Source organism: Cupriavidus taiwanensis, from assembly GCF_900250075.1.
Taxonomy (GTDB): domain Bacteria; phylum Pseudomonadota; class Gammaproteobacteria; order Burkholderiales; family Burkholderiaceae; genus Cupriavidus; species Cupriavidus taiwanensis_C.
In genome coordinates, this window is sequence record NZ_LT977071.1 from 2,615,775 (window position 1) to 2,672,072 (window position 56,298).

Below are 56,298 nucleotides of genomic sequence, written 5' to 3' on the forward strand. Positions count from 1 at the left end.
GCTCGCGCGACCACTGCGCGAAGCGGCGCCGGAACCGGTCGACGATGAACTGGTAGACCTGCAACAGCAGCCGCGTCTTGCTCTTGAAGTAGTAATTGGGCAGCGAGTGGCTGTAGCCGGCCTCGCGTCCCACGTCCACCAGCGACAGCCGCGACGCGCCGTTCCTGGCGATCAGCTGGATCGCGACGTTGATCATCCGGCTGATGGCGGCCTCGCGCAGCTCGGCGTTGGTCTTGCTTTCGGCATCGGCGGCGGGTGCGGCGGACTCGGACTGCAAACTCATGGCGACTCTCTGAATGACTTGCGGCGCTGCCCGGGGTCATGACAACGGCAGCGGGTGATGACAGGCAACGGCGTGCCCGGGCGCGTCCGCGCAGGCCTGCAGCGCGGGGGCCTCGCGCGCGCAGCGCTCGCTGGCGCGGGCGCAGCGCGTGCGGAAGCGGCAGCCGGACGGCACGTCCAGCGGCGACGGCGTCTCGCCGTGGGCCAGCGCCGGCCGCAGCAGGCGGCGGGCAGGGTCCGGCGACGGCACCGAGGCCAGCAGCGTGGCAGTGTACGGATGGCGCGGCGCGCGGTAAAGCGAGCCCGCCGGCGCCAGTTCGCACACCTTGCCAAGATACATCACCATGACCCGGTCGCTGACGCTGCGCACCACGCCCAGGTCATGCGAGATAAACAGCAGGGTCAGGCCATGGGCCGCCTTGGCGTCTTCCAGCAGGTTCAGCACCTGCGCCTGGACCGAGACATCGAGCGCCGAGACCGGTTCATCGCATACCAGCAGCTGCGGGCGCAGCACCAGCGCGCGCGCGATGCTGACGCGCTGGCACTGGCCGCCGGACAGCTCCCACGGCCGGCGCTTGCCGACCACGCTGGCGTCCAGCCCCACGTCCGAGAGCGCCTGCGCGGCGCGGGCGCGGCGCTCGGCGGCGCTGCCCTCGCCCGCCACCACCAGCGGCATCTGCACGATGTCGAGGATGCGCTGGCCGGGGTTGAGCGAGGACATCGGGTCCTGGAACACCATCTGCATGCGCCGCCGCAGCGCGCGCAAGGCGGCGCCGCGTGCCTGGGCCAGCGGCACGCCGTCGAAATCGACCGAGCCGGACTGCGGCGCCGGCAACGCCATCAGCGCGCGCGCCAGCGTCGATTTGCCAGAGCCGGACTCGCCCACCACGCCGAGCGTTTCGCCGCGGCGCAGGTCGAAGGAGACATCGGAGAGCGCCTGCACGCGGCGGCCGCCCCTGGCATGGTAGGTCTGCACCAGGTTGCGGGCGCGCAGCAGCGTGGCGGTGTCCTGCACCGGGGTAGGAAGTCGGGCGGTCACGTCAGGTTCTCCTGCACAGGATGCCAACAGGCATAGAAATGGCCACCGCCGGCGGGCATGGCGGCCGGGACGGCGCTGTCGCATTGCCCGGCGCGGGCAGCGCAGCGCGGCGCAAAGCGGCAGCCGGCCGGCGGCGCGCTCAGGTCAGGCGGCTGGCCCGGGATGGCCGGCAGGCGCGCATGCGGTTCGGCGTCGGCGCGCGGCACCGACTGCAGCAGCGCGTGCGTATAGCGCATGCGCGGGCGCTGCAGCACGTCGGCGACGCTGCCCTGCTCCACCATGCGGCCGGCGTACATCACGGCGACGTCGTCGCACATTTCGGCGACCACGCCAAAGTTGTGCGTGATCAGCAGCATCGCCATGGCGTGGCGCTTCTGCAGGCGGCGCAGCAGGTCCAGGATCTGCGCCTGCACGGTGACATCGAGCGCGGTGGTGGGCTCGTCGGCGATCAACAGGCGCGGGGTGCAGGCCAGCGCGATCGCGATCACCACGCGCTGGCGCATGCCGCCCGACAGGCGGTGCGCGTACTCGCCGGCACGCTGGCGCGGATCGGCAATGCCGACGTCCGCCAGCAGTTCCACCGCCCGCTCGCGCGCGGCGCGCGCCGACAGGTCGGTGTGCTGGCGCAGCACCTGCTCGAGCTGGCGGCCGATGGTCAGCACCGGGTTGAGCGAGGTGAGCGGGTCCTGGAAGATCATGGCGATCTCCTTGCCGCGCACGCCGCGCATGTCGCGCTCGCCGAGCTGGCGCAGGTCGCGCCCGTTGAAATCGATGCGCCCGGCGGGGGTGCGGGCCACGCCCGCGGGCAGCAGGCCGATCAGGCTGCGCGCCAGCACCGACTTGCCCGAGCCCGATTCGCCGACCACGCCGAGGGTCTTGCCGGCCTCGAGCGTGAACGAGACCCCGTCGACGGCGCGCAGCAGGCCTTGCGGCAGCACGAATTCCGTCCTGAGGTCGGTGACCGCGAGCAGCGGCTGGCCGGCGGACGTAGTGTGAGATGCGACGGATGTCATCATGCGGCCCTCGCCCTGCCGTCGAGACGGCGCTGGAGTTCTTCGCCCACCTGGTTCAGGGCGAAAATCGTCAGGAACAGCATGCCGGCCGGGAAGAACACCGCATGCGGCCCTTCCACCACGCGCGACTGCTCGCTCGCCATCATCGAGCCCAGCGACGGTGCTGGCGGCGGCACGCCCAGCCCGAGAAAGCTGAGCGCGGCCTCGGCCAGCGCGCCGATCGCAACCAGCAGCAGGCTGTAGGCCAGCAGCGCCGGCACCAGGTTGGGCAGCAGCTCGCGCACGATCAGCCGGGCGTGTCCCATGCCGGCCGCGCGCGCGGCGGTGACGAACTGCTGCTCGCCAAGCCGCAGCGTGTTGGCGCGCGCGATGCGGATCACCGCCGGCACGAACACGATGCCGAGCGCCACCACCACCTTCACCAGCGGCGGCCCGGGATAGGCCACCATGGCAATCACCAGCACCAGCGGCGGAAACGCCAGCATCACGTTCGACAGCATCAGGATGGCGCGCTCGACCCAGCCGCGGAAATAGCCCGCGCAGACGCCCAGCGTGCCGCCGACCAGCAGCGCCAGCGTCACCGAGCCCAGGCTGACCACCGCGGTGATGCGGAAGCCGTACAGCGTGCGCGCCAGCACGTCGCGGCCGAGCGAGTCGGCGCCGAACCAGCGGGTGGCGTCGGGCGGGGCCAGCATGTCGGCCAGGTGCAGGCGCATCGGGTCGCGCAGCGGCAGCCAGTCGGCCAGCAGCGTGGCGCCGGCCACCAGCACCAGCCAGGCCACCGAGAACAGGTAGAGCTTCGGGGATAGTCGCATGGTCAGCCTTCGGCATCGCGAAGCAGACGGGGATCGACCAGGGCGTAGGCCAGGTCCGTCAGCAGGTTGACGAGAATGAACAGGATCGCGACGAAGAGCACGATGCCCTGCGTCATCAGGTACTCCTGCTGGTAGATCGACTCCACCAGCAACTGTCCTACCCCGGGCAGCGCGAACAGCGTCTCGATGACGATGGCACCGCCCATCAGCCGGCCCATGTTCACGCCGACCACGGTGATCAGGTTGAGCGACGACGGCCGCAGCGCGTTCTCGAACAGGATGCGCCAGGTGGGCAGGCCCATGCCGCGCGCCAGCGCGATGTAGTTCTGCTGCAGCGTGCCGACCATCTCGCTGCGCAGCAGGCGCAGGTACACCGGCACTTCGATCAGGGCCAGCGACAGCACCGGCATCACCATGCTCTCGAGGTTGCCGGTGATGCTTTCCGACAGGCTGACGTAGCCGGTGGCCGGCAGCCATTGCAGCCGCAGCGCCAGCACGTAGACCAGCCCCAGCGCCAGCACGAAGGCCGGCGTCGACAACAGCGCCAGGCAGCCGGCCAGCACGCCATGGTCCAGCTTGCTGCCGCGGCGGTAGGCGCTGAGGATGCCCAGCGGCACCGCCAGCCCGAGCGCGACCACCTGCGTCAGCAGCACCAGCTCGATCGTTACCGGCAGGCGCGACAGGATCACGTCGAGTGTCGCCTCGCCGGAATGGATGGCGTGGCCGAGGTCGCCGTGCAGCACGTCCCACAGCCAGCTCAGGTAGCGCAGCGGCAGCGGCCGGTCCAGCCCCAGCTCCAGCCGCAGTGCGGCGACGCGCTCGGGCGTGGCGGCGTCGCCCAGGATGATCAGGGCGATATCGCCCGGCAGCAGCGCCACCAGGAGGAAGCTCACCATGGACACGGCAACCAGGGTGGCCGCCACCGTCAGTGCGCCGGTCAGCAAGCGTTTGAGTTTCATCGTGCATGGCCTCCCGTTTCGCGCCAGATGCCGCCGAAACGCACCAGGCCGTCCGGCACCACGGTGATGCCGTGCACGGTCTTGCGCGCGGCGATGGTGTCGCTCACGTTGTAGAGAAAGGCGTAGGGCATGACCTCGGTGGCCAGCACGCGGGCGAAGTCGCTGTAGATCGCGGCGCGGCGCGCCGGGTCGCTGGTGCGCATGCCGTCCTCCAGCAGGCGGTCGACGCGGGCGTTGCGGTAGCCGCCGTAGTTGCTGCTCGGCTTGACCGGCGCGAAGCGTGAGTGGAAGAAGATAAAGGCATTGGAATGCGGGTCGGCCCGGCCGGTGAAGCGGAAGATGCTCGCCTCGAACTGATGCGAGGTCATGTTCTGCACCAGCCGATTCTGGTCGAACGGCACCAGCTCCGCCTTGATGCCGGCCTCCTCCCACATCTGCTGCAGCGCCTGCGCCAGGTTGCGGGTGTCGGGGCTGTTGTTGAACTGCAGCGTGAACGACACCGGCTTGCCGTAGTCGGCCAGCAGCGCCCGGGCCCGCGCCAGGTCGTACTTCGGGTAGACCTCGGTCGGCTGGGTGATGCCGGCCACGCCCTTGCCGAAGGGGCTGTAAGCCAGGCTGGGCACGCCGAAGCCGAGCGTGCGCGCCAGCAGCGGGCGATCGATGGCGTGGGCCACCGCCTTGCGCACGCGCAGGTCATCCAGCGGCGGCTGGTTGAAGTTGAAGTAAATGCCCTCGGTGCCGAAGCCGTCAGGGTAGTACAGCGCCACGCGCTTGTCGGCGCGGATGGTGTAGATGAAGCGCGTGGTGGGCTGCAGGATCATGTCGGTCTGTCCCGACAGGAATGCCGATTCCCGCGTCTCCGGATTCTGCATGCCGCGGAACACGACACGATCGAGATAAGGCTCGCCCGGGCGCCAGTAGTCCGGATTGCGCGCCACCACGAAGCGGCTGTTGCGCACCCATTCGACAAAGCGGAACGGGCCGGTGCCAACCGGGCGCGTGCCGATGCCGGCCGGGTCGGCCTTGAAGGCCTTGGGCGAGACCATGATGCCCGGGGCATCGGCCAGCACCGTCGGCAGTGCGGCATTGGGTTCGCTCAGCACGAATTCCACAGTCGACGGGTCGAGCGCACGCACCTCGCGGATCTCGCGCATGCTGCTCAGGCAACGGCAGCGGTTGGCCGGGTCACGCGTGCGCCGCAGGTTCGCCACCACCGCCTCGGCGTCGAATGGCGTGCCATCGTGGAAACGGATGCCCTGGCGCAGGCGGATGCGGTAGCGCAGGCCGTCGGTCGACACGGTATAGCTCTCTGCCAGCCACGGCACGGCCCGGCCCTGGGTGTCGATATCGAACAGCGATTCATAGACCGGCGTCGACAACTGCCGCTCGGTGAAGGTGCCGGTACGGATCGGGTCGACCACGGCCGGGTCCTGTGCCAGCCCGACGGTCAGCGTGCCGCCGCGGCGCGGGGCGGAGCTTTCCGCGGGCAGCGCTGTCGCCAGTCCGCCAAACCCGGTGAGCGCCGCCAACAGCGCGATACCGGCACGCGCCTGTACCCGGCGCGCGCATCTTGTCCAACGCATGTCGTCTCCTCTGTTGTAAGCCGGCGGGTCTGTGCCTGCCGTTGCCCGGTGCCACGTCGGCGCGCGGCTTGCCGTCCCTCGATGCGTCCTGTTACGTCGCTGTCCGCTGCAACGCCTGTTCAGTCGCGCTGGAGCGTGTGCACGTAGCACACCGCGCCCACGCCCACCATGTGCGCCAGGCCCACGCGCGCGCCGGGATGCTGGCGTGCGCCGGCCTCGCCGCGCAGCTGCAGCGCGATCTCGCCGACCTGGCCGATGCCGGTCGGGCCGATGGGATGGCCCATGGCAATCAGGCCGCCCGAGGGATTCACCGCGCAGCGGCCACCGATGTCCCACGCGCCTTCCCTGAGCAGCGGCACGGCGCGGCCGGGGCCGCACAAGCCCATGGCCTCGACATATTCGACTTCCTCCACGGTGAAGGCGTCGTGCAGTTCGAGCACATCGATCTGTTCCGGACGCAGTCCGGCCTGCTGCAGGGCGAGACGCGTGGTTTCCTCGGTCAGGTTGGCATCGAAGCGGGTGGCGTCCTCATACAGCCGCTGGCTGCGCGCCGCGGATGCCGTCACCCGCACCGGCTTGCCGCCGTCCACGCCGAGGCGGCGGATGGCCGCTTCGGAGGCGACGATCACCGCCGCCGCGCCCTCGCCCACCGGGCAGCACTGCAGCGTGGTCAGGCTGCCGGATACCGGGCGGCCGCCCAGCACCTCTTCCAGTGAACGGGCCTGCTGCCGATGCGCGTTGGGATTGCGCGCGCCGTTGCCATGGTTCTTCACGGCGACACGGGCGAAGTCCTGCTGGTCCACGCCGTGGCGCTGGGCGTACTGGTCGGCCAGCAGCGCGAAGTGCGTAAAAGGAACGATGGCGTCCTCGGCCAGTTGCGGAATGCCCATGGCCGCTTCGCCGCGCGTCACCGGCGCGGGCTTGTCGACCCCAACGGCGAGCGCCACCTCGCACATGCCGCTGGCCACTTCCATGCACGCCTGGCGAAACGCGGCCGAGCCCGAGGCCGACGCGTTTTCGACGTGCATGACCGGAATGCCGGTGGCGCCGAGGTGGCGCAGCATCGGCCGGCCGGGCGCCATCGGCAGCAGCGCCTTGGCGAAGTAGGCGGACTCCACCGCCGCCCATTCGATGCCGGCGTCGGCCAGCGCGCCGCGCACGGCGGCAAGTCCGAGCGTGGCGTAGCTGTCTTCACTGAGCGGCTGGTAACGGTGCCAGCCAGCGCCGATCACGTAGACCGGGCGCATGTCGTTGAGGGTGCGTTGCATGGCGTTCGGGAACTCGGGATATCGGAATCGTGCAGTGAGGCGGAAATCAGCGCTGCGTGGTGAAGCGCAGGTCGAGCGCGGCGCCATCAGCACCGGCGACCTCGGCAAGCGTGGCGTAGAGCGGCTGGTCCGCGCGCAGTGGCACATCGGGGTTGCCGTCGAGCAGCGTGCGCAGCACCGGGCCGTCGTCGAGCCTGACGGTGACCACCGTGAACGGCGGCTCGCGGTCCTTGCGCGCATGCAGCATGACCCGCGCCGAGGCCACCAGCCGGCCTCGGCCCGCCAGCAGCGTCGGCGTCAGCGCATCCCCGGTCGCGCCACAAGCCTCGCAGCCGTAGGCCTGCATGGGAAAGAACACATGGCCGCAACGGCAGCGGGCGCCGTGCAGCACGGGCTCGCCGTCAGGCGACAGGGCGTAGAGCTGGGGTTTCAGCAGGGCGGTCATGGAACGGTCATCCGTGATGGAGAGTGATGGCGTTTTTTAAGTCTCGTAACTTATTAGATTCGTTGCAAGTATCCAATCAAGAAAACGCGTGAATTCACGGGTATTTACCTATCCCGACCGCTTTCAACGGCACTAGACTAGGGTTTATCCCAAGGTTTACATAATTTCTTAGTCCACTATCTAATAAGTTAGCGCGCTGGGATATCAGCACGCCGTCCAACAAGGAGCGAACCACGATGTATGCATTCAGCGAGGAGACGCGCGCCATCCGGGAGCTGGTCCGGCGGCTGGTCGACGATTTCCAGATGCCACTGGAGGCGCGCGTCCTCCGGGGCGAAAAACTCACGCGCGCCGACTACGCGCCTGGGCGGCGCGCGGCCCGGGAGGCCGGACTGTGGCGGCTTGGCGTGCCGCAAGACCTGGGCGGCGCCGGCTTGCCGCTGGTTACGCTGCTGGCCATCACCGAAGAGAATTTCCGCTGCCTGACGCCGCTGCGCTTCGGCGGCCGGGCCCTGCCCAACCTCTACGGCCTGCAGGGCGAACAGCGCGAACGCTACCTGGAGCCCTTTCTCAACGACACCAAGGTGCTGGCCTTTGCCCAGACCGAGCCCGGCGGCGGCGCCGACCCTGCCGGCGCCATCCAGACCTTTGCCCGCCGCCAGGGAGACGGAGACCAGGACGGGGATGGCGGCGGCTGGGTGCTCAACGGCACCAAGGTGTTCATCAGCAATGTCGCCGACGCCGACGTGGTCTTCGTGGTGGCGCGCACCGACAAGGCAAAGCGCGCCGGCGGCATCTCGATGTTCGCAGTGGAGACCGGCAACCCCGGCATGGTCCGGCGCGAGATTCCCATGCTCGGCGGCTTCGTCACGCATGAGCTGATCTTCGACGACTGCCGGGTGCCGGCGCATGCGCTGGTGAGCAGCGAGGGCGGCGGCTTCCGCCAGGCGCAGCAGGCGTTGTCGGCGGCGCGCTTCGATGTGGCCGCGCGCGCGCTCGGCATCGCGCAGCGCTGTCTCGAAATGATGATTGCCTACAGCAAGGAGCGGAAGGTCTTCGGCGAGCCGCTGGCCGCGCTGCAGGCGACGCAGTCGGCCATCGTCGATTCGTGGGTGGAAATCCAGCAGAACCGGCTGCTGGTCTACCGCAGCGCCGAGCGGCACGACGCCGGCGAGGACACACGCGTCGAAGCCGGCATGGTCAAGATGACCTGCACCGAGATGGTCGATCGCGTCATCGACCGTGCCATCCAGCTCTACGGCGCCGCCGGCTGCGCGCTCGATAACCCGCTGGCGCATTGGTACAACCACCAGCGCCTGGCGCGCATCTACGAAGGGCCGACCGAACTGCACAAGTACCGCGTGCTGGCCCGCCACCTGCTGTCCTGACCCGCCGGGACCCAAGGAGACAACATGCAAGCTTCCGTAGAGACCGCGCAGGCGCCGCAGCCCGGCACCGTCGAGCACTGGGCGCGCGCGCGGCCCGATGCGCTCGCCGCCATCGAGGGCGAGCGCGCGCTGAGCTGGGCCGCGCTCGACGACCAGGCCAACCGGCTCGCGCATGCCCTGTCGGCGCGCGGGCTGGGCCGCGGCGACATCGTCGTGGTCCGCACCCAGATCCGGCTCGAGTGGATGGCCATCGCCGCGGCATGCGGCAAGCTCGGCTGCTCGCTGCTGGGCATGAACTGGCGGCTCACGCCCGCCGAGGTGCGCTACGTCCTCAACAACAGCCGCGCCAACGCCATCGTCTGCGACGACGCCGACCCGGCCGCGCTGCTGCCGGCGTTCGACGGCCAGCCGCTGAAGGCCGCGGTGTCGCTGGACGTCGCGGCGGCGGGCTTTGACCATTACGCCGATCTGGTCGCCGCCCCTGCCCCCGCGCGATACTCCGCGGGCCAGCCTGGCCTGATCATCTACACCTCCGGCACCACCGGCTTGCCCAAGGGGGTACTGATGCGCGGCAGCGCGGATATGTCGGACCCGATCGTCACCGAATATCTGGCGGATGTCGGCGCCCACCGCACCACCTCGGCCGAGGCCTGCTTCCTGCTGACCATGCCCGTGCACCATGGCTCGGGCCCCTCGCAGATTTGGGCGGCGCAGAAGGCCGGCGCGCTCACCGTCATGATCCGGCGCTACGACCCGCTCGCCGTGCTCGACGCGATCCAGCGCTACCGTGTGAGCCACTGGACCGGCGTGCCGACCATGTTCAAGCGGCTGGCGGCGCTGCCGCCCGGCACGGTGGCACAGCACGACCTCACGTCACTGCGGTCGATCACGGTCGGCGCGGCGCCGGTGTCGGATGCGCTCAAGCAATGGATCATCACGCATCTCGGCGACTGCCTTTACGAAGGCTACGGCTCGACCGAGACCGGCATGGTCAGCCGCATGATGGCCGGCGACCAGCGTCGCAAGCCCGGCTCGAGCGGCCGCCCCTACCGCCACGTGCGCATCGAGATCCGCGATGCCGACGGCCAGGTGCTGCCGGCGGGCCAGTCCGGCGAGATCTGGGCCTGGACGCCGGTGGCGATCCGCAACTACCTGAACGCCCCCGCGCTCGGCACCGACACGCGCGACGAGCGCGGCTTCTTCCGCACCGGCGACGTGGGGCGGCTCGACGACGAAGGCTTCCTCTACATCAGCGACCGCGCCAAGGACATGATCATTTCCGGCGGCGTGAACATCTATCCCGCCGAAATCGAGGCGGCGCTGCAAACCCACCCTGCCGTCGCCGACGCCGCGGTCATCGGCATCCCGGACGAAGAGTTCGGCGAGAGCGTGATGGCGTTCTGCGAGATCAAGCCCGGGCTGAGCGTGGACGAACCTGCGCTGCTCGAACACTGCGTCGGCCAGCTCGCCTCGTACAAGCGCCCACGCAATATCCGCATCGTCGACGAACTGCCGCGCAATACCGTCGGCAAGCTGCTCAAGCGCGACCTGCGCGCGCCCTTCTGGAAAGACAAGGAGAAAAACGTATGAACAACCTGCTCAGCCTCAGCGAACGCGTGATGCTGGTGACCGGCGCCGGGCAAGGCGTGGGGCGCCAGATCGCGCTGCATGCCGCCGCCCACGATGCCGAAGGCGTGGTGGTCAACGACTACTTCCTAGACCGCGCCGAAGCGGTGGCCGAGGAAGTGCGCGCCGCCGGCGGCCGCGCCATCGCCGTGCAGGCGGACGTGACCAGCCATGAAAGCGTGCAGGCGATGTTCGCCACGGCACGCGAGGCCTATGGCCGTGTCGACGTGCTGGTCAACAACGCCGGCAATGCCGGCGCCACGCCCAGCGCCGATGCGCGCAAGCCGTTCTGGGAGACCGGCCCCGATGCATGGAACAGCTTTATCGGCGTCAACTTCTACGGCGTGATCCACTGCACCGCCGCCGCGATCCCGGACATGATCGCGCGCCAGTCGGGCCGCATCATCACCATCATCTCCGACGCGGGCCGCATGGGCGAAGCGAACCTGGAGGTGTATTCCGGCGCCAAGGCCGGCGCGGCCGGCTTCATGCGCGGCGTGGCGCGCGCCATGGGGCGCCACCACGTCACGGCGAACTGCGTCGCGATCTCGGCCACGGTGACCCCGGCCATCGAAGCACGGCTGAAGGCCGACCCCGAGCGCACCAAGAAGATCATGGAGAGATACGTGATCCGCCGTCCGGGCCGGCCCAACGACGTCGCCAACATGGTGACCTTTCTCGCCTCGGATGCCAGCAGCTGGATCACCGGCCAGACCTATCCGGTCAACGGCGGTTTCTCGTTCGCCCTGTAAGGAGACGCCATGTCAGATACCCGTACTGACACCCAGACGCCGCGCGTCCTGACCGAGCGCCATGGCCATGTGCTGGTCATCACCATCAACCGGCCGGAGGTGAAGAACGCCTGCGACGGGCAGACCGCGCTGCAGATGAACGCGGCCATGGACCAGCTGGACAACGATCCCAGCCTGTTCCTCGGCATCGTCACCGGCGCCGGCGGCGACTTCTCCGCCGGTGCCGACCTGAAAGCAGCGGCGCGCGGCGAACTGCGCGAGCGCCCGCCGCGCGGCGGCTTCGGCGTGTTCAAACGGCCCGCGCGCAAGCCATTGATCGCGGCGGTCGAAGGCGTAGCGGTTGGCGGTGGACTGGAACTGTGCCTGTCGTGCGACCTGATCGTCGCCGCGAAGAACGCGCGCATGGGCCTGCCGGAAGTGCGCCACAACCTCGCAGCGATTGGCGGCGGGCTGTTCCGGCTGCCGCGGCGCATCCCCTACCACATCGCCATGGAGCTCGCACTGACGGGCGAGCTGAAGGATCCATCTTTCTTCGCACCGCTGGGGCTGGTGAACCGCGTGGTCGAGCCCGGGCAGGCGCTGGACGAAGCACTGGCCCTGGCACAAAAGCTGATGGCCAACGGCCCGACGGGTCTTGCGGCGGCCAAGGAAATCATCTTCCAGTCCGCCAATTGGACGGATGAAGAAGCCTGGGAGAAGCAGATGCCCATCGCCGCCGTGGCGATCGAATCGGAAGATCGCAAGGAGGGACTGAAGGCCTTCGTGGAGAAGCGCAAGCCGGTGTGGCGCGGGGTGTAGCGGGCGACAGGAGCTTCATCGCCGGACGGCGGTGAAGCCTGTGCGGCACAACGGGGGATTGGGTCCGGAATCCCTGCGACATCGCTTGCGGTAACCGATCCCGTCGCCTAATATGCAACCACTTAGTTGCATATCAATCCCCCCAGGAGATCGCCCATGCCTTCCGACACCGACCGCATCGAACGCAGCATCCTGATCGAAGCCCCGGTCGCGCGCGTCTGGCACGCGCTGACCGATGCCGATACCTTCGGCAGCTGGTTCGGCGTCCGCTTCGACGGCGCCACCTTCGCGCCTGGCCAGCGCGTGGTGGGCAGCATCACCTATCCGGGTTACGAATACCTGAAGTTCGACGTCCACGTCGAACGCATGGAGCCGGAACGGCTGCTGTCGTGGCGCTGGCATCCGGCGCCGCTGGAGCGCGGGCGCGACTACTCGGACGAGCCGGCCACGCTGGTGGAGTTCACGCTGCGCGAGGTGGAAGGCGGCACCATGCTCACCGTGGTCGAGTCCGGCTTTGACCGGATCCCGCCGGAACGCCGCCAGGAAGCGTTCCGTATCAACAGCGGCGGCTGGGATGCGCAGGTCGACAATATCCGCAAGCATGTCGCCGGCGCTGCCTGAAGCGCCTGAACTGCGGCAATCCGCCGCGGTCTTTGCGGCGCTTGGCGACGAAACGCGGCTGCGGCTGGTGGCGGCGCTGTGCGCCGGCGGTGCGATGTCGATCGCGCAGCTGACCGCGGGCAGCGCCATGACGCGGCAGGCTGTGACCAAGCACCTGCAGGTGCTGGCGCAGGCCGGGCTGGTGCACGACAGCCGCGCCGGACGCGAGCGCCTGTGGCAATTCGAGCCCGGCCAGCTCGATGCCGCGCGCCGGTCGCTGGAAGCGATCGGGCGGCAATGGGAGTTTGCGCTGGGCAAGCTGAAGCTGGCGGTGGAGGGCGAGCATTAGATGGCTGCCTCAATTTGTGCTGCCGCTTTGCGCCCGTCTCCCGCACGCGGAAGAGGGAGCAATCAAGTGGTCGTTGGCTGCCTCGCACGCCACGAAGTCTCGCCTTATCACCGCTATACTGACAGCCCCGCCCATTCCGGCAAAAGGAAGCGCGCAGTGGCTGACCACGACCTGTCCAGGCTCAAGATCGACCGGCAAGCCGCCGCGGCCGGCGTGCATTTGCGCCCGCGGCGCCGATGGCTGCGCTACGCGGCCATCGCGCTGGTGCTGCTGGCGCTGGCCGGCATTGCCATCCGGCTGGCCAGCCCGCGGCCGGTGCAGACCGCCACCGTCACCTCGGCCTACCCCACGCAGAACTTCACGATGCTGAACGCGACCGGCTATGTCGTGCCGCAGCGCAAGGCGGCGGTTGCGTCGAAGGCGCAGGGCCGGCTGGAATGGCTGGGCGTGCTGGAAGGCTCGCGCGTGAAGAAGGACGAGGTGATCGCGCGGCTGGAAAGCAAGGACGTGGCCGCGTCGTTCGCGCAGGCCCAGGCGCAGGTGCAGGTGGCGCAGGCCAACCTGGCGCTGCAGCAGGCCGAGCTGAAGGACGCGGAGGTGAACCTGCGCCGTTCCAGGATCCTGATCGTGCCGAACGCGATCTCGCGCACCCAGTACGATGCCGACGTGGCGCGCTTCGACAAGGCGCGGGCCTCAGTGAACAGCTCGCGCGCGTCGGTGGTGTCGGCGCAGGCCAATGCGCGCGCGGCCGAGGTGGCGGTCGAGCAGACCGTGGTGCGCGCGCCGTTCGACGGCGTGGTGCTGGTCAAGCATGCCAACGTGGGCGACAACATCACGCCCTTCTCCGCCGCGGCCGACACCAAGGGCGCGATCGTCACCATCGCCGACATGGAAACGCTGGAAGTCGAGGCCGATGTCGCCGAATCCAATATCGCCCGGATCCGCGTCGACCAGCCCTGCGAGCTGCTGCTCGACGCCCTGCCCGGCCTGCGCCTGGCCGGACAGGTTTCGCGCATCGTGCCGACGGTGGACCGCTCCAAGGCCACCGTGCTGGTCAAGGTGCGCTTTGTCGACCGCGATGCGCGCGTGCTGCCGGACATGAGCGCCAAGATTGCCTTCCTGTCGCGCGCGGCCACCGCGCAGGACCGCCAGCCGGTGGTCGCGGTGCAGCCGGCGGCAATCGCCACGCGCGACGGCCGCCAGGTGGTCTATGTGGTCCGGGACGGCAAGGCGCACGAGATGACGGTCAAGACCGGCGCCAAGCTGGGCGAACTGGTGGCCGTGCAGGGCGTCAAGCCGGGCGACGTGGTGGTGCTGTCGCCCGGCGACCAGATCAGCGACGGCAGCCGCGTGACCACGGCCAAGCCATGAGTGAGGCCCGCATGAGCGCCGCGCCGCTGGTGCAGATCGACCACGTCGCCAAGTCCTACCGGCGCGGCATGCAGACGGTGCCGGTGCTGACCGATATCTCGCTGGAGATCGGCGAAGGCGATTTCGTCGCGCTGATGGGGCCGTCCGGCTCGGGCAAGAGCACCCTGCTGAACCTGATTGCCGGCATCGACCGGCCCGACCGCGGCACGCTGCGCGTCGCGGGGCGGGACATCACGCAGTTGCCCGAAGCGGCGCTGGCCGACTGGCGCGCCGCCAATGTCGGCTTTATCTTCCAGTTCTACAACCTGATGCCGGTGCTGACCGCGTTCGAGAACGTCGAGCTGCCGCTGATGCTGACGCGCCTGCCGCGCGCGGAGCGGCGCGCGCGCGTGGAACTGGTGCTGGACATGGTCAACCTCGCCGACCGCATGAGCCATTATCCGTCGGAGCTGTCGGGCGGCCAGCAGCAGCGCGTGGCGATCGCGCGCGCGCTGATCACCGACCCCGCGCTGATCGTCGCCGACGAGCCCACCGGCGATCTCGACCGCACCTCGGCGGCCGAGATCCTGGCGATGATGCAGCGACTCAACGCCGATGCCGGCAAGACCATCATCATGGTCACGCACGATGCGCACGCCGCCGCCGCGGCCGGCTCGCTGGTGCACCTGGAAAAGGGGGAGCTGATCCGTGGCGAGCCGGCCTAGCCTCGATTCACCATGTACGCGCTCAAGCTGATCGCCCGCAATGCGCTGCGGCACAAGCTGCGCACCACGCTGACGGTGTTCGGGCTGGTGATCGCGGTGCTGGCGTTCGGGCTGCTGCAGACCGTGATCGATGCCTGGTATGCCGGTGCCTCGGCCGCCTCCAGCGCGCGGCTGGTCACGCGCAATGCGATCTCGCTGGTGTTTCCGCTGCCGCTCAGCTACGAAAGCCGCATCAAGGGCATCGACGGCGTGACCATGGTGGCGCGCTCCAACTGGTTTGGCGGAGTTTATCGCGATCCCAAGAACTTCTTCGCGCAGTTCGCGGTCTCCGACAACTACCTGGACCTCTACCCCGAGTTCATCGTCCCGGACGCGCAGCGCGCCGACTACCAGCGCGACCGCAAGGGCGCGCTGGTGGGGCGCCAGCTGGCCGACCAGTTCGGCTTCAAGGTGGGCGACGTCATCCCCATCAAGGGCACCATCTATCCCGGGACCTGGGAGTTCGTGGTGCGCGGCATCATGGACGGGCGCGACGAGAGCACCATCACGCGGCAGATGGTGTTCCACTGGGAATACCTGAACGAGACCGTGCGCAAGCGCACCCCGCGCCAGGCCGACCAGGTCGGCGTCTATATATTGGGCGTCGGCAACCCCGACAACACCGCGGCGATCTCGCGCCAGGTCGACGGCGTGTTCCGCAATTCGCTGGCCGAAACCCTGACCGAAACCGAGCAGGCCTTCCAGCTGGGCTTTGTCGCGATGTCGAACCAGATCATCGCGGCGATCCGCGTGGTGTCGTACGTGGTGATCGTGATCATCATGGCGGTGATGGCCAACGCCATGGCCATGAGCGCGCGCGAGCGCACCGTGGAATACGCGACGCTCAAGGCGCTGGGATTCGGCCCGGGCTTCCTGGCGCTGCTGGTGTTCGGCGAATCGCTGGCGCTGTGCGTGGCCGGCGGCGCGCTCGGCATGCTGGCCACGCCGCCGGTGGCCAGCGCCTTCAAGCAGGCGGTGGGCGGCGTGTTCCCGGTGTTCACGGTATCGCCGCAGACCATGCAGTTGCAGGCGGCATGCGCGCTGGCGGTGGGCATGTTTGCCGGCATCGTGCCGGCCGTGCAGGCGGCGCGCGTGCGCATCGTCGAGGGCCTGCGGGCCATCGGCTAGCGCCAGGGAGACTGCCGTGGCGATCCCGCTGACCTATATCGCGCGCAACCTGTGGGCCCGGCGCCTGACCACCGCGCTGACCGCGGCCGGCCTGGCGCTGGTGGTCTTTGTCTTCGCCACCATGCTGATGCTCGACGCCGGGCTGAAGAAGACCCTGGTCACCACCGGCGAGCACGACAACGTGGTGGTGATCCGCAAGGGCGCGGAGACCGAGATCCAGAGCGCTGTCAACCGCGACCAGGCCAGCATCATCGAGATGCACCCGGCCGTGGCCATGGGCCGCGACGGCCGGCCGCTGGCGTCGCGCGAGGCCGTGGTGCTGATCTCGCTGACCAAGGCCAGCACCGGCCAGCCGTCCAACGTGGTGATCCGCGGCATCTCGCCGGCGGGCATGGACCTGCGCCCGCAGGTGCGGCTGGTGGCCGGGCGCATGTTCCGGCCGGGCTCGTCCGAGATCATCGTCGGCAGCAGCATTGCCGGCGGCTTTGCCGGCGTGCAGATCGGCGGACACTTGCGCTTTGCGCAGCGCGACTGGACGGTGGTGGGCCACTTCGACGCCGGCGGCAGCGGCTTCGACTCCGAGATCTGGGGCGACGTGGACCAGCTGATGCAATCGTTCCGGCGCAATTCGTATTCGTCGATGGTGGTCCGGCTGGCCGATTCCACGCTGTTCGAGCGCTTTCGCGCCGATCTCGACGTCGATCCGCGCCTGGCCGACGAGGCCAAGCGCGAGCAGGCTTTCTACAGCGACCAGTCCAAGGCCCTGTCGGGCTTTATCAATATCCTGGGCTTTACGCTGTCGACCATCTTCTCGATCGCGGCGATGATCGGCGCCATGATCACCATGTACGCCTCGGTGGCCAACCGCGTGGCGGAAATCGGCACGCTGCGCGCGCTGGGCTTCCAGCGCGCCAGCGTGCTGGCCGCGTTCCTGGCCGAAGCCGCGCTGCTGGGCCTGGTCGGCGGCGCCGCGGGCCTGGCGTGCGCGGCGCTGATGCAGTTCGCTTCGTTTTCGACCACCAATTTCCAGACCTTCGCCGATCTGTCGTTCCGCTTTATCCTGACCCCGGCGATTGCGCTGCAAACGCTGGCGTTCGCGATGGCGATGGGGCTGGTGGGGGGATTCCTGCCGGCGGTGCGGGCGGCGCGGATGAATATCGTGGAGGCGTTGCGGGCGCGTTGACCTATGCGCGCTGCTGCCGGTTTGCTCCCCTCTCCCCATGAGGGGAGAGGGAGAACACCATCGCCCTGGCGCGGCCCATCCTTTCCTTGCCTTCTCCCCCGTGTCCGACTACAACCCGTAGTGATGCATGCTACGCGTCAGGACGCCCCCGATGAACCTTGACCTGCTGGCCTCATTGCTGACCGCCGTGGTGGTGCTGTTGATCGGTACGCTGGTCAACCGCAGCGTCGGCGTGCTGTCGCGCTACAACATTCCCGATCCCGTCACCGGTGGCCTGCTGTTCGCGATCGTCGCGTCGACGGCGCTGGCGGCGGTGAACTTCCGCGTGGTGATCGATCCCGGCATGAAGCCGGTGCTGCTGCTGATGTTCTTCGGCGGCGTCGGCCTCTGCGCCGACCTGCGCATGCTCAAGCGCGGCGGCAAGGCGCTGGTCATCTTCATCATCATCCTGCTGCCGTATATCGTGGTGCAGAACGTGGTCGGCGTGGCCATGGCGCGGGTGCTGGACCTGCACCCGATCTTCGGCCTGGTGAGCGGCTCCATCACGCTGGTGGGCGGGCACGGCACCGGCGCGGCCTATGCCGAGCGCTTTGCCGAGGTCAACAACCTGCAGGCGGTGATGGACCTGTCGATGACGGTGGCCACGGTCGGGCTGATCGTCGGCGGCATCATCGGCGGACCGGTGGCGCAATACCTGATCTCGCGCTACCGGCTGCGCTCGACCGCGCGCGAGGCCGGCGACACCGAGGAGGAAGCGGCGGCGGTCTCGCCCATCACCACGGTGGGCGCGCTGGCGTCGCTGGCCGGCATCCTGGCCGCGGTAATCGGCGGGCGCTGGATCGCCGCGCAGATGCCGACCGGCGCCATCACCATCCCGGGCTTCCTCTGGTGCATGATGCTCGGCATCGCCATCCGCAACCTGCTGCCCTTCGCCGGCATGCGCTTTGACGACCGCGCCACCGACCTGATCACCAATGTCTGCCTGTCGCTGTTCCTGGTGATGACGATGATGGCGCTGGACCTGGCCGACGTGGCGCTGTCCGCCGGCCCGTTCCTGCTGATCATCGCGATGCAGGTGGTGTTCATCATCCTCTACGTGGTGCTGGTGTGCTTCCGCTTCATGGGGCGCGACTACGAGGCCGCCGTCACCTCGGCCGCGTTCATCGGCTTCAACATGGGCTCGACCGCCACCGCCATGGCCAATATGCGCGCCATCACCGCGCGCTACGGGCCGGCACCGACCAGCTTCCTGATCACGCCGCTGGCCGGGGCGTTCTTCGTCGACCTGATGAACGCGTTCGTGCTGACCATGATGCTGGCGCTGCCGCTGATCGGGGGCTGAGATGGGGGCTGAGATGCGGCGCCGCGCCCTGCTGACCCTGCTGTTTGCCCTGCTGGCCAGCGCCTGGCTGGCGGGATGCGGCGCCGGCCCGGCCGCCGACGGCATCCGCGCCGGCGTCGAAGAGCGGCTGGCACTGGCGCTGCCGCCGGGCACGGTGCAGGTGGTGGGCCTTGAGCGCCGCGGCTCGCAGGCCGATACCAAGGCCCCGGCGGGCGAGACCCGCCGCATCGTCTATTTCGACGCCCAGCTGAAGCTGCTGCGCGACTATGACTTCGGCGCCTGGGATTCGCCCGGCGTGGCGGGCCTGGTGTCGGCGCTGGGCGCGGGCCCGCGCGGCATCACCGGCATCACCAGTGGGGGCAACAAGGCCGGCGACATCATCCGCGCCCACGGCACCGCGCTGTACCGGCGCGACGGCGAGCGCTGGGTCGGGGTGCTGCCGGCCGGCTACCGTCCCGCCGAGGCCCCGGCGGTCGCCACCAATGCACCGAGCGGCCCGGCGGCGATCCTGGACGCGATGCGCAAGGTGATCGACTCGGTGCAGAAGGACGCGTCGCCGGCGCAGCGCGCGGTGATCGAGCAGGAGCTGACCACCGCGCACGCCAATATCCGCGCGCGGCTGGCGCGGGTCAATGAAGGCTATGCCATTGCCGCCGGCGCGGAGCACGGCCAGTACTTGCGCTTTGCGCAGGCGCTGGTTGCCGGCACGCGCGTGCGCGCCATCCCGCTGGTCACGCACGGCGGCGAAGAGAACCTGCGCCTGCTGCGCGCGGGCAAGGTCTCGGTGGCGCTGGCGCAGGGGGATGCCGCGCTGGACGCTTACGAGGGCAAGGACGCCTTCGCCGAGGACGGCCCGCAGGCCTCGCTGCGCGCCATCGGCAGCCTCTATCCGGAACCGGTGCATGTGCTGGTGCGCGATGGCGATCCGGCGCGCTCGGTGTCGGACCTGCGTGGCAAGCGCATCGCGGTGGGCGAGCGCGGCTCGGCCTCGCGCCATACCGCGCTGCGCGTGCTGGGCGCGCATGGCCTGACGGACAAGGACTTCAAGGCCGAGGAAGTGGGGCTGGGCACCGGCCTGGTGGCGCTGCGCCAGAACCAGGTCGACGCCGTGATCCAGGTGATCGGCGTACCCGCCGACAGCATCCGCGATGCGCTCGCCGAAATGCCGCTGCGGCTGCTGCCGCTCGACGAAAAGGCCATCGTCGCGCTGGTTGGCCGCAAGGCGGGCTATTTCCGCGCATCGATCGCGCCCGGCACCTATCCCGGCCTGAGCGCGCCGGTGCGCACCATCGCCACTGCGGCCGTGCTGGTGACCGGCCCGGACCTGTCCGACAACGAAGTGGCCGACCTGACCCGGCTGGTCTACCGCAACGGGCGCGACCTGGTCGCGCGCGGCAGCGCCCAGGGCGGACAGATTTCGGTGGCCACGGCGCGCCAGGGCCTGATGATTCCGCAGCATCTGGCGGCGGCCAAGACGCTCGACGCCATGGGCGCGGGCGGCCGCGCGCCGGCCCCGGCCAGGCCGGCCAGCACGCCTGCCGCATCCGCGACGCAGGCAAGGTAGGGGGTGCGCTGGCCGGCTTCAGCGCCGGCCCGATACGCCGTAGAACGTTCCTGCGCGTGGATTAGACACCACATAAGCGTGGCGCTGCGCCCAGAACTGTGCGGTACGGAAGGCTTCGGCCTCGCGCTCGCTCCAATCCGTTGCCAGCAACGGCAAAGCCTCGGCATCGGTGGTCAGGTAGACGCGCGCCTGATAGCGGGCGGTTTGCATCGTGCCGGTACGGATAGTGCGGATCGTGACGTGGAGGGTCATAGGCAGCTTCTCGACAGGGCAACTACCAGATCATAACCACTTCCATGTGTTGGATTGGTGAAACCGTTGCGAATGTGCCAAGGCCGTCAACCTGCCACGGCGCTGTCAGGTTCCCGCGCCGGCGCCGACATACCGGCATCGCCATCCTTCCGGAGCCCGCAATGACCGCCAGGCCCGCCATCCTCGTGCTGACCCACCTCGCCATGCTGGCGGCCGGCTTTGCCGCGGGCATCTATGTTCTGCCGATCCTGACGGCACAGCCGGGTGCCAGTGCCGGGCAGGTGCAGGCGGTGTCGCAACAGGCGCGCTATGCCGGCACCTTCCGCAAGGACCTGGCCGGCAGCGACGCGCTGCACTGGGCCAGCGGGCGGCTCCATGTCTCGGCCAATGCGCTCGCCTTCGAAGGCAGCGTGGCACCGGGACCGGACTACCGGATCTACCTGGCGCCGGCCTTTGTCGACAACAAGGAAGCCTTCCTGCGGATCAAGGACCAGTCGCTGCAGGTGGGTGAACTGAAGACCTTCGGCAATTTCACCGTGGATTTGCCGGCCGGGGTGGATCCGTCCCGGTATGCGGCGGTGGTGATCTGGTGCGAGCGGTTCGGGCAGTTTATCGGGGCGGCTGGGTATAGATAGGAACCGGGCGCGGGAGTGCGGCTGGCGATGGCGTTGCCGGCGCAGCAGGGCAGCGGCGCAAGCGGAAAAAGGGGCCGGTCAAGGCAACCGGCCCAACGAACCCCGCAAGACCAGCCGCAGGTGTCGATATGAGCGTCAAGCACCCGCCCGTGCAGGCATGGGCGCCTGCCGGGCGGGCATCAGCTAATAATCAGAAGCGATGACGCAGGCCGATGGTGGCGCCCGTCTGGTTCTCGCCGGCAACCACGGTGCCCACGCCGTTCAGGCCCAGCGCCGAGCCCGACTTGTTTTTCGCGTAGCCCACGTTCAGATACACGTCGGTGCGCTTGGACAGCGAGTAGTCCGCCGACAGCACGAACATCCACGGATCCGCGTCGCTGTTGCGGGTGTCGTTGTAGTACGCCGCGCCGGTCAGCAGGAACGCCGGCGTGAAGCGGTACTGCGCGCCGGCCCAGTAGACGTTGCTGCGGGTCTCGGCCGCGGTGGCGCTGGAGACGCCGTCGTCGCGCAGCCAGCGGTAGCCCGCGAACACCTTGGCCCCGCCGAAGGCATAGGCCGCACCCACCGCCGCGCGCTTGGCGGCGCGGTCCTGCAGCGCCACCGTGCCGCCGTGGAACTGGTCGTAGGCCGCGCCGACCGAGAGGCCGCCCGCCGCATACGTCAGGCCGCCGCCGAAGTTGCGCCCGACCTTGGTCTCGCCCGGGATTTCGTTGTTGTCGCGGCCGAAGCTGTAGAAGCCGGTGGCGGTCAGGCCGCCGAACTTGCCGGTGTACTTGACGGCGTTGTCGGCGCGGCCGTTGAAGGCCGAGTCGACGCTGTTGAGCGAGTAGCGCGGGCCCACGCCCATCGGGTCGAAGGCGCCGAACAGGTCGTACAGCGCGTTCTGCTGGCGGCCCAGCGTGACCGCGCCCCAGCCGCCCTGCAGGCCGACGTAGGCCTGGCGGCCGAACAGGCGGTTGCCCTGGCCCGAGGTGCCGGTGTCGACATCGAAGCCGCTTTCCAGCACGAAGATGCCCTTCAGGCCGCCGCCCAGGTCTTCGGTGCCGCGCAGGCCCCAGCGCGAGCCCGACAGGTTGCCCGAGTTCAGGCGCACGGCCGTGCCTTCGGCGCCGCCGCTGCCCGGCACGTTGCTGATCACTTCGACGCCGGCATCGACGATGCCGTAGAGCGTCACGTTGGACGTGGACTGGGCCGACGCCACCCCGGATGCGGCCGACGCGGCCGCTGCTGCCGTCATTGCAAGGAGAGCTTTCTTCACTGTAGTTTCTCTGTGTTCTGTTTGAGGCACGACACCGCACCGGACCCAGGGCAACGATCGCCATGGCGAGCCGTGGCGATCCGGCCCGGCCGGGCAACCCGGCAACGGCGCATCGTCCGCAATGAATTGCGGCCCGGGCATTGTGGCGGGGCAATATGAAAGCTTTGTGACCCATGCTCCGCAGCAGGAAGTGGCGCATCGCACCTGGGTGGGGGTTTTCCCTGTAACCGGCCGGAACGTTTTGGTAGGATGCAGGCTTTTCCGACGACGGTAATGCCAGTGTTCCGTGCCGCCCCGCGCCTGTGCCTCGACCGCTTCGCCTCATGAAGCTGGCTGAGATCAAGACCCGGCTTGCCCCCCTGCTTGCCTCGTTCCAGGCTTCACTGCCTGCCCCCGTTCGCCAAGGCCTGTCTCGACTCGCTGCGCGCGGCGCGCGCGCCGGCCTGACCCGGCCCGGCACGCTGCGCCCCACGCGGCGCGGCCTGCTGGCCGGACTGGCCGCGATCCCGGCGGCATTGCTGCTTTATGTGCTGGTGCTGATTCCGTTCACGCCGGGCATCAGCGATATCCGCAAGGCCAAGTCCGAGCAGCCGGCCCAGGTGCTGTCCGCCGACGGCAAGGAGCTGGCGGTGTTCAAGTGGGCCAACCGCGACTGGGTGCCGCTCAAGCAAATTTCGCCCAACGTGGTGGCGGCGCTGATCTCCACCGAGGACCACCGCTTCTACCAGCACCACGGCCTGGACTGGCGCCGCATCGCCTCGGCCGCGCTGCATACGTTTTCCGGCGACCGCCAGGGCGGATCCACCATTACCCAGCAGCTGGCGCGCAATCTCTATCCCGACGAGATCGGCCGCGCCCCCACGCTCACGCGCAAGCTCAAGGAAGCGATCACCGCGCTGAAGATCGAGGCGCTCTACACCAAGGACGAGATCCTCGAGACGTATCTCAACACGGTGCCGTTCCTGTACAACGCCTTCGGCATCGAGATGGCGGCGCGCACCTATTTCGACCGCCCCGCCCGCTCGCTCGACGTGCTGCAGAGCGCCACGCTGATCGGCATGCTCAAGGGCAACAGCTACTACAACCCGGTGCTCAACCCCGAGCGCGCGCTGGACCGGCGCAATACCGTGCTCGGGCAGATGGTCAAGCGCGGCAAGCTCGACGCGGCGCGCTACGAGCAGCTGAAGAAGCGCCCGCTGCGCATCGACTTCGAGCGGCAGACCGAGCCGCCCGGCCCCGCGCCGCACTTTGCGCAGCAGCTGCGCAAGTGGCTGATCGGCTGGGCCGACCGCAACGGCTACGACATCTACGCCGATGGCCTGGTGGTCCACACCACCATCGACGCGCGCCTGCAGGCCATGGCCACGCAGGCCGTGGTGCAGCAGGGCAACCGGCTGCAGGCGGTCGCCAACGCCGCGTGGGCGCCGCGCGCGGGCTGGGCCGCCAACAAGCCGCTGGTGCAGGCCTTCGTGCGCGAGACGCCGGAATACCGCGCGGCGGTCGCCGCCGGCGCCGCGCCGGAAGAGGCGCTGCGCCACCTGATGGCCGACAGCGCCTTCCTGCGCGCGCTGCACCAGAACAAGACCCGGATCCAGGCCGGCTTCCTGGCCATCGACCCGCGCAACGGCGAGATCCGCGCCTGGGTCGGCAGCCGCGATTACACCCAGGACGCGTTCGACCACGTGCAGCAGGCGCGCCGCCAGCCGGGCTCGACCTTCAAGCCCTTCGTCTACGGCGCGGCCTTCGAAGAGGGCAAGACGCCCGACGACACGCTGGTGGACCAGCCGGTGGAAATCGAGCTGGCCGGCGGCGAGATCTGGCGCCCCAGCGACGAAGGCCGCCCCACCGGCCGCGCCATGACGCTGCGCGACGGCCTGGTCTATTCGCGCAACACCATCACCGCGCAGCTGATGCAGGAAGTGGGCCCCGCGCGCGTAGCGCGGCTGGCGCGCAGCATGGGCGTGCGCGACAGCGAGCTCGACGTGGTGCCGTCGCTGGCGCTGGGCACCAGCCCGGTCACGCTGAAGGAAATGGTGGCCGCCTACGGCACCATCGCCAATGCCGGCGACTACATCGCGCCGACCATGGTGACGCGCATCGAAGACCGCCAGGGCAATGTGCTGCAGGTGTTCCGCCCCGCGCGCGCCGAGCACGCGCTGCCCGCCGCCGCCACGCAAACCCTGCTGGACGTGATGCGCGACGTGATCGACCGCGGCACCGGCGCCGGCATCCGCTCGCGCTTCGGCATCCGCGCCGACGTCGCCGGCAAGACCGGCACCACCCAGGACAATGCCGACGGCTGGTTCATCCTGATGCATCCGGAACTGGTGGCGGGCGCCTGGGTCGGCTTCAACGACAGCCGCGTCACGCTGCGCAGCGACTACTGGGGCCAGGGCGCGCACAGCGCGCTGCCGATGGTGGGAGACTTCTACCAGCGCGCCCTGCGCGCGCGCATCATCGACGGCCGCGCGCGCTTTGCCGAGCACGAAGAGACGCACTTGTTTGCGTCGCTGGGCACGCAGCTGCGCGGCTGGTTCAGCCAGCTGTTCACGCGCGACAAGGCCAGCGAGAGCCCGGCACCGCGCCCGGCGCCGCGCCGCCCGGCATTGCCGGCGCAGGAAGCGGAGGTCGCGCCGCCGGCCGCTGCGTCCGCCGCGGCGGCCGACAGCGACCATGATGAGTCCAGCCTGGCGCTGGATCGGGGAGAGACGGTGATGGCGGTGCCGCCACCGGACATCGCTGCAAGCGCGCCGCTTGCGCCGCCCCCGGCGAATGAACCGGCCCCTGCCACCATCCCGCCCCCTGCCTCCTCCACGCCAACGGCGCCGCCTGCGCCTGCGCCTGCGCCCGCAGTACCGATCACGCCGCTCGCACCCACCATCATCACCCCGGCCGGCCAACGCTAGCCGCCGGACCCGGCGTGCGGCCGGCCGGAACGCGGTTCACACCAACCCGATATCCCGCCCCGCCACCCCCGGAAACACCTGCGCCAGCCGCTGCGCATCCAGCCCGTACAACCTGCGGAACAGGCCGCCCAGCAGCGCCCGGTACTCGTTGCGCACCGGCCAGTCGCGATCCTGGTTGAGCGTGGCCGCTTCCACCGCAACCTGCTCGCCGGCGATGCGCCCGCCGCGCACGGCGCCGCCCAGCACCCAGTAAACCGTGCCGTGGCCGTGGTCGGTGCCGCGCGTGCCGTTCTCGCGGAAGGTGCGGCCGAACTCGGACAGCACCACCACGGTGGTCCTGCTCCATGCGGGACCCATCTCCGCGGCAAAGGCCGACAAACCGCGGCCCAGGTTGTCGAGCAGCCCGGCCAGCTGGCCCTGCGCGGCACCCTGGTTGACGTGGGTGTCCCAGCCGCCCACGTCGATAAAGCCCAGGTTGAAGCGCTCGCGCATCAGCCCAGCCATGCGCCGGGCCTCGACCTCGAAGCCGCGCGCGCTGAGCGCGCGGCGGCTGGCGGCCTGCATCTCCTGCTGGCGCGACGCCATGGTGGCCGGGCCGGCGCCAGCCATGCCGCCCTGCGGCGCTTCCGCCTGCGCCTGGCGCGCGACGGTCTCGCGCAGCTCGAAGCCCTCGTCGATCAGTGACTCGAAACGCGTGCCGCGGTACATCTGCGCCAGCAGCCGCGCCTGGCGCGCATCGAAGGGGGCGCGGCCGCTGCCCTTGAGCGAGACGTTGGGCACGTCGCGCGGGCCGGACAGCACCAGCGGCAGCCCGTCGGTGAACGCCACCGGCGCGGCCTGGCCGCCCATGGCCTGGGCCAGCCGGTTGAGGAAGCCGCTGCCGCGCAGGGCAGCCGCGGCCTGGCGGCTTTCGTCATGGCCGGGCAGGCCGGCCTCGATACCGTCCTGGGTTTCGAAGTGGCTGCGCGACAGGTCGTGCGTGCCGGCGAACGGCACGAAGGCCAGCTGGCCCTGCTGCCACAACGGCAGCAGGGTCGGCGCCAGCGCCGGGTGCAGGGCCCAGTCGCCGATGCCGCGTGCGGCGCTGTCGGCGCCAAAGGCGGATGCCAGCGCCACCGCGGCATTGGGATCCGCGTCGGCACCCGGCGCGGGCGGGCGGCGAATGGCGATATTGGGCCGCGCGGCGTAATAGAAGTCGCTGCCGGCCGGCACCAGCACGCTGGCGGCGTCATAGCCGCCGCGCAGGAAGACCAGCAGGAAGCGCGCATCGGCCTGCGCGGGCAGCGCGTAGACGCGCGCGGCGATGGCCGGCAGCGCCAGCCCGAGCGCGGCGCCACCCATCGTCTTGAGCCATTGTCGGCGTTGCATGGTGCTCTCCGTTGCCTTCAGCGCTGCATCCATTCGGGCGAAGCCAGCAGCAGGGTGTTCCATTCCGCCTGCGACTCGGCCTGGCTCAGCGCGGCGCGCGTGGCGGGGCCAAGGGTGGCTTCGATCGCATCGTAGTAGAGCTTGTTGCCGATCGTCGGGAAGCGCGCGCCGCGTGGCGTGGTGCCGTCGCCCGCGAACAATCCCGCCGGCCCCGAGCCGATCGCGCGCGCGATCTCGAAGCGCCGCACCATCTGCCCCGAACTGGCCCACGCGCTTTCCGCCGACGGGTAGCCGTCGGGCGCCACGTGGCCGTACAGCGGCTCGCCCAGCTGGTTCAGCCAGTTCATCACCGGGCGCAGGTTGGCCACCTGCCGGCCTTCATAGGCCAGCCGCAGCGACGACACCACATAGACCATCGGGTCCTTGAACTTGCGCGGGGACGGGTCCGCCTGCCGGTCCAGTTCTGGCGCCAGCAACATGGTGCGCAGCACCGCGGCGATATCGCCGTCGGTGCGCGTGAAGGTCTGCGCCATGCGCTCGACCAGCGCGGGCGGCGGCTGGTCGGCGATGAAGTACGCAGCCAGCCTCGCGCTGACAAAGCGCGCCGTGGCCGGCTCGCGCGCCAGCATCGCCACCGCGCGCGCCACTTCGTCGAAACCGGATGGTTCGATGCGCTGGCCCAGCAGCAGCTTGGCGCCGAAGTCGTGGCGCGCGGGGTTGAACTCGAACAGGCCGTCGCTGCGGTACAGGCTTGCGCGCGCCGCCGGCAGCTTTGGCGGCGGCGTGCCGCGCAGGTTCACGCCCACGCCGGTCAGCACGCGCGCCAGTTCCTGCACATCCTGCTGCGTATAGCGCGAACCGCTGGGGCCGCCAGAGACGCCCAGCGTATGCAGCTCCATCAGTTCGCGCGCGTAGTTCTCGTTGACGCGGTTGGCGCTGCTTTGAGCATTGTCGAGATAGATCAGCATCGCCGGCGCGGTCACCGTGGCCATCAGCAGGTCGCGGAAACGGCCGAGCGCGTGCGGCCGGATCGCGCGCTCTTCGTAGTCGGCCAGCAGCAGCCCGACCTGGCCCTTGCCCGCATAGACGTTGAAATGGTTCATCCAGAACCATGTCATCTGCTCGCGCAGCTGCGCCGGCGAATACAGCGCGCGCAGCAAGTGGCGCCGCGCCACATCGGCCACGATCTCGCGGCCCTGCAGGTTGAGCGCCTGGCGCGCCTGCTGCCGGCTCGCGTCGTCGGGCAGGGCATCGATGCGCTGGCGCGCCTCGCGCGCGGCCTGGACCTGCGCGGCGGCGCCGTCGCGCAGGTTGGGCAAGGCGTCGATGGCGGCCGCCAGCTCGGGCGGATCGGCCAGCGGCATCGCCAGCTGCTGCGCGAGGAAGCCCTTGCGGCCCAGCCGGTGCAGCGCGCCCAGCGAGGCCTGGTCGGCGCCGTAGGTGACGGTATTGAGCCAGCGCAGGTCGGCGGCGGCCGTGGCGCCACGGTCATCGCCGTTACCCGGCCCCACTCGCAGCTGGGCACAGCCCGCCAGGCACGCGGCCAGCGCCAGCACGGCGGCGGCGCGCCGGGCGGTCACGCGCCCGCGGCCAGGTGGTCTTGCATGCTGCGCTGGATCCATGTGGTTCACCTCGTCCGGTTCGATCCCCATCACCATGTTACGTGGCAAGCCCGGTCCGGTTGACGCGACGACGCCACGCGAGTGTTACCAGTGCTTTCAGTGCGAGATTGCCGGATTTGCCAAGACAGCGGCGCCGCGCCTGGCTAGCCTTGCCATTTTTCTGCCTTTTCCGCTCCCGCAGCGGAAACGCCTGACCGCATGTCGCGCCCCCTGTCCACTGTCGCCTGGCTGCCCGCCATGGCCTTCGTGCTGATCTGGTCCACCGGCTTTATCGTCGGCAAGGCGATCGTGCCGCTGGCCGACACCAGCCTGTTCCTGCTGGGCCGCTTTGCCGTGGCTGGGCTGATGTTCGTGGCGTGGTCGCTGGCAGCGCGCGCGGCCTGGCCGCCGCTGCGCGAAGCGCCACGCCACCTGCTGGCCGGCGCGCTGATGCAGGGCCTCTACCTGTGCGCCGGCTACGGCGCCGTCGCCCAGGGCCTGCCGCCGGCGATCATGGCGCTGCTGGGCGCGCTGCAGCCGCTGCTGACCGCGCTGCTTGCCATTCCCCTGCTGAAAGAGCTACCTTCCAGGCGGACCTGGCACGGCCTGGCGCTGGGTGCACTCGGCGTCGCGCTGGTGATCGCCCCCGCGCTGCAGGCCGGCCCGCACGGTGCGGCCCGCCCGGTGTCGCCGTGGATCATGCTGCTGGGCGTGCTGGCCATCGTCTCCATCACCATGGGAACCCTGTTGCAGAAAACCGCCATCGCCGCCTGTGACCTGCGCGCCAGCTCGGCGTGGCAGAACCTGGGCGCCATGCTGGTCGCCGCCGCGATGGTGGCGATCCAGGCAGCCGGCGCGCCGCTGCACTGGCACGACGGCCCAGCGCTGTGGGCCGGGCTGGCCTGGGCCGCGATCGGCCTGTCCGGCGCCGGCACCTGGCTGCTGGTCAGCCTGGTGCGGCGCGGCCAGGCCGCCAATGCCGCGGCGCTGATGTTCCTGGCGCCGCCCCTGGCGGCGCTGCAGGCGTGGCTGCTGTTCGGCGAGCGCCTCGGCGCCGTGCAGATGCTGGGCATAGCGGTGGCGGGTGCCGGCGTCTGGCTGTGCCAGACCCGTGGCAGGATGCGGCATGCGCAAGCCCGCTGAAGCGCGCGCCGCGCCGCTGGTCGAGCACCGGCGCTACCGGCCGCAGCCGGAGGGCCACCAGCACGGCTACCACCAGCTGCTGTTCGGCCTGGCCGGCGCCTCCGAGCTGGAGCTCGACGGCCACCTCTACCGCGTCGACGACCGCACCGGCCTGATCGTGCCGGCGGGCAGCCATCATGACTACATGGGTTATCAGGGGAACCTGCAGCTGGTGGCGGACTTCCCCGCGCAATCGGTGGCGCTGCCGGCGAGGCTGATGGCGCGTCCGCGCGCGTTCGCGCTGGACGGCGCCCTTGGCAACCGGGTGCGGGCGCTGGCGGCCGGGCGCACGGCGTGCGCGGCACGCGCGCCGCAGGCAGACTGGCACCTTGCGGCAACCCTGGCCGCGACGCTGGCCGACAGCCTCGGCATGCCCGCCGACCGCGAGGTCTTTCCGCTGATGTCCGTCGACGCCTACCTGCGCGCCAACCTGGCCGCGCCGCTGCGCGTGCCGGAACTGGCCGCGCATTTCGGCTGGAGCGTGCGGCGCTTCCAGACGCTGTTCGCCGAGGCCTTCGGCGATACCCCGCACCGCTACCAGACCCGGCTGCGGCTGGACCGCGCGCTGCAGTGGCTGTCGGACTCCCGGCTGCCGCTGGCCGAGATCGCGCTGATGTCAGGCTATCCGGACCAGACCACCTTCACGCGCAGCTTCACGCGGCGCTTCGGGCTGCCGCCGGGGGCATGGCGCGCGGCCGCGCGCGCCTGAGACCGAGCGTGCTGACCGCCCGGCGCGATTGGTTACCGCGAGACGATATCCTTGCGCATCGGCCCCAGAATCGCCAGCAATTCCTTCTGCTCGCGCGCCGGCACCTTGAACTTGTCGAGCGATTTCACCAGGTCATCGACCAGCGCATCGAACTCGTCATTGCTGATGGCCAGGCCGGCATGGGCGGTTTTCATATCGCGGCCCGAATAGGTACAGGGTCCGCCAGAACCCGCGCAGATCTGCTCGACCAGCCGCGTCTTCAGGCGCGGCATATCGGCATTGGCAAACTTGGCCTTGATGCGCGGGTCGGTCGCCAGGTTGCCGACGAAGTCGTCGACCACCGCGGTAATCGCCGGCATGCCGCCAAGCCGGTCGTATAACGACGAAGTCGTGGCCGGCTTGGCACGATCGGGCGTTGCGCAACCGGCAAGCCCCAGCACCGCCGCCACAACAAAACCGCACAGAACAGGCGAGATACGCATGGCTGACTCCTTCCTTTACCCGGTAGCTGCGGGATCGGAGCCAGTGCCCCGGCGCAAATTGCATTGACCGCATGCGGGGATAGCGCCGACCGCGCCGGCTTCGGCTGTTTCAGCATAGCAGGTTGGCTCTGCCTTGCTTTCACGCCGATGACGGCATGGCGTTTTCGATACCAACCGGCTAGAGTCGGAGACGACAAGACCCGGATGCGGCCATGCCCAAGCCACAGATCCTTACCTATGTCGACGCCGGCGCGTCGGACTGGACCGCATGCCTGATGCGCACCATCGGCCATCAGCTGCCCGCGGGGGCCTATGAAATCCGCGCGGTGATGGCCAGCGAGATCCGGCACGACGCCACGCTGTTCGACGACGCGGTGATGTTCGTCATGCCGGGCGGCGCCGACCTGCCCTATTGCGCCTTGCTGAACGGCGCGCCGAACGCGCGCATCCGGCAGTTTGTCGAACGGGGCGGCGTCTACCTCGGGATATGCGCGGGCGCCTACTACGCCTGCCGCGAACTGGCCTTCCACGCCGGCACCCGCGGCGCCATCTGCGGCCCGCGCGAACTGCGGCTGGTGGATGCGGTGGCGGTCGGCTCCCTGCCTGAACTGACCGGCGGCAAGCTCTATGACGGCACCCCGCGCACCACCGCCGCGGTGGAACTGCGGACCACGGACAAGCTGACCGAAGTCCCGCTATCGCTTTACACGCATTACCACGGCGGCTGCCGCTTCGACTTCGCCGACGCCCCCGGCCCCGGCACCGAGGTGCTGGCCGTCTATGCAGGCATCGCCGGCACACCGCCCGCCATCGTCAGCGCACAGGTCGGCAAGGGCCGCGCGCTGCTGACCGGGGTCCATTTGGAAATTTCTGAGCGGGAGTGCAAGGATGCGTTGCGCGGACACAGCGATATGTCCGAATACCTCCATGTGTGCGACCGGCTGGCGGAAACGGGCGACGCGCGGCTGGCGGTGTTTCGGCAGTTGCTGGCGCAGGGTGGGCTCGAACTGGACTGAAGGGGCGGCACCCTAGCGCGCCACCTTCCTCTCCGCCTCCTCGTTAAAGTGGTAAAGATGCGTATTGTCCGGCGCCTCGCCGATTCCCTCGCCACTCGGACGGAATTCGATATGGCGCTGGAATTTTTCGCTGTCGGCCCGGGCGTCGCGCTCGGCGGCCTGCAGCGCCTCGGCATAGGGCATCGGGTCCTTCGATTTCTCGATTTCCAGCAACAGGGTCTGTTCGTTGACCCGCACGCTGTACTTGCCGAGATTGAACAGCAGGTACATCGCCAGCAGGTTGTCATAGTCCTGGTAAGCCCCGGCCTCGCGGCGGAAGTCGAGCGACAGCACCGACGGGAAGCGATCGGGCAGGTCCTTGAAGGCGATTTTTTCTTCCTCTTGCGGATCGACATAGGCCGAGCCGCGATACTTCTTGTACAGCACTACATCCATGCCGTAGTTGCGCTGGCCCCATTCCCGGACCAGCTTCATCGCCATCTCGGTCGGGATATTGGCGGTGGCTGCCGCGATCATGCGCTGCCCTGAAAACAGCGTGGCGCCGGTCACTGCCAGGTCGCGGTAGCCGGCGCCATACTTGAAGGCGGCGCCGATGGTCTTGGCGCAGTTCAGGCGCAGGTAGTCGTAGCGGATCGGCCCGTGGTGATATTCGGTGTTGCTGCGTTGCTGGTGATAGTCGTCGTTGATGCGGCGGAAGTACGCGGCCAGCGCCGCCTTGTCCGCCGCCGGCACGCCATAGACCCGCACCCCGATGACCGAGCGCTTGTAGATCTCGCCGAAGTCGAGCCCGAACGATGCGGTCTCGGCGACCGTGGATACGGTCTTGAACAGGTATTCCTGCTTGGGGATGGCGACCATCAGATCGGTGGTGTAGCGTCCGCTCGCGTGCGCGGGGTCGCGATCGGCGTAGAAGTTGGCCGAGTAGACCCGCTCTTCGCCCGCCGCGTCGTCACGCAGCGCCAGCGCGATATGGCCGGCGGATCCGCCCTTGGAGGTGCCGAAGCTGATCAGCAGTTCCAGGTCATACGGGTCCTCGCGCAGGCGTGACGCGATCTGTTGAAGGTTGGCAGGCTCCGGCCCGCCCTTGCTGCCGAATTCGCTGGACAGGGCCAACCGCGGCAAGACCAACACCATCGCGACGAACCACAGCACCGGCCTCGTTCTCATTGTTTCCCCCCGATCTTGGACGTCCCAGGGCATGACCATGACATGCCGACAATACCACGCGGCCCATCGCCCCGGCACACGCCTGCCCCAGCGATCCGGTACAATGCTCCACTTTCGAGGACGACCTCGCCCGCACCGGGTATGAATGTCCGGGACGGCCCGGCTCTTGATCAAGGAGCCATCATGGCCTGGATATATCTCGTCATCGCCGGAGTGCTCGAGGTTCTTTGGGCGTACTCCATGAAGCTGTCCGAGGGCTTTTCGCGCCCCGGCTACTCGGCCATCACCATCGTGGCCATGATTGCCAGTTTCGCCCTGCTTTCCCTGTCCATGAAAAGCCTGCCGCTCGGCACGGCCTACACCATCTGGACCGGCATCGGCGCCGTGGGCGCGTTCCTGGTGGGGCTGTTCGTGCTGGGCGAACCCGCCAGCGCAGTCAGGATCCTGGCCGCCGCACTGATCGTCAGCGGGCTCGTCATGATGAAGGTGAGTTCCTGAACCGCAGTGTCGTTCCGGCCACGCTCAGAACGCCTTGCTCAGTTCCAGTCCGCCATAGAAGGACCGCGGCTCGCCCGCGGTCTTCCTGGCGCCGCCGAAGAATCCCAGGTTCACGCCCTTGCCGATGGCAATGCCGGTCACGACCAGGCCACCTTGCGTGGCGTGGTAGAACGGGTCGCCGTGCTTGATGAATTCCACGCCCGCCCAGGCGTCGCCGAAGACCTTGTAGAGCAGGCGCCCGCGCGCCCAGTAGGCCTTGGGTCCGAAGTTGTAGCTGGCGATGCCGTTGACCGCCCAGTTCCGGGCAAACTCCTGCTGGCCCAGCACGGTCAGCGCGAGGCCCCACTCGCCGCCGTCAGAGCGGTTGTCCGCCCCCTCCGGCGAGACGCGGTTATAGCGGTAGCGGGCGCCTGCCGAGAACTCGGCCCAGCCCGTCGACCAGCCCTTCTGCACGCCGAGCGCGGCCTCGGCCGCCTGTCCGTTCACCGTCACGGTGGTGCCGTTGGTACCGTACTTGTAGTGGTAGTCGCTGACCACGAACTTCTGCACCAGCAACGGCACCGGCAACAGCTTTCCGCTGATGCCGACGTATTCGCTGCGCTCGCCGCCGCCGGCCAGGCTGGCGCCGCCGAACACGAAGGGATCGGCCGCCGCCGGCAGCGAGGCCAGCAGCGCCAGCCCGCCGAACAGTGTCATCGTTGCCAGCCGCCGGCATGCTGCGCCATGGCCTCCGTACGCCATCATCAATATCTTCCCGGGTTAAGCCGCGCTATGCGGTGCAATGTTGTACAGGTGGAAATCACCGGTCGGCGTGGTGACCCGGCCCGTGGGGGTGAGCCGGACCGCCTGTTCCTGGACGGCGCCCGCCTGCGCCGCCATGGTCTGGCGCAGGGTTGCGCCGGCGCTGAGGTCCAGCTCGATGCTGCTGAACAGCAGCGGTGCCGCGCCGTCGATGGTGGCGATGGCCACCGGCAGCATGCCGACGCGCAACGGCTGCATCAACAGCGCGGCGGCCCAGCTGTACGCCGCGGACGGACTGCCCCCGTGACGCCCGAGGATCTCGGCAAGACGTGTCAGAGGCGGCGTCTCGGTCTCGCGCAGGGCTCCCATCTCGAGCTGGAGCCTGCTGCCGAACAGGAAGGTTTCCAGTGCACCGGTGTTGCCTTGCGCGCTCCAGTTGAAACGCAATCCGACCGACATGCCGTAGGCGGCGCCGGGCCGCGACGCCTTGACGAAGGTGGCGATGGCGGTGTCGTGGACGACGAGGTTGGGCAGATGCACCGCCACCTCGACCACGTCGCCCAGCGCCAGGCCGGGCATCGCTTCGCCCAGGTAGAGCGCGCCGTTCGGTGACAGGTCCGCGGTCAGTCCCAGACAGGTCTTGCCATCGACGGACAGGGTAGCCGGAACGCGCAGCGGAAAGCGGTATTCCGCGCGGCGGTTGCGCGAGTGCCTGTATGCGTATGCGCCCACCGCGATGGCCGAGCCCAGCGACATCAGCGTCCAGAACAGCGTCACCAGGCCGGCACCGAGCGGGATCCCGCCCGTGTAGATGCGGTACAGGCCGACCGGTATGCTCGCGGCGGCCACGGCACAGAGCACCAGCAGCGGCGACAGCCATAGCCACATCTTGCCGGTCTGAGACATCTGCTTGTCGGTCACGACAAACGGGATATTCTTGCGGAACAGCCCGACACTGGTCGACATGAACGCAAAGAACCGCGCCATGGCGTACTGCTCGCTCAGGAACAGCGAGTTGTAGCCGCGCCCGAGTTCCAGGTGCACCAGGATCGAAAGCAGGTAATACAGGCAGAACAGCAGCAGGAAATTGTCCAGCGGCGAGATGATCGGCAGCACACCGGTCAGGAACACCACGGGTGGCGTCAGGAAAAAGATCAGCTTCTGCCAGCCTTCGAAGAAGAACAGTGCCGAGGCCAGGTAATTCAGGCGCTGCCCGAGGGTGAGCCCGCGGCTGAACAGGATGTTCTCGCGCCGGAACACCTGCATCGCCCCCATGCCCCAGCGCATGCGCTGTTTCAGGTAGGTGTCGATGCTATGCGGCGCCAGCCCGAACGCCAGCGACTCGGCGTGGTAGACGGACTGGTAGCCGAGCTTGTGCAAGCGGATCGCGGTGTGCACGTCCTCGGTCACCGTTTCCGTCGCGAAGCCGCCGATCCGCGACACCGCGGTGCGCCGGATCACGGCACAGCTGCCGCAGAAGAACGCGGCATTGAGCGCGTCCTTGCCGCGCTGGATCACCTTGAAGAACAGCGCCTGCTCATCCCACACCCGCTTCTTGCCCAGGCGGTGGTTGAACGAATCGATGTTGAAGAAGTCCTGCGGCGTCTGCACGAAGGCGACCCGCTCGTCGCGGAAATAACCCAGGGTCTTGACCAGGAAATCCTTGCGCGGCGCGTGATCGGCATCGAAGATCGCAATGAAGTCGCCAGTGCTGTGCCGCAGCGCATGGTTCAGGTTGCCGGCCTTGGCGTGCGCGTTATCGCCGCGCGCGAGATAGCGGCAACCCAGTTCCTGCGCCAGCGCGCGCATCGATTCGCGGCGGCCGTCGTCGAGCAGCCAGGTGACATGCGGATAATCCATGCGCATCACCGCCAGCAGCGTGCGGCGGATCAGTTCGACCGACTCGTTATAGGTCGGCACGAAAACATCGACACTGAGGCCCGGCTCGGGCGGCGGCGCTTGCCGCACCGACAGCCGGTACGTCATCAGCACGAACAGCAGGCCGCTGATATAGCCGTAGACTTCCGCCGCATAGAGCGGGAAGGAAAACAGCGGTGCCGCGAGGTTGATCGTGTCGACGCGCCAGGCCAGGTACGCCAATCCCACCAGCACGTACACCATCACAAGCACCCTGATCGACCGGGTGGGCTGTTCCGTGTTCATATTCTTGTTCTTTGCGCGCGTTGTTCTCACTGGTCACGATGACGGGCTGCCAGGAAGGCAAGGGAGCAAGCGGAGTCGAGCGATACCGAGGGCATTGGCGAGAGGCCGAAACACCACCCCGTTACAGCATAGAAGATTTGGCACATTCAGTAAGTCGTGCACAGATCTGAAAAACGCTAATCTCAGAATTCAGTGTCTTTGCGGGTTGCATGCTCAGGCAGCATCCATGTCTTGCCAGGCCACGCCGGGGTGGTCCACACGCCCGTTTAAAATTCTTCGCACGTGCCCGGCTCAATCGCGAGCTTGCCGAGATCGCCGCGTCGCCGGAGGTGCGCGCGATCCTGGAGCCGGACGGCTCGCGCCCGCTGGCCGCGACGCCCGCGGAGTTCGGCGCGCGCATGAAGCAGGACCTTGCGCAGTGGAAGCGCATCGCCGTGGAACGCAAGATCGTCGCGGAATAGGCGCGGCCCGCCCACGCCCTGCACCACCGCGCTTACGGGGGTAGAATCTGCGCCTCGCACCGAAGAAGGCCGCCCGATCCGCATGCCGGCTGGATCGCGGGCCTTCTGCCGTTTCGGAGGACCCCGTGCTGCGCGCGTTCGAACGTCTGCTTGATCCTTTCCCTCCCGACGAGGCACCGCCGCCACCCAAGGGCCTGGCGGCCTTCCTGTGGGCCTGCACCCGCGGCACCCGCCGCTACTTCGTCGCGCTGGCGCTGCTAAGCGCCGGCGTGTCGATCTACGAAGCGTGGCTGTTCTCCTTCCTCGGGCAAGTGGTGGATCTGCTGGCGGCGTGGCAGGGTAACCGCGAAGCCTCGGCACAGGAGCAGCGCGTGCTGTGGGGGATCGGCATCGTGCTGGTGACCAGCATCGGGCTGGTGGCGCTGCGCACCATGGTGCAGCACCAGGTGCTGGCGATCAACCTGCCGCTGCGGCTGCGCTGGGATTTCCATCGGCTGATGCTCAGGCAGAGCCTGTCCTTTTTCTCCGATGAGTTCGCCGGGCGCGTCACCACCAAGGTCATGCAGACCGCGCTTGCGGTGCGCGAGGTGCTGTTCACCTTCATCGAGATCGTGCTCGCCATCGGCGTGTACTTCATCACCATCATCGCGCTGGCGGGCGGCTTCGATTTCCGGCTGATGCTGCCCTTCATCGGCTGGATCGCGCTGTTCGGCCTGGCCATGCTGTACTTCGTGCCGCGGCTGGGCAAGGTCGGTCAGGAGCAGGCGCATGCGCGCTCGTCGATGACCGGACGCGTCACCGACGCCTACACCAATATCACCACCGTCAAGCTGTTCTCGCACACCCGGCGCGAGGCGCACTTCGCGCGCGCGGCGATGGAGGATTTCAAGGAAACCGGGTTCCGGCAGATGCGTCTCGTCAGCCAGTTCGAGATCGTCAACCAGGCCCTGGTGGTGGCGCTGATCCTGGCGGCGGGCGGCTATGCGCTGTGGCTGTGGCACGGGGCCGAGATCGGCACCGGCGCGGTGGCCGCGGTCACCGCCATGGCGCTGCGCATCAACGGCATGTCGCACTGGATCATGTGGCAGATGGCCTCTTTGTTCGAGAACATCGGCACGGTGCAGGATGGCATTGCCACGCTGACGCACGTGGCCAAGGTGCAGGACGCGCCGGGCGCGCCGGCGCTGCAGATCCGGCGCGGCGAAGTGGAATTCGACCAGGTCCGCTTCAACTACAACGGCGAACGCCAGGTGCTCGACGGCCTCAGCCTGACCGTGCGTCCCGGCGAGAAGATCGGGCTGGTGGGCCGCTCCGGCGCGGGCAAGTCCACGCTGATCAACCTGCTGCTGCGCTTCTACGACGTGGACAGCGGCCGCATCCGCATCGACGGGCAGGATATCGCCCGGGTGACGCAGGACAGCCTGCGTAGCGCCATCGGCATGGTCACGCAGGACACCTCGCTGCTGCATCGCTCGATCCGCGACAACATCGCCTACGGCCGCCCCAACGCCACCGAAGAGGAAATCCGCCACGCCGCCGTGCACGCCCAGGCCGATGACTTTATCCGCCAGCTGAGCGACCAGCATGGCCACACCGGCTACGACACGCTGGTCGGCGAACGCGGCGTCAAGCTCTCGGGCGGCCAGCGCCAGCGCATCGCGATTGCGCGCGTGATGCTCAAGAACGCGCCCATCCTGCTGCTGGACGAAGCCACCAGCGCGCTCGACTCGGAAGTGGAGGCCGCGATCCAGGAAAGCCTCGACGAGATGATGGAGGGCAAGACCGTGATCGCGATCGCCCACCGCCTCTCCACCATCGCCGCCATGGACCGCCTGATCGTGATGGACCAGGGGCGCATCATCGAACAGGGCACGCATGCCGAACTGCTGGCGAAGAACGGCACCTATGCGCGGCTGTGGCGGCACCAGAGCGGCGGCTTCCTGGGGGAAGAGCAGGAGGAGGTGCCGGACTCGGTGGAGTAGCGCGGCGGGCGCTCGGCAGGCACGCAAAGCGGCTAGGCGGCCATGGCCCGGCGTTCGTCTTCATCGAGCACTGGCCCGTCCAGCGTCACGCGCGAGTGGTCGGTGCGGAATTTCCGGATGATCGGCTTCAGCTCTTCCTTGACGTGCGCTTCGCTGTAGCCGTTGAACAGGTGCCCGAGCAGGCCGCGGCGCAGGTCGGACGTGCCCATGATGTAGTCAGCGATCGGGAACGTCAGGTTCATGTTGTACTTCATCATGATGCCCATGTTGTGATGGGCGGTGTGGTGGCGCCGGATCGTATTGATGAAGGGCATGTTGCGCACGAACCAGTTGTCGTGCACATGGCAGCAATAGTGGAAGGTCTCGTAGATCAGGTACTGCGCCACCATGGTGATGAAGACAAAGTAGCCGGCGTTGGCATTGAAGATCAGCGATGCCAGGTAGCCCAGGCCACCGCCGCCCACGCCGAGCGTTGCCAGCACGCGCCACGGGAAGAACACGATGCGGAATTCGCGCGTGGTGTCGATGGTGGGTTCCTGGTCGGTGAAGTACTGGTGGTGCTGGCGCGTGTGGCGCTCATAGATGGCGCGCAGCGCGAAGACGTCGACGCGGCGGTGCATGACATAGCTGTGCATGAACCATTCCACGAAGTTGCCCGCCAGGAATACCGGCAGGATCAGCGCCCACTCCCAGGTTACGTGGTGCAGCTGCTGGATGGCCCACCACAGCGCGCCGGTGCCGACGCCGTAAATCACGGCGATATGCAGCAGGCCGTTGTAGAGCGGGCTGATATCGGCCTTGTATTGCTCCCTGAACTTGCGTTGGCGTTCCGTCATCATGATTGCATCTCCGTAAATCCGCGCCGCACTAACATATCAGTTGGATATAAAAATGCGGCGACCCAAAAAATGCCCCTGGTGGCCAGGGGCGCCAATGCAGGCGCGGCGGGACGCCGCGCGGCGAACCGTCAATGCGAGACTTCTTCCAGCGCCTTGCCGCGGGTTTCAACCCCAAGCAGCAGGACCACCGCCGCCGCCACCGCAAAGGACAAGGCGCCGAGCGTGAAGACACCGCCCTGCCCCGCCACCGGCAGCAGCACGCCGACCAGGTAGGGGCCCGCCAGCGAGCCGATGCGGCCGATCGACGAAGCAAAGCCGGACCCGGTCGCGCGCGAACGCGTGGGATACAACTCCGGCGTATAGGCATAGAGCACCGACCACATGCCGAACAGGAAGAACTGCATGCACAAACCCGCGGCGATCAACTGCTCCACCGGCAGCCGGTGCACCGCCGCCTGGCCATAGGCATATGCGGCCACGGCGCTGCCGATCAGCATCAGCGCGCAGGTCGGCTTGCGGCCCCACTTTTCCAGCAGCCATGCCGAGAAGATGAAACCGGGAATGCCGGCCAGCGAGATATAGACCGTGTAGAGCACGGACTTGGTCACGGCATAGCCGGCCTGCTGCAGCAGCGCACCGAGCCACGTGGTCAGGCCGTAGTAGCCGAGCAGCGCAAAGAACCAGACCGACCACAGCATGATGGTGCGGCGCGCATAGGGGCCGCTCCACAGCTCCATGAAGCGCGCCTTGCGGCTCGGCGCCTGCGCGCCGCCGAAGGTGGCGGACACCGCCGGCAGCGGACGGCCCGAGGCGCGTTCCACGCGCTGCTCGATGCCGGCCATCACCGTATCGGCCTCCGACTTGCGGCCCACGTCTTCCAGCCAGCGCGGCGACTCCGGCACCATGCGGCGCACCACGAACACGAACACCGCCGGCACCGCCAGCGCGATAAAGATGCCGCGCCAGCCGATCACCGGCAGCAGCAGGTAGGTCAGCGCGCCGGCCGCGATAAAGCCGATCGGCCAGAAACCCTCCAGGATCGCGACATACTTGCCGCGGCTCTTCGCGGGCACGATTTCCGACACCATCGACAGGCCGATCGGAAACTCCATGCCCATGCCGAACCCGAGCAGCACGCGATAGATCATCAGCGAGGTCACGCTGTCCGCCAGCCCGCACATCAGGCTGCCCACGCCCCAGAAGATCATGCTGACCTGGAACACCGGCTTGCGGCCGAAGCGATCAGCCAGCAGGCCGGCGATGGCCGCGCCCAAAAACATGCCGAGGAAGCTGGAACTGGCCAGCAGGCCGGCCTGCGCCGCGCTCAGGCCGAACTCCGCCTTGATCGAGCCCAGCACGAAGGTCATCAGGCCCAGATCCATCGAATCGAAAAACCACGCCGTGGCGATGATGCCGAACAGCGAGCGCTGGTAGCCGGTCATCGGCAATCGTTCCAGCCGCGCCGCGATACCGGCCTCCAGCCTGAGGGCGCCTGCAGACATGTCCATGGTTGTCTCCTGTGTCAATGAGACGCGCTCTGTGGTGGCGCGCTTTGTAATATATTAGTTGCACATTTCTGATGTGCAAGTAATGGTTTACCGCCAGGGCCAGGCAGCCGCTGGCGGCACGAGCGAGGAAAGCGCCGGATAAATCCCCTGTCAGCGCACTACGCCACGCGGCGCCGCTGCGCCGGAGCGTGCGTTTCAGCCGAGAGCGTGCCCGCCCACGCATTGCGGACGATGGCGGCATAGCGCGCGGGCACGTCGGGCACGGGGAAGGCCTTGGCCAGGCGCGTGACAGCCAGTGCATCGCGCACCAGCGCATCGATGTCGCCCTGCCCGATACCGCAAGCCTGGAGCGTTGTCGGCAAGCCAACGGCTGCCACCAGTTCGCGCGCCACGCCGGGCACGCGTGCCACGGCGATATCCGGATCGCAGTCGGAGACGTCCAGCAGGCGGGCAATCGCCAGCAATTCCTCGCGGCGCACGTCGGCCAGCGCATCGAGCACGTACGGCAGCATCACCGCGTTGGTGGTGCCATGCGACAGGTGCGTCAGGCCCGCGACCGCGTAGGCAATGCCATGCACGGCGTTGAGTCCCGCGCTGCCATATGACAGCGCCGCATAGACGCTGGCGTAGCTCATGCCGATGCGCGCTTCGCGGTCAGTGCCGTCCTGGTAGCTGCGCAACAGGTACCGGCCGCACAGGCGGATCGATTCGTGCGCGAACAGCATCGTCAGCGCATTGCGGCCGCTGTAGCCGGGGTCCGCTTCGCCGCCGCGGTCAAAGCTGGCGGAATCGAGCGTCAGGCAGGACTCGATCGCATGGGTCAGCGCGTCGATGCCGGCATCCGCGGTAACCCGCGGCGGACAGGTGTAGGTGAATTCGGGGTCGACCAGCGCCACGGCCGGGCGCAGCCGGTTATCCATGACCGCCACCTTGGTCGCGTTGTCCGGATCGACCAGGATCGCTCCGGGTGTCGCCTCCGAGCCCGTGCCGGCCGTGGTCGGCATCGCGACCAGCGGCAGGATCGGAGTGCCGGCGTCGATGCTGCCAAGGAAGGCGCGCACGGGCTTGCCGCCAGGCAGGGTCAGGCACAGCGCCTTGGCCAGGTCGATATTGCTGCCGCCGCCCAGTGCGATGACATGGTCGAGCGGTGCGCCGCCGAGCCGCTCCCGCACGGCCGCCGTGGCCGCATCGCACAGCGTGGTGGTGGGATCGGGCATGCCGCCGTCATAGACCAGCAGCTCGACGCCGTGCGCGCGGGCGCCGGCGACGAGTTCATCCACCCACGGTGTGCCACCGGTGAAGAACGTGTCCGTCACCAGCAGGCCACGGCGATAGCCGAGCCGGCGCAACAGCGCAGGCAGCTGCGTACGGCATCCAGCGCCCATGACCAGCCGCGCCGGCGCGCAGAAATATACGAGGTCTTCCACTCTCATGCTGTCTCCATTGGGGGGATTTCGGCTGGTCGGGCGCTATGCCAGCTGCGCCGGCCAGCGTGCACGCAGATGGCGGGCGATCTCCCGCATGCGTTGCGTCAGCACGCCATGGCCGGCGCCCTGGAGCACGAGCAGTTCGGCGTCGGCAATGCCGTTGGCCAGCATCTCGCCGTGGGCGAGCGGACAATCGTCGTCTTCGCTGCCGTGGATGACCAGCGTCCGGCAATGTATCTGTGCCAGCGCGGCACGCTGGTCGGTGTGGCGGATCGACTGCCAGGTCCACGCCACGGTGCGATGGTCCGCTGCCTCGCGCAGCCCCAGCCGCCGTTCGCGCATGGCAATGGCTTCCAGCAATGCTTCGCTGGTCGCGGCATCGAACCATTGCACCGCGTTCAGCCGCGGCGTGCCGGAAATCAGCAAAAGCTCTGCAGGCATCGGCTGTTTCGGGTTGTTGCGTGCACCGGCAAGATAAGCCAGCGCCACCGATACGCCCAGGCTCCATCCAGCCAGCACGAAGGGGCCCCGCACGAACTGGCAGAGCGTGCGGCGCAGCACTTCGGCACCGGCATCGAGCGAGCAAGCCTGTGCATCGGCCGGTGGCATCGCCTTGCCGCGCCCCGGCAGGTTGGGCAGGACGAAGGTACAGCGCTCGGCCAGCTGTTGCGCCAACGGCATCCACGCGTCGCGCGTGCCCTGGATGCCATGCATGGCAACCACCGTCACAGGCCCCTGCCCTACGACCAGTACGTCATCGTCCACCATGCCACCTCCGCACACATCTAATATATTAGTAGGATAATAGCAGAAAGCAGGGCATGCGCAAGCCTGCGGACACCTGTGTACAGAAGCTGCGTATGGCTCATATACAATGGGCTTCCGAGTTCCCAAACCCTTGGCCATGAACGCAAAAACCGCTACCCGCCCGCGCGCCGCCGCTGCACCAGAGCCTGAAGAGACGGCCAGCCAGCGCGGCAAGCTGACCGACCTGGCCTACGAGCAGATCGAGGAAGCGATCGTGACGCTGCAGCTAGCGCCGGGCAGCTCGGTGTCCGAGCTGCAGCTGAGCGAAATGACCGGCATCGGGCGCACGCCCATTCGCGAAGCGATCCAGCGGCTGGCGCGCGAGCACCTGATCATGGTGCTGCCGCAGCGCGGCTTGCTGATCGCGCCGATCGACGTCGGCAGGCAACTGCGCCTGCTCGAGACCCGCCGCGAGGTGGAACGCCTGATCTGCCGCAGCGCCGCGCGGCGCGCGACGCCCGAGCAGCGCGATCATTTCAAGCGGCTGGCCAGGGAGTTCGAACAGTCCTCACGCAACGGCGACGATGTCGCCTTCGTCCGCGCCGATCGTGAATTCAACGAACTTTGCCTGGTGGCGGCGCGCAATGAATTTGCCGAGGGCGCCATGCGGCTGATGCATGGCCTGTCGCGGCGGTTCTGGTATCTCCACTACAAGGAAGCCGCGGACCTGCCCACCATGTCGAAGCTGCACGCCGCGGTGGCCTCGGCCATCGCGCGCGGCGAGGTCGATGGCGCCGGCACCGCGCTCGACGCGCTGCTGGACAATATCGAGGAGTTCACGCGGGCCACGGTGCTGGGGGACTATCGATAGGTCGCTCCCATCCGGCCAACTCAAAAGAGCTGGCGCCGGCCATCATAGTCGAGGACGATCCGGTTCATCGCGCCCAGCAGCTCCCGTTCCCCGCCGCTAAGCGACTGCTCGATCGAGCGCATATAGCCCAGCAACTGCGCCTGGGCGGCATTGGCCACATCGGTGGTAATCCCCTCGTCGTCATGCAGGATCACATACGACCGCGCAAACCCGTAGACCAGGAAGTACGCGGCGGCGTGGTCCGGATCGGCGGACATCAGGGCCAGCGATTGCTCCTTGACCTTGAGGAATGCGTCCGTCCCCGGCACGCTGCTGGCAAACTGCTCTGTAACCGTCTTGAAGTCCATGGATAGTCTCTCAGGGGAAAAAAACGAACCGCTCAGACCTGCTGCAGCATGCGCCGCAACAGTCCGGCACCATCGGGGCCCTTGTAGGCGCGTTGCCAGAGTGCCTCGACCATGTTTGTGTAAAGCGATACCGCTTCCGGCGCGGCCGTCACCGAGGCGATGCCCGCCGAAATATTGGGAAATTCGCCGAAGCGGAACGGACTGATGGCCACATAAGAGCCGGTCGGCCGCTCGAAGATCTGGAACGTGGCATTCGGCATGCTCTCGTTAACGATGCCGATCCGCATTCCCGCATGCTGCTGTTCCAACAACACCGCGATGCGCTCCACTTCCGCGCGCGCCGCCAGCGATCGCTCCATGCGCGTCGCGGGGGGCAGGTCCATCCGGCCGACCAGCCCGAAATGGACAAAGCGTTCAAGCTCGCGCAGCCCGATCAGGCTCAGGATCGGCGCCGGGTGCGAGGCATACGATTCCTTGCGCTCGCGCAGCAAGGCCATGACGGCCTGGATGCGGCCGTCGTCGTTGTCGCCGCTCTCCCTGAGCATCTGCTCGAGATAGCGGTCATAGTCCGGCGAGGTCAGCAGGAACGAAATCGGCTCGAAGTGCGCAAGGATCCGGGTGGCGCCCTGCTCGAGCTGGCGCATGCGTTCGATGTAGGCGATGGCTGACGGGTAGTATTCCGTGCCCGCGCCGAGCAGCGATTCCAGCGAGGTATCGAGGATGCCGGCCAGGCGCTCGAGCGTCTCGATCTTGACGATCTCGCCCTTCTCCATGCGATAGACCGCTGCGCGGGAAATCCCAAGCACCTCGGCAATCTGCTCGGCCCGCAGTTGCGCGCCCAGCCGGTAGGCACGCAGCCGCGCGCCCAGTGCCTCGAAATCGATCCCGCCGGTACCGGTGGCGCGACGTTCCATGTCTGTCTCAATAATTAGATTGATGTCACTATAGCATGGTGCCGGCGCGGCGCACATCCCGTCGCCACAGCGGGTAGGGATAAACCCGGAAACACCAGAATAACGCTTGCCATGCCGCGGAAGGCCGCATAGTCTAAAAAAATAGATTTTCATTGATGCCACGCAGTTCCTTTGGGCCATAGGTCACGAGGGAAGCGATGCAGTGATTTTTAAGACCTATTCAGTCTAAAAATGGAGACAGCATGACAAGCCAGCCCCTCACCCAACCGGTCGCCGCGACGGAGGCGCCGACATCGCCGTACGCGTGGAAAGCCCTGGCCGGCTCCGCCATCGGCTACGCCATGGACGGGTTCGACCTTCTGATCCTGGGCTTCATGCTGCCGGCGATCAGTGCCTCGCTTCTGCTGACCACCGGCCAGTCCGGTGCGCTGGTCACGTGGACGCTGGTCGGGGCCGTGGCCGGCGGAATCATTTTTGGTGCGTTGAGCGACCGCTATGGCCGCGTCAGGGTGCTGACGTGGACCATCGTCTTGTTTGCGGTATTTACGGGCATGTGTGCCCTGGCCCAGGGCTTCTGGGACCTGCTGGTCTACCGGACCATTGCCGGCATCGGGCTCGGCGGCGAGTTCGGCATCGGCATGGCGCTGGCCGCCGAGGCGTGGCCGGCGAGCAAGCGCGCGCGCGTGTCGTCCTATGTCGCGCTGGGCTGGCAATCGGGTGTGCTGATGGCGGCGTTGCTGACGCCGTTGCTGCTGCCGCTGGTGGGTTGGCGCGGCATGTTCGTGATAGGCGTGCTGCCGGCGCTGGTGGCATGGTTCATCCGCAACCGGCTGCATGAGCCCGAAGTGTTCGTGCGCAGCGCACGCACGGAGAAGAAGCCCAATGCATTCAGGCTGCTGGTCGCGGATGGCAAGACCGCTCGCACCAGCCTGGGCATCGTGATCCTGTGCTCGGTCCAGAACTTCGGCTACTACGGCATCATGATCTGGCTGCCCACCTACCTGTCCAAGGCGCTGGGCTTTTCGCTGACCAAGTCGGCCTTGTGGACCTCGGTGACCATCGTCGGCATGATGATCGGCGTCTATGTCTTTGGCCACCTGGCCGACCGCATCGGCCGCAAGCCGACCTTCCTGATCTTCCAGGCTGGCGCGGTGGCAATGGTGCTGGCCTATGCCAGGCTGTCCGATCCCATGACCATGCTGTGGGCCGGCGCCGTCATGGGCATGTTCGTCAACGGCATGATCGGCGGCTATGGCGCGCTGATTTCCGAAGCGTACCCGACCGCGGCACGGGCCACCGCACAGAACGTGCTGTTCAACATCGGGCGCGCCGTCGGCGGGCTGGGGCCCATCGTAGTCGGCGCCATCGCCGCGGCGTATTCGTTCCAGCTGGCGATCGCACTGCTCGCGAGCATCTACGTGATCGACATGATCGCCACCGTCTTCCTGATCCCCGAACTGAAGGGCGTGGAACTGGAATAACGCCGGAACCACGCACCAGCCATTGCTCCGCTGCGCCGCCCGGCGCAGCGCCATCCTCAGGAGTTACCAACATGTGTGCCACCGTGTGTAGCGCGGATTCCGCGGCTACCGTAGCCTCCTATCGCTGTCGAATCGTTGAACATGCCTGGGTCAACCAGCGCTACAAGTACATCCGGCTCGAATCGGAGGCCCCGCTCGCGGCGATGACCCGGCCGGGACAGTTCTATCAGCTCAGCTGTCCCGCCACCGCCGAAGCCCAGCCCTTCCTGCTTCGGCCGATGAGCGTCTATGGCGCCGGCCCGGAAAGCGGGCGCATCGAGTTCCTCTACAACGTCACCGGCATTGGCACGCGCGCGATGGCCACGCTCCCGGTCGACGGCCATCTGGACATCGTCGGCCCGCTCGGCAACACGTTCACGTTCGAGCCCTCGTTCCGGCGCATTCTGGTGGTCGCGCGCGGCGTCGGGCTGGCGACCATGGCGCCGCTGATCCGCCAGGCTGCCGACGCCGGCACCGCCATCACCGCGATCATGTCGGCACGCAGCCCGGCCGACCTGATGGAAAAAGAGTTCCTGCGCGGCGCCAGCGCCGAGGTGCACGCCGTGTTCGATGCTGACGGCACCTCCTCGGTCGAGACGGTCGAGGCCCTGGCCCGCCGCCTGATCGACACGCAACGTCCCGATGCGGTCTACACCTGCGGCTCGCACCGCCTGCTGATGCTGCTCCAGCGGGTACTGGAGGATCACCCTGGCGTCCAGGGCGAGGTCGCGATGGAGCAGCGCATGGCCTGCGGCATGGGCGTGTGCCTGTCGTGCGTGCGGCTGTTCGATTGCGATGGCGACAAGCAGTTCCTGCGCGTCTGCCGCGAAGGTCCCGTTTTCAAGATTCGCGAAGTGGTGGGGGAGGTGGAATTTGGCTAATCTGACTGTACGGGTTGGCGACCTGACGTTGCGCAACCCCGTGATGCCCGCATCCGGCTGCTTCGCCATCGAGTACCGCGAGGCGATGGATCTCAACCGGCTGGGCGCGCTGGTCATCAAGAGCGTCTCGCCCAGGTCGCGCGCGGGCAACCCCACCCCGCGCGTGGCGGAAACCTTCAGCGGGATGCTGAATTCGATCGGCATTCCCAGCAAGGGACTCGACTACTACCGCCAGGAAGTCCTGCCCGCCTATACGCAATACGACACGCCCGTCGTCGTGTCGATTTCCGCCGATACGGCCGAAGAGTTCGGCGCCGCCTGCGAAGAGATGTCGTTGCCGGAAGTCGCCGTGATCGAGGCCAATATCTCATGCCCCAACCTGGAAGCCGACGGCATGGCCTTTGCCATGTTGCCCGAGACCACCTACAAGGCCGTCTCCGCGATTCGCCGCCGCACCCGGCATCCGTTCTGGGTCAAGCTGACGCCTAACGCGGGCAATATCGCCGCGGTCGCGCGCGCGGCCGAGGAAGCCGGTGCCGATGCGATCGTGATGGGCAACACCGTGCTCGGCATGGCGATCGATATCCGCACGCGCAAGCCCAAGCTTGGCAATGTCATGGGCGGCCTGTCCGGGCCGGCGATCAAGCCGATTGCCCTGCGGCTGGTGCACCAGTGCTATCGCGCCGTGCGCATCCCCATCATCGGCTGCGGCGGCATCCAGAGCGCCGAGGACGCGATCGAGTTCATGCTGGCGGGGGCGTCGGCGATCCAGGTCGGCACGGCCTCGTTCCGGGATCCCGGCATCATGCAGAAGATCATCGACGGGCTCGATGCGTATTGCGAGCAAGCCGGCATCGCCTCGATCCGCGACCTGACCGGGCAGGTGATCCTCGACCGCCAACTCAGCGACCGCTGGCTGCGCTTCGCGCAGCAGTCGGGCTGAGCAACCGGACATGTCCATGGATATCCTGGAACTCAAGCCGCTGGCGGAACAATTGTTCGCCGACATCGGCGCGCTGACGTTCGACGGCGTCGGCATTACCCGCGACAGCTATGGCGCCGGCGAATCGGCCGCGGCCGACTACCTGCGGCGCTTTGCCGGGCAGCACGGGCTGGACGTACGGAGCGATCGCGCGGCCAACCTCGTGTTCGCCCTGCCCGATGAAGACCCTCGTGCACCGGCCGCGTGGGTCGGCTCGCATGTCGACTCTGTGCCGCAAGGCGGCAACTTCGACGGCCTCGCGGGGATCGTCGCCGGCCTGCTGTGCCTGATCGCACGCAAGGCGCAAGGCGGGTCCGGCGCCGCACCGCTGCGCGTGATCGCCTTCCGGGGCGAGGAAAGCGCGTGGTTCGGCAAGGCCTATATGGGATCGGGCGCCGCGCTGGGCAAGCTTGGCGCGGACGACCTGGCGCTGAAGCACCGCAGTTCGGGCCAGACACTTGCCGATTGCATGGCCGCGGTCGGTGCCGACGTCGAGGCCATTGCGGCACAACAGCCCTTGTTTGACCGTGCGGCAGCCGCGGCATACCTGGAACTGCATATTGAACAGGGCCCGGTAATGGTGGCCCGCAAGCTGCCGCTGGCGGTGGTGCCCGGAATTCGCGGGAACATCCGGCACAACCGCATTACCTGCCTCGGCGAACCCGGCCATTCCGGCGCGGTGCCGCGCTGGCTGCGCAAGGATGCGATGTTCGCCGTGGCCGAGCTGATCACGCGGCTCGACGAACACTGGAAGGTGCTGCTCGAGCGCGGCATGGACCTGGTAGTGACCACGGGTGTGGTGTCCACCGACGCCGCGGAACATTCCATTTCACGGATTCCGGGCAAGGTCGAATTCAGCTTCGAGGTTCGCAGCAAGAGCGTGGACACGCTGGAAGGCTTCTACCAGTTGCTGCGCACGGAGTGCAAGGCCATCAGCCGCGACCGCAGCGTGCATTTCGAATTCGACCGCCGTGTCGAATCGGCCCCGGCGACGATGGACCCGGCGCTGTCTGGCCTGCTGCGCGACGCGTGCGCCGGCGCAGGGCTGCCGACTGAAATGGTGCCGAGCGGCGCCGGACACGACGCCGCGCTGTTTGCCAATGCCGGCATCCCCACCGCCATGCTCTTTGTGCGCAACGAGCACGGCTCGCACAACCCCGACGAAGCGATGGACCTGGACGATTTCATGCTCGGCACCCAAGTCATGTATCGGGCACTCGAAAGCATCCGCGCCGGGAGGCAGCCATGACTGTGCAGACCCTGACCGTCCGCCGTCCGGACGACTGGCACCTGCACCTGCGCGACGGCGACCTGCTGCGCGCGGTGCTGCCGGCGTCCGCCGGCCAGTTCGGCCGCGCCGTGGTGATGCCCAACCTGAAACCGCCGGTTACCACGGCGCAGGCGGCCATCGCCTATCGTGAACGTATCGTTGGCGCATTGCCGCCGGGATCCGCCTTCACCCCGCTGATGACCTGCTACCTGTGCGACACCACTGCTGCGGCGGAGATCCGCGACGGGTTCGACGCCGGTGCCTTTGCCGCCGCAAAGCTGTATCCCGCCGGCGCCACCACCCATTCCGAGTACGGCGTGACGTCGATCGACCGTATTGCGGGCGTGCTGGCGGTCATGCAGGACATCGGCATGCCGCTGCTGATCCATGGCGAAAGCACCGATCCGGCGGTCGATGTCTTCGATCGGGAAGCAGCGTTCCTGCAGGCCACGCTGCGGCCCCTGCTGGCCCGCTATCCGCGCCTGAAGGTGGTGCTGGAACACATTACCACCGCCGAGGCGGCCGACTTCGTCCTGCGCGACGCCAGCGGCAGGCTGGCCGCCACCATCACGCCGCAGCACCTGATGTTCAACCGCAACGCCATGTTCGCGGGCGGCATCCGGCCGCACTACTACTGCCTGCCGGTATTGAAGCGCGAGCGACACCGGCTGGCGCTGCGCCGTGCCGCGACCTCGGGCTCGCCGGCATTCTTTCTCGGCACCGACTCGGCGCCGCACGATATCGAAGTCAAGCAATCCGCATGCGGTTGCGCGGGGATCTTCAGCGCGCCGGTCGCCTTGCAGGCCTACCTGACCGTGTTCGAGGAGGAGCATGCCCTGGATCGCTTCGAGGCCTTCGCCAGCGACAACGGCGCGCGCTTCTACGGCATGCCGCCGAACCAGGACACGATCACGTTCCACCGCAGCCCCATGCACGTGCCGCAGCACGTCGAATTGCCGGACGGCCGGCGCATCCGCCAGTTCCTCGCCGGCGAGACGCTGCCATGGATGCTGGCCTAGCCCACGCCAACCCTAATCGGATCCCATCACCATGACCAATACCTATCGCACCGAAGCCGACCTGCTTGGCGAACGGCAGGTGCCGGCCGACGCCTACTACGGCGTCCACACGCTGCGGGCCTGGGAGAACTTCCAGATCAGCGGCACGCCCATCTCGTCGTGGCCGGAGCTGATCATCGCGCTCGCCTCGGTCAAGCAGGCCGCGGCCGAGGCCAATGCCGAACTTGGCCTGCTGCCCGCAAACCTGCGCGACGCCATCCTGGCCGCCTGCCACGACGTGCGCGAGGGCATGCTGCACGACCAGTTCATTGTCGACACGATCCAGGGCGGAGCCGGCACGTCGACGAACATGAATGCCAACGAGGTCATCTGCAACCGGGCGCTCGAGCACATGGGGCACGGCAGGGGCGAATACCGTTTCCTGCATCCCAACGAGCACGTCAACATGGCGCAGAGCACCAATGACGTTTATCCGACGGCATTGCGCATTGCCACGTACTTTGCCATCGAGCACCTGCTCGAAGCGATGGAAGTCCTGCGCGCGGCGTTCGAACGCAAGTCGAACGAATTCTCCGGCCTGCTCAAGCTCGGCCGCACCCAGTTGCAGGATGCGGTGCCGATGACGCTGGGGCAGGAGTTCTCGACCTACGCGGTCATGCTCGAAGAAGACATGGCGCGCCTGCGCGAAACCGCCCTGCTGATCCGCGAGATCAACCTGGGCGCCACCGCGATCGGCACCGGCATCACCGCGCACCCCGACTACGCGCCGAAGGCCTTGGCCGCGCTGCGCCGCATCACCGGCATCGACCTGTGCCTCGCGCCCAACCTGGTGGAAGCCACGCAGGATTGCGGTGCCTTCGTGCAGATCTCGGGCGTGCTCAAGCGCATCGCCGTCAAGCTGTCCAAGACCTGCAACGACCTGCGGCTGCTGTCCAGCGGGCCGCGCGCCGGCTTTGGCGAGATCAACCTCCCGCCGATGCAGGCGGGCTCGTCGATCATGCCGGGCAAGGTCAACCCCGTCATTCCGGAGGTGGTCAACCAGATCGCCTTCGAAGTGTTCGGCAACGACACCACCATCACCTTTGCCGCCGAGGCCGGCCAGTTGCAGCTCAACGCCTTCGAACCGGTGATTGCCGCCAGCCTGCTCCGCAGTTTCCGCCACCTGACCAACGGCTGCCTGACGCTGGCGCACAAGTGCGTCGACGGCATTACCGCCAACCCCGAACGCCTGCGCGAGACCATCGAGCGCTCGATCGCGCTGGTCACGGCGCTCAATCCCGTGATCGGCTACAAGAACGCGACCTCGGTCGCCGCCGAGGCCCATGCCAGGGGCACCACCATCCGCGAAGTGGTGCTGGCACGCGGCCTGATGTCCGCCGAGGCGCTCGACGAGGCCTTGCGCCCCGAAACCCTGATCCGGCCGCGTGCCGACAAGCTCGGCGGCAAGCCATGAACGAGAGCGTCCTCATGCCCCAACATCGAACCATGCTGACGCTGCAGGGGTCCGTCGGCCGCGCGCTGGTCGAGGCCGGCTGCGTCCGCTTTCGCGGCGACGAACCTTTTCGCCTGCCCTCGGGGTGGGCCAGCCCGGTCTATATCGATTGCCGCCGGCTGATCTCCTACCCGGCACTGCGCCGCGCGCTGGTGCAGCGCGGGGTGCAGCTGCTGCGCGAGCGCGGCCGCCTGGACGGCATCGACGTGGTCGCCGGCGCGGAATCCGGCGGCATCGCGTACGCCGCATGGGTGGCCGAGCTGCTCGACGTGCCGATGGTCTACGTGCGCAAGGAAGCGCGCGGCATCGGGCCCAGCGCGCAGATCGTCGGCGAGATCCGAACGGGCGAGCGCGTGCTGCTGGTCGACGACATGATGGCAGCGGGACGGTCCAAGGCCGTCTTCTGCGCCGCACTGTCTGAGGCCGGCGCCGTGGTGCGGGACCTGCTGGTCCTGTTCGACTACGGCACCTTCCCGACGCAAGCGGTCCTGTCGCGCTGGCAGCCAGCCGTCCATGCGCTGGCGACATGGCGCGAGGTCCTCGACGCACTAAGCGGGTGCGGGGACGTCGCCGACACCGACCTGGCCGGATTGCGGGCCTTCCTGGCCGATCCGCCAGGCTGGTCCGGCAGGCACGGCGGCATCGCCGCGTAGCCCTCAACAACGGATTGTGTGCCGGCCGCTCGCCCGTCATCACGGGCGGTGGCCCCCTTTTGCCCAAAATTTCCCCGAACCCACCATGGACGACGCCTTCAAGCAAAGCGCCCTCGCCTACCACTGCATCCCAACCCCCGGAAAGATCTCGGTCACGCCGACCAAACCCCTCGGCAACCAGCACGACCTGGCGCTGGCCTACTCGCCTGGCGTGGCCGCCGCCTGCGAGGCCATCCACGCCGAGCCCCTGGACGCCCGGCACTACACCGCCCGCAACAACCTCGTCGGCGTGATCACCAACGGCACGGCGGTGCTCGGACTGGGCAACCTCGGGCCGCTCGCCGCCAAGCCCGTCATGGAAGGCAAGGCCTGCCTGTTCAAGCTGTTCGCGGATATCGATGTGTTCGACCTGGAGCTGGCGGAGACGGACCCTGGCAAGCTCGTCGAAGCCATCGCGATGCTGGAGCCGACCTTCGGCGGCATCAACCTCGAAGACATCAAGGCCCCGGAGTGCTTCCACGTCGAACAGGCGCTGCGCCAGCGGATGCAGATCCCGGTGTTCCACGACGACCAGCATGGCACCGCCATCATCGCCGCCGCGGCGATCCTGAATGGCCTCAAGGTGGCCGGCAAGTCGATCGACCGCGTCAGGCTGGTGTGCTCCGGGGCCGGCGCCGCCGCGCTGGCGTGCCTGGACCTGCTGGTCAGCCTTGGGCTGCCGCGCGGGCACATCGCCGTGCTGGATTCGCGCGGCGTCATCCTGACGGACCGGCAAGCGCTAGATCCCAGCAAGCGCCGCTTCGCGCAGGAACCTGCCATCTACGCAGCGCGAGCCCTGGGCGAGGCGCTGGAAGATGCCGACGTGTTCCTGGGCTGCTCCAGTGCGGGGGTGCTCAAGCCTGCCATGCTGCGCGGCATGCGCGAGAAGCCGCTGATCCTGGCCCTGGCCAACCCCGAACCTGAAATCCGCCCGGAAGCGGCGCGCCAGGCGCGACCGGACTGCCTGATCGCAACGGGCCGCTCCGACTACCCCAACCAGGTCAACAACGTGCTGTGCTTCCCGTTCATCTTCCGGGGCGCGCTCGATGTCGGTGCGACCACCATCACCGAATCGATGAAGCTGGCTTGCGTACACGCGCTGGCTGCGTTGGCCGAAGAGGCGCCCGGGCCCGAAGTCGCCGCCGCCTACCCCGGCAAGTCCCTGGTATTCGGCCCCGACTACCTGATCCCTACGCCGTTCGATCCGCGCCTGATCACCCGCCTGGCACCGGCAGTGGCCCAGGCGGCCGCCGACGCCGGCGTGGCGCGACGCCCGATCCAGGACATGGCGGCCTATCGCGCGCACCTGGCGGCGCGCCGCCGGCAAGTTTTTCCACACCACACCAACTGAAAACAAGCTGGAGGAGACCATGCAACGAAAACACTCGGCCCTGGCAGCGGCCGCCATGGCCGCGAGCCTTGGACACCCGGCCCTGGCCCAATCCGGCGTCACCCTGTATGGCCAGGTCGACGCCTTCGTCGGCAGCACCCGCGCCTCGGGCGGCGAGCGCACGGCCATCGTCGGCGCGGGCGGCATGCAGACTTCCTACTGGGGCATGCGCGGCACCGAAGATCTCGGTAACGGGCTCAAGGCGATATTCGACCTGAACGGGTTCTACCGCGTCGACACGGGGCGCTTCGGCCGTTCCGACAGCGACGGCTTCCTGACCCGCAGCGCCTATGCCGGGCTGCAATCATCGAAGTACGGCACGGTTCGGCTCGGGCGCAATACCACGCCATATTTCCTGTCGACGATCCTGTTCAATCCGCTGGTCGATTCCTACAACTTTGGACCGTCGATCTTCCATACCTATAGGACGGCGACCGATGGACGCGTGTTCGATCCCGGGATCATCGGTGACTCCGGATGGTCGAACTCGGTCGTGTACTCCTCGCCAACCGCCGGCGGCCTGACGGTGAACCTGATCTACGCGTTTGGCGAGCAGCCGGGCAGCAACGGCCAGAACAAATGGGGTGGCAACCTAACCTGGTTCAACGGCGCCTTCGCCGCGACGGCCGCCTTCCAGCAGGTCAGGTTCAACACCGTCCCCGGCGACGTGACAGCGCCCGCGGCCCTCGCCGGCTTCGACAAGCAGACGGCGGCGCAGCTGGGCGTGACCTATGACTTCGGTGTCGCCAAGCTGTTCGGGCAGGCACAGTACATCCGCACCGCCATCAACGGCGCCCAGGGCGATATCCGGCATGCGAACGGCCAGGTCGGCGCGTCGATTGCGGTCGGGGCGGGCAGTGTGCTGGCCTCCTACGCCTATGGCAACACACGCAACGATGTGGCGGGAATGGGCCGGCATACGGCCGGCATCGCCTATGACTACAACTTGTCAAAGCGGACCGATCTGTATGCCGCGTATTTCTATGACCGCGTAACAGGGCGGCCGCATGCCGAGACCATAGGGGCCGGCATGCGGCATCGGTTCTAGGGTCATTACCGCCGCGGAATCCGCCACTCCCGCCGCGCCGTCCGCCGGCTCAATCGAGCGTGATGGCTTCGCGCTGGATCACCGCCGTCCAGTTGCCTTCCTCCCTTGCCACGCGCTTCGCGAAATTGGCCGGATCTAGCATCACGACATCGCCTTGCTGGCCCAGCGCTGTCTTGGCCTTGCTGTCCTCGAGCAGCCCCTGCGCGACCGCATGGAGCTTCTGGACGATCTGCGGCGGCGTGCCGGCCGGTACCAGCATGCCGATCCAGAAGGTCACGTCGAAGGGCGAGATGCCAAGCTCCTCCAGCGTTGGCACATCCGGCAACTGCGCCATGCGCTTCGGTGCGCTGACGGCGAGGGGCTTGAGCTTGCCGGCCTTGATCTGAGGCAGCGCCGTCCAGGTATCGAAGGCCGTATCCAGCTCACCGCTGATCACGGCCAGTTGCGCCTGTGCCGCGGACTTGTACGGAATGTGCGTGGTCTTGATCCTGGTGCGGTTGTTCAGCATGGCAAAGCTGAGATGCGCGATATTGCCCGGCCCGGCCGAGCCATAGCTGACCTTGCCGGGATGCTGCGTCGCGTAGCGCACCAGCTCCGGCACCGAACCGACCCCGTTCTTCTGCGACCAGTCAGGGTTGGTGACGAGGATGAAAGGCGCCTCGAGGACCAGGGTGACCGGCGT

52 protein-coding genes and 1 pseudogene (2 of these 53 running past the window's edge) are annotated in these 56,298 nt (G+C 68.1%); 30 read left to right on the forward strand and 23 right to left on the reverse strand.

Features of this window, described 5'->3' with window-relative positions; all coding sequences use genetic code 11:
- The 8 genes from CBM2588_RS28080 to CBM2588_RS28115 all read right to left on the reverse strand — a co-directional run.
- Positions 1 to 283, reverse strand: the start of a protein-coding gene (locus tag CBM2588_RS28080; RefSeq protein WP_115683504.1) for a TetR/AcrR family transcriptional regulator. Its footprint begins 452 nt before the window's first position; the window shows 283 of its 735 coding nt (coding positions 1-283); it begins with the start codon at positions 281 to 283; its stop codon lies off the left edge, out of view.
- Positions 284 to 319: 36 nt separating this feature from the next.
- A complete protein-coding gene (locus tag CBM2588_RS28085; RefSeq protein ID WP_231942303.1) occupies positions 320 to 1,321 on the reverse strand; it encodes an ABC transporter ATP-binding protein in 1,002 nt (333 codons plus the stop codon).
- The gene (locus CBM2588_RS28090) at positions 1,318 to 2,337 is read right to left on the reverse strand and encodes an ABC transporter ATP-binding protein (protein WP_231942304.1); all 1,020 of its coding nucleotides are present in this window, start codon (positions 2,335 to 2,337) and stop codon (positions 1,318 to 1,320) included. Before CBM2588_RS28090 ends, CBM2588_RS28085 begins: the two co-directional genes overlap by 4 nt.
- Positions 2,334 to 3,149 (reverse strand): ABC transporter permease, encoded by an 816-nt coding sequence (locus CBM2588_RS28095; RefSeq protein WP_115683506.1) that lies wholly within the window; start codon positions 3,147 to 3,149, stop codon positions 2,334 to 2,336. Before CBM2588_RS28095 ends, CBM2588_RS28090 begins: the two co-directional genes overlap by 4 nt.
- Before the next feature lie 2 nt (positions 3,150 to 3,151).
- Positions 3,152 to 4,108 (reverse strand): ABC transporter permease, encoded by a 957-nt coding sequence (locus tag CBM2588_RS28100; RefSeq protein ID WP_115683507.1) that lies wholly within the window; start codon positions 4,106 to 4,108, stop codon positions 3,152 to 3,154.
- Positions 4,105 to 5,691: an ABC transporter substrate-binding protein gene (locus CBM2588_RS28105; protein WP_115683508.1), complete on the reverse strand. Its 1,587-nt coding sequence runs from the start codon at positions 5,689 to 5,691 to the stop codon at positions 4,105 to 4,107. Before CBM2588_RS28105 ends, CBM2588_RS28100 begins: the two co-directional genes overlap by 4 nt.
- Positions 5,692 to 5,810: 119 nt before the next feature.
- Complete coding sequence (locus CBM2588_RS28110) at positions 5,811 to 6,959, reverse strand: thiolase family protein (protein ID WP_115683509.1); 1,149 nt, start codon at positions 6,957 to 6,959, stop codon at positions 5,811 to 5,813.
- A gap of 46 nt (positions 6,960 to 7,005) precedes the next feature.
- Positions 7,006 to 7,404, reverse strand: a complete 399-nt coding sequence (locus tag CBM2588_RS28115; protein WP_115683510.1) for a Zn-ribbon domain-containing OB-fold protein — start codon at positions 7,402 to 7,404, stop codon at positions 7,006 to 7,008.
- A 236-nt stretch (positions 7,405 to 7,640) separates the two neighbouring features.
- Between CBM2588_RS28115 and CBM2588_RS28120 the strand changes: the two genes are divergently transcribed.
- The 12 genes from CBM2588_RS28120 to CBM2588_RS28175 all read left to right on the forward strand — a co-directional run bounded on the left by CBM2588_RS28120 (position 7,641) and on the right by CBM2588_RS28175 (position 20,248).
- Positions 7,641 to 8,792, forward strand: a complete 1,152-nt coding sequence (locus tag CBM2588_RS28120) for an acyl-CoA dehydrogenase family protein (protein ID WP_115683511.1) — start codon at positions 7,641 to 7,643, stop codon at positions 8,790 to 8,792.
- A 24-nt stretch (positions 8,793 to 8,816) separates the two neighbouring features.
- Positions 8,817 to 10,382 (forward strand): class I adenylate-forming enzyme family protein, encoded by a 1,566-nt coding sequence (locus CBM2588_RS28125; RefSeq protein WP_115683512.1) that lies wholly within the window; start codon positions 8,817 to 8,819, stop codon positions 10,380 to 10,382.
- Positions 10,379 to 11,170 carry an SDR family NAD(P)-dependent oxidoreductase gene (locus tag CBM2588_RS28130; protein WP_115683513.1) on the forward strand — a complete coding sequence of 264 codons (792 nt, stop codon included), beginning with the start codon at positions 10,379 to 10,381 and terminating at the stop codon, positions 11,168 to 11,170. Before CBM2588_RS28125 ends, CBM2588_RS28130 begins: the two co-directional genes overlap by 4 nt.
- A gap of 9 nt (positions 11,171 to 11,179) precedes the next feature.
- The gene (locus tag CBM2588_RS28135) at positions 11,180 to 11,968 is read left to right on the forward strand and encodes a crotonase/enoyl-CoA hydratase family protein (protein ID WP_115683514.1); all 789 of its coding nucleotides are present in this window, start codon (positions 11,180 to 11,182) and stop codon (positions 11,966 to 11,968) included.
- 156 nt (positions 11,969 to 12,124) lie between these two features.
- Complete coding sequence (locus CBM2588_RS28140; protein ID WP_115683515.1) at positions 12,125 to 12,589, forward strand: SRPBCC family protein; 465 nt, start codon at positions 12,125 to 12,127, stop codon at positions 12,587 to 12,589.
- Entirely contained in the window at positions 12,570 to 12,917 is a 348-nt protein-coding gene (locus tag CBM2588_RS28145; RefSeq protein ID WP_115683516.1) for an ArsR/SmtB family transcription factor, read from the forward strand. Before CBM2588_RS28140 ends, CBM2588_RS28145 begins: the two co-directional genes overlap by 20 nt.
- A gap of 156 nt (positions 12,918 to 13,073) precedes the next feature.
- Positions 13,074 to 14,288 carry an efflux RND transporter periplasmic adaptor subunit gene (locus CBM2588_RS28150; RefSeq protein WP_115683517.1) on the forward strand — a complete coding sequence of 405 codons (1,215 nt, stop codon included), beginning with the start codon at positions 13,074 to 13,076 and terminating at the stop codon, positions 14,286 to 14,288.
- Between the two features lie 11 nt (positions 14,289 to 14,299).
- Positions 14,300 to 14,992 carry an ABC transporter ATP-binding protein gene (locus tag CBM2588_RS28155; RefSeq protein ID WP_115683518.1) on the forward strand — a complete coding sequence of 231 codons (693 nt, stop codon included), beginning with the start codon at positions 14,300 to 14,302 and terminating at the stop codon, positions 14,990 to 14,992.
- Positions 14,993 to 15,004: 12 nt separating this feature from the next.
- Entirely contained in the window at positions 15,005 to 16,159 is a 1,155-nt protein-coding gene (locus tag CBM2588_RS28160) for an ABC transporter permease (protein WP_115683519.1), read from the forward strand.
- Positions 16,160 to 16,175: 16 nt separating this feature from the next.
- Positions 16,176 to 17,342 carry an ABC transporter permease gene (locus tag CBM2588_RS28165; protein ID WP_115683520.1) on the forward strand — a complete coding sequence of 389 codons (1,167 nt, stop codon included), beginning with the start codon at positions 16,176 to 16,178 and terminating at the stop codon, positions 17,340 to 17,342.
- A gap of 151 nt (positions 17,343 to 17,493) precedes the next feature.
- Positions 17,494 to 18,684 (forward strand): sodium/glutamate symporter, encoded by a 1,191-nt coding sequence (gene gltS, locus CBM2588_RS28170; protein WP_115683521.1) that lies wholly within the window; start codon positions 17,494 to 17,496, stop codon positions 18,682 to 18,684.
- 13 nt (positions 18,685 to 18,697) lie between these two features.
- Positions 18,698 to 20,248 carry a TAXI family TRAP transporter solute-binding subunit gene (locus CBM2588_RS28175; protein WP_115683522.1) on the forward strand — a complete coding sequence of 517 codons (1,551 nt, stop codon included), beginning with the start codon at positions 18,698 to 18,700 and terminating at the stop codon, positions 20,246 to 20,248.
- Between the two features lie 18 nt (positions 20,249 to 20,266).
- Here CBM2588_RS28175 and CBM2588_RS28180 read toward each other — a convergent pair whose 3' ends face one another.
- On the reverse strand, positions 20,267 to 20,500 hold the full coding sequence (locus CBM2588_RS28180) for a CDP-diacylglycerol pyrophosphatase (protein ID WP_115683523.1): 234 nt from the start codon (positions 20,498 to 20,500) through the stop codon (positions 20,267 to 20,269).
- 161 nt (positions 20,501 to 20,661) lie between these two features.
- Here CBM2588_RS28180 and CBM2588_RS28185 point away from each other — a divergent pair, with 161 nt between their 5' ends.
- The gene (locus CBM2588_RS28185; protein ID WP_115683524.1) at positions 20,662 to 21,135 is read left to right on the forward strand and encodes a DM13 domain-containing protein; all 474 of its coding nucleotides are present in this window, start codon (positions 20,662 to 20,664) and stop codon (positions 21,133 to 21,135) included.
- A 190-nt stretch (positions 21,136 to 21,325) separates the two neighbouring features.
- On the opposite strand, the gene CBM2588_RS28190 is transcribed toward CBM2588_RS28185, so the two are convergent.
- Entirely contained in the window at positions 21,326 to 22,393 is a 1,068-nt protein-coding gene (locus tag CBM2588_RS28190; RefSeq protein ID WP_115683525.1) for a porin, read from the reverse strand.
- Positions 22,394 to 22,716: 323 nt separating this feature from the next.
- Between CBM2588_RS28190 and CBM2588_RS28195 the strand changes: the two genes are divergently transcribed.
- A complete protein-coding gene (locus CBM2588_RS28195; protein WP_115683526.1) occupies positions 22,717 to 25,299 on the forward strand; it encodes a penicillin-binding protein 1A in 2,583 nt (860 codons plus the stop codon).
- A 36-nt stretch (positions 25,300 to 25,335) separates the two neighbouring features.
- Here CBM2588_RS28195 and CBM2588_RS28200 read toward each other — a convergent pair whose 3' ends face one another.
- A complete protein-coding gene (locus CBM2588_RS28200) occupies positions 25,336 to 26,667 on the reverse strand; it encodes a DUF1501 domain-containing protein (protein WP_115683771.1) in 1,332 nt (443 codons plus the stop codon).
- 17 nt (positions 26,668 to 26,684) lie between these two features.
- Complete coding sequence (locus tag CBM2588_RS28205; RefSeq protein ID WP_115683772.1) at positions 26,685 to 28,289, reverse strand: DUF1800 domain-containing protein; 1,605 nt, start codon at positions 28,287 to 28,289, stop codon at positions 26,685 to 26,687.
- Between the two features lie 198 nt (positions 28,290 to 28,487).
- Here CBM2588_RS28205 and CBM2588_RS28210 point away from each other — a divergent pair, with 198 nt between their 5' ends.
- Both CBM2588_RS28210 and CBM2588_RS28215 read left to right on the forward strand, forming a co-directional pair.
- Positions 28,488 to 29,411: a DMT family transporter gene (locus CBM2588_RS28210; protein WP_115683527.1), complete on the forward strand. Its 924-nt coding sequence runs from the start codon at positions 28,488 to 28,490 to the stop codon at positions 29,409 to 29,411.
- Complete coding sequence (locus CBM2588_RS28215; protein ID WP_115683528.1) at positions 29,395 to 30,159, forward strand: AraC family transcriptional regulator; 765 nt, start codon at positions 29,395 to 29,397, stop codon at positions 30,157 to 30,159. The genes CBM2588_RS28210 and CBM2588_RS28215 overlap by 17 nt, the downstream gene beginning before the upstream one ends.
- 32 nt (positions 30,160 to 30,191) lie before the next feature.
- Here CBM2588_RS28215 and CBM2588_RS28220 read toward each other — a convergent pair whose 3' ends face one another.
- Entirely contained in the window at positions 30,192 to 30,641 is a 450-nt protein-coding gene (locus tag CBM2588_RS28220) for a group I truncated hemoglobin (protein WP_115683529.1), read from the reverse strand.
- 212 nt (positions 30,642 to 30,853) lie between these two features.
- Here CBM2588_RS28220 and CBM2588_RS28225 point away from each other — a divergent pair, with 212 nt between their 5' ends.
- Entirely contained in the window at positions 30,854 to 31,657 is an 804-nt protein-coding gene (locus CBM2588_RS28225) for a BPL-N domain-containing protein (protein WP_115683530.1), read from the forward strand.
- A 12-nt stretch (positions 31,658 to 31,669) separates the two neighbouring features.
- Here CBM2588_RS28225 and CBM2588_RS28230 read toward each other — a convergent pair whose 3' ends face one another.
- Positions 31,670 to 32,824, reverse strand: coding sequence for a hypothetical protein (locus CBM2588_RS28230; protein WP_231942305.1), 1,155 nt, complete (start codon positions 32,822 to 32,824; stop codon positions 31,670 to 31,672).
- A gap of 183 nt (positions 32,825 to 33,007) precedes the next feature.
- On the opposite strand from CBM2588_RS28230, the gene CBM2588_RS28235 reads away from it, so the two are divergent.
- Complete coding sequence (locus tag CBM2588_RS28235) at positions 33,008 to 33,322, forward strand: DMT family transporter (RefSeq protein ID WP_115683531.1); 315 nt, start codon at positions 33,008 to 33,010, stop codon at positions 33,320 to 33,322.
- A gap of 24 nt (positions 33,323 to 33,346) precedes the next feature.
- On the opposite strand, the gene bcsS is transcribed toward CBM2588_RS28235, so the two are convergent.
- Together bcsS and CBM2588_RS28245 are read right to left on the reverse strand one after the other, a co-directional pair.
- A complete protein-coding gene (gene bcsS, locus CBM2588_RS28240) occupies positions 33,347 to 34,018 on the reverse strand; it encodes a cellulose biosynthesis protein BcsS (RefSeq protein ID WP_115683532.1) in 672 nt (223 codons plus the stop codon).
- Positions 34,019 to 34,081: 63 nt separating this feature from the next.
- Positions 34,082 to 36,226: a glycosyltransferase gene (locus tag CBM2588_RS28245; protein ID WP_115683533.1), complete on the reverse strand. Its 2,145-nt coding sequence runs from the start codon at positions 36,224 to 36,226 to the stop codon at positions 34,082 to 34,084.
- Positions 36,227 to 36,435: 209 nt separating this feature from the next.
- On the opposite strand from CBM2588_RS28245, the gene CBM2588_RS28250 reads away from it, so the two are divergent.
- Together CBM2588_RS28250 and CBM2588_RS28255 are read left to right on the forward strand one after the other, a co-directional pair.
- The gene (locus CBM2588_RS28250; protein ID WP_231942306.1) at positions 36,436 to 36,687 is read left to right on the forward strand and encodes a hypothetical protein; all 252 of its coding nucleotides are present in this window, start codon (positions 36,436 to 36,438) and stop codon (positions 36,685 to 36,687) included.
- Between the two features lie 125 nt (positions 36,688 to 36,812).
- Complete coding sequence (locus tag CBM2588_RS28255; protein ID WP_115683534.1) at positions 36,813 to 38,669, forward strand: ABC transporter ATP-binding protein; 1,857 nt, start codon at positions 36,813 to 36,815, stop codon at positions 38,667 to 38,669.
- A gap of 32 nt (positions 38,670 to 38,701) precedes the next feature.
- Here the strand turns inward: CBM2588_RS28255 and CBM2588_RS28260 are convergent, their stop codons facing one another.
- The 4 genes from CBM2588_RS28260 to CBM2588_RS28275 all read right to left on the reverse strand — a co-directional run bounded on the left by CBM2588_RS28260 (position 38,702) and on the right by CBM2588_RS28275 (position 43,211).
- Positions 38,702 to 39,508 (reverse strand): fatty acid hydroxylase family protein, encoded by an 807-nt coding sequence (locus tag CBM2588_RS28260; RefSeq protein ID WP_115683535.1) that lies wholly within the window; start codon positions 39,506 to 39,508, stop codon positions 38,702 to 38,704.
- Positions 39,509 to 39,636: 128 nt separating this feature from the next.
- Entirely contained in the window at positions 39,637 to 41,016 is a 1,380-nt protein-coding gene (locus CBM2588_RS28265; protein WP_115683536.1) for an MFS transporter, read from the reverse strand.
- Positions 41,017 to 41,174: 158 nt separating this feature from the next.
- A complete protein-coding gene (locus tag CBM2588_RS28270; RefSeq protein WP_115683537.1) occupies positions 41,175 to 42,449 on the reverse strand; it encodes an iron-containing alcohol dehydrogenase in 1,275 nt (424 codons plus the stop codon).
- Between the two features lie 36 nt (positions 42,450 to 42,485).
- Complete coding sequence (locus CBM2588_RS28275; protein WP_115683538.1) at positions 42,486 to 43,211, reverse strand: alpha/beta fold hydrolase; 726 nt, start codon at positions 43,209 to 43,211, stop codon at positions 42,486 to 42,488.
- 136 nt (positions 43,212 to 43,347) lie between these two features.
- Between CBM2588_RS28275 and CBM2588_RS28280 the strand changes: the two genes are divergently transcribed.
- On the forward strand, positions 43,348 to 44,061 hold the full coding sequence (locus CBM2588_RS28280; protein WP_115683539.1) for a GntR family transcriptional regulator: 714 nt from the start codon (positions 43,348 to 43,350) through the stop codon (positions 44,059 to 44,061).
- Between the two features lie 20 nt (positions 44,062 to 44,081).
- Here CBM2588_RS28280 and CBM2588_RS28285 read toward each other — a convergent pair whose 3' ends face one another.
- Together CBM2588_RS28285 and CBM2588_RS28290 are read right to left on the reverse strand one after the other, a co-directional pair.
- The gene (locus CBM2588_RS28285; protein ID WP_115683540.1) at positions 44,082 to 44,408 is read right to left on the reverse strand and encodes a hypothetical protein; all 327 of its coding nucleotides are present in this window, start codon (positions 44,406 to 44,408) and stop codon (positions 44,082 to 44,084) included.
- 32 nt (positions 44,409 to 44,440) lie between these two features.
- Positions 44,441 to 45,475: a helix-turn-helix domain-containing protein gene (locus CBM2588_RS28290; RefSeq protein WP_306437256.1), complete on the reverse strand. Its 1,035-nt coding sequence runs from the start codon at positions 45,473 to 45,475 to the stop codon at positions 44,441 to 44,443.
- A gap of 89 nt (positions 45,476 to 45,564) precedes the next feature.
- Here CBM2588_RS28290 and CBM2588_RS28295 point away from each other — a divergent pair, with 89 nt between their 5' ends.
- From CBM2588_RS28295 to CBM2588_RS28335, 9 genes and pseudogenes are all read left to right on the forward strand, one after another.
- Positions 45,565 to 46,803, forward strand: a complete 1,239-nt coding sequence (locus tag CBM2588_RS28295) for an MFS transporter (RefSeq protein ID WP_115683542.1) — start codon at positions 45,565 to 45,567, stop codon at positions 46,801 to 46,803.
- Between the two features lie 71 nt (positions 46,804 to 46,874).
- The gene (locus CBM2588_RS28300) at positions 46,875 to 47,723 is read left to right on the forward strand and encodes a dihydroorotate dehydrogenase electron transfer subunit (RefSeq protein ID WP_115683543.1); all 849 of its coding nucleotides are present in this window, start codon (positions 46,875 to 46,877) and stop codon (positions 47,721 to 47,723) included.
- Complete coding sequence (locus CBM2588_RS28305) at positions 47,716 to 48,666, forward strand: dihydroorotate dehydrogenase (RefSeq protein WP_115683544.1); 951 nt, start codon at positions 47,716 to 47,718, stop codon at positions 48,664 to 48,666. Before CBM2588_RS28300 ends, CBM2588_RS28305 begins: the two co-directional genes overlap by 8 nt.
- Positions 48,667 to 48,682: 16 nt before the next feature.
- Entirely contained in the window at positions 48,683 to 49,954 is a 1,272-nt protein-coding gene (locus CBM2588_RS28310) for a hydantoinase/carbamoylase family amidase (RefSeq protein WP_115683774.1), read from the forward strand.
- Complete coding sequence (gene pyrC / locus CBM2588_RS28315; RefSeq protein ID WP_115683545.1) at positions 49,951 to 50,994, forward strand: dihydroorotase; 1,044 nt, start codon at positions 49,951 to 49,953, stop codon at positions 50,992 to 50,994. Before CBM2588_RS28310 ends, pyrC begins: the two co-directional genes overlap by 4 nt.
- A gap of 31 nt (positions 50,995 to 51,025) precedes the next feature.
- Complete coding sequence (aspA, locus tag CBM2588_RS28320) at positions 51,026 to 52,447, forward strand: aspartate ammonia-lyase (RefSeq protein WP_115683546.1); 1,422 nt, start codon at positions 51,026 to 51,028, stop codon at positions 52,445 to 52,447.
- A 14-nt stretch (positions 52,448 to 52,461) separates the two neighbouring features.
- On the forward strand, positions 52,462 to 53,139 hold the full coding sequence (locus tag CBM2588_RS28325) for an orotate phosphoribosyltransferase (protein ID WP_172583682.1): 678 nt from the start codon (positions 52,462 to 52,464) through the stop codon (positions 53,137 to 53,139).
- 85 nt (positions 53,140 to 53,224) lie between these two features.
- Positions 53,225 to 54,487: pseudogene (locus tag CBM2588_RS28330) on the forward strand (malic enzyme-like NAD(P)-binding protein); the annotation flags it as partial.
- Positions 54,488 to 54,548: 61 nt separating this feature from the next.
- On the forward strand, positions 54,549 to 55,616 hold the full coding sequence (locus CBM2588_RS28335; protein WP_115683549.1) for a porin: 1,068 nt from the start codon (positions 54,549 to 54,551) through the stop codon (positions 55,614 to 55,616).
- A gap of 49 nt (positions 55,617 to 55,665) precedes the next feature.
- Here the strand turns inward: CBM2588_RS28335 and CBM2588_RS28340 are convergent, their stop codons facing one another.
- Positions 55,666 to 56,298, reverse strand: the 3' portion of a protein-coding gene (locus CBM2588_RS28340; RefSeq protein WP_115683550.1) for a tripartite tricarboxylate transporter substrate binding protein. 396 nt of this gene lie beyond the right edge of the window; the window shows 633 of its 1,029 coding nt (coding positions 397-1,029); the start codon falls outside the window, past its right edge; it ends in the stop codon at positions 55,666 to 55,668.

Coding starts and splice junctions, on each gene's coding strand:
- CBM2588_RS28090 (WP_231942304.1), bottom strand. CDS start 2,337: ATGATGACATCCGTCGCATCTCACACTACGTCCGCCGGCCAGCCGCTG.
- CBM2588_RS28095 (WP_115683506.1), bottom strand. CDS start 3,149: ATGCGACTATCCCCGAAGCTCTACCTGTTCTCGGTGGCCTGGCTGGTG.
- CBM2588_RS28100 (WP_115683507.1), bottom strand. CDS start 4,108: ATGAAACTCAAACGCTTGCTGACCGGCGCACTGACGGTGGCGGCCACC.
- CBM2588_RS28105 (WP_115683508.1), bottom strand. CDS start 5,691: ATGCGTTGGACAAGATGCGCGCGCCGGGTACAGGCGCGTGCCGGTATC.
- CBM2588_RS28110 (WP_115683509.1), bottom strand. CDS start 6,959: ATGCAACGCACCCTCAACGACATGCGCCCGGTCTACGTGATCGGCGCT.
- CBM2588_RS28115 (WP_115683510.1), bottom strand. CDS start 7,404: ATGACCGCCCTGCTGAAACCCCAGCTCTACGCCCTGTCGCCTGACGGC.
- CBM2588_RS28120 (WP_115683511.1), top strand. CDS start 7,641: ATGTATGCATTCAGCGAGGAGACGCGCGCCATCCGGGAGCTGGTCCGG.
- CBM2588_RS28125 (WP_115683512.1), top strand. CDS start 8,817: ATGCAAGCTTCCGTAGAGACCGCGCAGGCGCCGCAGCCCGGCACCGTC.
- CBM2588_RS28130 (WP_115683513.1), top strand. CDS start 10,379: ATGAACAACCTGCTCAGCCTCAGCGAACGCGTGATGCTGGTGACCGGC.
- CBM2588_RS28135 (WP_115683514.1), top strand. CDS start 11,180: ATGTCAGATACCCGTACTGACACCCAGACGCCGCGCGTCCTGACCGAG.
- CBM2588_RS28140 (WP_115683515.1), top strand. CDS start 12,125: ATGCCTTCCGACACCGACCGCATCGAACGCAGCATCCTGATCGAAGCC.
- CBM2588_RS28145 (WP_115683516.1), top strand. CDS start 12,570: ATGTCGCCGGCGCTGCCTGAAGCGCCTGAACTGCGGCAATCCGCCGCG.
- CBM2588_RS28155 (WP_115683518.1), top strand. CDS start 14,300: ATGAGCGCCGCGCCGCTGGTGCAGATCGACCACGTCGCCAAGTCCTAC.
- CBM2588_RS28160 (WP_115683519.1), top strand. CDS start 15,005: ATGTACGCGCTCAAGCTGATCGCCCGCAATGCGCTGCGGCACAAGCTG.
- gltS (WP_115683521.1), top strand. CDS start 17,494: ATGAACCTTGACCTGCTGGCCTCATTGCTGACCGCCGTGGTGGTGCTG.
- CBM2588_RS28175 (WP_115683522.1), top strand. CDS start 18,698: ATGCGGCGCCGCGCCCTGCTGACCCTGCTGTTTGCCCTGCTGGCCAGC.
- CBM2588_RS28180 (WP_115683523.1), bottom strand. CDS start 20,500: ATGACCCTCCACGTCACGATCCGCACTATCCGTACCGGCACGATGCAA.
- CBM2588_RS28185 (WP_115683524.1), top strand. CDS start 20,662: ATGACCGCCAGGCCCGCCATCCTCGTGCTGACCCACCTCGCCATGCTG.
- CBM2588_RS28195 (WP_115683526.1), top strand. CDS start 22,717: ATGAAGCTGGCTGAGATCAAGACCCGGCTTGCCCCCCTGCTTGCCTCG.
- CBM2588_RS28200 (WP_115683771.1), bottom strand. CDS start 26,667: ATGCAACGCCGACAATGGCTCAAGACGATGGGTGGCGCCGCGCTCGGG.
- CBM2588_RS28205 (WP_115683772.1), bottom strand. CDS start 28,289: ATGGATCCAGCGCAGCATGCAAGACCACCTGGCCGCGGGCGCGTGACC.
- CBM2588_RS28210 (WP_115683527.1), top strand. CDS start 28,488: ATGTCGCGCCCCCTGTCCACTGTCGCCTGGCTGCCCGCCATGGCCTTC.
- CBM2588_RS28215 (WP_115683528.1), top strand. CDS start 29,395: ATGCGCAAGCCCGCTGAAGCGCGCGCCGCGCCGCTGGTCGAGCACCGG.
- CBM2588_RS28220 (WP_115683529.1), bottom strand. CDS start 30,641: ATGCGTATCTCGCCTGTTCTGTGCGGTTTTGTTGTGGCGGCGGTGCTG.
- CBM2588_RS28225 (WP_115683530.1), top strand. CDS start 30,854: ATGCCCAAGCCACAGATCCTTACCTATGTCGACGCCGGCGCGTCGGAC.
- CBM2588_RS28230 (WP_231942305.1), bottom strand. CDS start 32,824: ATGAGAACGAGGCCGGTGCTGTGGTTCGTCGCGATGGTGTTGGTCTTG.
- CBM2588_RS28235 (WP_115683531.1), top strand. CDS start 33,008: ATGGCCTGGATATATCTCGTCATCGCCGGAGTGCTCGAGGTTCTTTGG.
- bcsS (WP_115683532.1), bottom strand. CDS start 34,018: ATGACACTGTTCGGCGGGCTGGCGCTGCTGGCCTCGCTGCCGGCGGCG.
- CBM2588_RS28245 (WP_115683533.1), bottom strand. CDS start 36,226: ATGAACACGGAACAGCCCACCCGGTCGATCAGGGTGCTTGTGATGGTG.
- CBM2588_RS28250 (WP_231942306.1), top strand. CDS start 36,436: ATGCTCAGGCAGCATCCATGTCTTGCCAGGCCACGCCGGGGTGGTCCA.
- CBM2588_RS28260 (WP_115683535.1), bottom strand. CDS start 39,508: ATGATGACGGAACGCCAACGCAAGTTCAGGGAGCAATACAAGGCCGAT.
- CBM2588_RS28265 (WP_115683536.1), bottom strand. CDS start 41,016: ATGGACATGTCTGCAGGCGCCCTCAGGCTGGAGGCCGGTATCGCGGCG.
- CBM2588_RS28270 (WP_115683537.1), bottom strand. CDS start 42,449: ATGAGAGTGGAAGACCTCGTATATTTCTGCGCGCCGGCGCGGCTGGTC.
- CBM2588_RS28275 (WP_115683538.1), bottom strand. CDS start 43,211: ATGGTGGACGATGACGTACTGGTCGTAGGGCAGGGGCCTGTGACGGTG.
- CBM2588_RS28280 (WP_115683539.1), top strand. CDS start 43,348: ATGAACGCAAAAACCGCTACCCGCCCGCGCGCCGCCGCTGCACCAGAG.
- CBM2588_RS28285 (WP_115683540.1), bottom strand. CDS start 44,408: ATGGACTTCAAGACGGTTACAGAGCAGTTTGCCAGCAGCGTGCCGGGG.
- CBM2588_RS28290 (WP_306437256.1), bottom strand. CDS start 45,475: ATGAAAATCTATTTTTTTAGACTATGCGGCCTTCCGCGGCATGGCAAG.
- CBM2588_RS28295 (WP_115683542.1), top strand. CDS start 45,565: ATGACAAGCCAGCCCCTCACCCAACCGGTCGCCGCGACGGAGGCGCCG.
- CBM2588_RS28300 (WP_115683543.1), top strand. CDS start 46,875: ATGTGTGCCACCGTGTGTAGCGCGGATTCCGCGGCTACCGTAGCCTCC.
- CBM2588_RS28310 (WP_115683774.1), top strand. CDS start 48,683: ATGGATATCCTGGAACTCAAGCCGCTGGCGGAACAATTGTTCGCCGAC.
- pyrC (WP_115683545.1), top strand. CDS start 49,951: ATGACTGTGCAGACCCTGACCGTCCGCCGTCCGGACGACTGGCACCTG.
- aspA (WP_115683546.1), top strand. CDS start 51,026: ATGACCAATACCTATCGCACCGAAGCCGACCTGCTTGGCGAACGGCAG.
- CBM2588_RS28325 (WP_172583682.1), top strand. CDS start 52,462: ATGCCCCAACATCGAACCATGCTGACGCTGCAGGGGTCCGTCGGCCGC.
- CBM2588_RS28335 (WP_115683549.1), top strand. CDS start 54,549: ATGCAACGAAAACACTCGGCCCTGGCAGCGGCCGCCATGGCCGCGAGC.